A 42,020-nucleotide genomic window follows, 5' to 3' on the forward strand; every position below is an offset into this window, starting at 1 on the left:
GGTTGTGAATGTCAGGTGGGGTGTCCCGGCCGTCTAGTACCACGATGGCATGGGCATAGCCGCGCTGCACGATGTTTTCCAGCCGCCGCCACTGCAGCATGCCCACCCGGTGCAGCGGCGGGTTGAAGTACAGGTCGCACTGCTGCTGGGCGCTGTGCTGGCGCGACATGCTGTACAGAATGGTCACCGTCATCAGGTACGAGGGCATGGACGGCAGGTGGTAACGGCGCTGGGCCAGCGGTCGCAGGCGGTCGCGCAGCAGGGCCAGGCTGCCGGGCATGTCTTCATGGTCCACCCGCACGGGGGTGCGGATGTTCAGGTCTACGCCGATGACCCGGCCCACGCCGCGCATGCTGCGCATTACGTCCACCGGGAAGTTGTTGAAGCTGCCGCCGTCACACAGCAGGTCGCCGCCGTGGGCCACCGGCGGCAATGCGCCGGGGATGGAGGTGCTGGCCAGCAGCGCGTGCGCCAGGTTGCCGTGCTGCAGGCGCTGCTCGCTGGCGGTGGTGAAGTTGGTGGCTACGCAAAAGAAGTTTTTCCACAGGTCTTCGATGTCGGCATCAAAGCCCACCAGCTCTTCCACGGCGGTGCTGAGGATGCGCTTGAGCCGCAGGCCCTTGATCAGCGACAGCACCGGGAACAGGTTGAAGTCGCCCGTGGGGTTGGTGGCAAAGGCGCGGCGGGCGTTGGCCATGATCTTGTCCAGTGGCTGGTCGGACGCGGCGTAGCTGGCCATCACCGCGCCGATGCTGGTGCCGCCCACCCAGTCCACCTCGATGCCGCGCTCGTGCAGCGCGCGCAGCACGCCCAGGTGGGCCAACCCGCGCGCGCCGCCCCCGGCCAGCACCAGGCCCACGGCGGTGCGGCTCTGGATGCGGGCCAGGCGGGCCATGTCGCGGTCTAACCCGGGGCGGATGTGGATGTGCCCGGCCACCGGGCGGCGGGCCAGCCAGGCCGCGGTGCCGCGCGGCGAGGTCTTGTCGGCAGGGTGCAGCAGCACCAGGATGTCGGCAATCACCGTCAGCGGCGGGCGGTTGCGCAGGAACTGGACTTCGCTGGGGTGCAGCACCGGCGGCTGGGTGGCATCGGCCAGCAGCAGCAGCTCGTCGCAGTGGCGGCAGCAGCGCTGCGTCCAGGGCGTGGGCGTGGCATCGGCCAGCAGCAGCACGAAGTCGTGCTCGGCCTCGATCTGGTCCAGCAGCATGGCGATGCGGCGCTGGGTCTCTTTGTCGGTGTTGTCGCTGGGGCCCAAGCCCAGGGCCTCCAGCCGCTGATCAATATCGTGGCGGCTGACCACGCCCACCCGGCCCAAGGGGGCGAGCTGTGCCGCCAGCCGCGCGGCAAAGTCGGCCAGGGCGATCCCGGTGGTGATGGGCAGCAGGCCCATGGTGACCAGCTTGTCGGCGGGGGTGGCGCGTTTGCGGTCTTTGAGCTGGCGGATGATTTGCGTGGTGAACGCCAGCGACACCTGGCTGCTGCAGGCCAGCAGGCGCTGGAAGGCCGGGCGGTCCAGCCGGGCCAGCACCGCGTCGCGCACGGCCACCACGGTAGCGGCCCGCGGCTCGCCGGTGTACAGGCTCATCTCGCCCACCACCTGGCCGCGCACGATGTCGCCTACCCGCTGCTGCGCTGCGCCCTCGGCCTGCACAAAGGCCCGCAGGCGGCCACTGACCACCAGGTACATCGCATCGCCCGCCTCGCCCTGGGTCAGCAGGGTGTCGCCACCGCTCACCTCCACCCATTGCAGGCTGTGCCGCAGCAGCTCCATGGCCTGGGGCTCCAGCGCGCCGAAGAAGGAGTGCAGGTGGCGCACCAGCAGGGCATCCTGGGATTGCGGGCGGTGGGGCAAGGCGCTCATGGCAAACTTGTTTTTAGATTGAATAGGCACTTTGCGCTTATTTAATAAGCGTGAGCAGCTATGTTTTTGATAGTTACGAGACTTGTACCATGGTCCCCATGACCTCTACCGCTCCTCCCGCTTCACCACGTTTTGTTACAGGCCCATTGTTCCGGCATGTGGCGGTGATGTCCACCACCTCGGCCATCGGGCTGGTGGCGGTGTTCATTGTGGATTTGATCAACCTGTTCTACATCTCCCAGCTGGGCCAGCAGGCGATTGCGGCGGCGGTGGGCTTTGCCGGGGTGGTGGGTTTCTTCCATACCTCGCTGTGCATCGGGCTGACCATCGGCATCACCGCCGTGGTGGCGCGCACCGTGGGCGCGGGCCGCGCGGCAGATGCCAAGCGCCTGGCCACCTCCAGCCTGCTGCTGATGGTGCTGCTGGCCGCCTTGATCGGCAGCGGCACTGCGCCGTTCTTGCGCCCGTTGCTGGAGCTGCTGGGCGCGACCGGCGAGACCGAGCGGCTGGCCGTGCGCTACCTCAGCGTCACCGTGCATTCGCTGCCGCTGCTCGGCATTGGTATGGCTTGCGCGGCGCTGATGCGCTCGGTGGGCGATGCCCGTGGAGCCATGGCGGTGACGCTGGGTGCTGCCGTGGTGACGGCCGTGCTGGACCCGATCTTGATCTTTGGTCTGGGCATGGGACTGGACGGCGCGGCGGCCACCGCCGTGGTGTCGCGCGGCATCCTGGCGGCGGTAGGCCTGCGCGGTGTGCTGCGCCACGGCCTGCTGGGCCGCTGGGGTCTGGCCAATCGGGCGGCTTTGGGCGCGGATGCCAGGCTGCTGGCGGGCGTGGCAGGCCCGGCGGTGTTGACCAACCTGGCCACCCCCATCAGCGCCGCGTTCGTGACCCATTCCATCGCCCAGTTTGGCGCGTCCGCCGTGGCCGGGCAGGCCATCATCGACCGGGTGACGCCGGTGGCCTTCGGGGTGATTTACGCGCTCAGCGGCGCGGTCGGCCCCATCCTGGCGCAAAACCTGGGCGCGGGCCAGTTCGACCGGGTGCGCCAGGGCCTGCGCGACAGCCTGCTGTTCATGGTGATTGCGGTGGGCACCGCCTGGCTGCTGCTGGCGCTGGGCCAGAACGCGCTGGTCTGGGCCTTCAGCGCGCATGGCGACGCCGAGCACCTGATCCACATGTTCTGCTCCTGGCTGGCGGCCAGCTTCTTCTTTGCGGGGGCGCTGTTTGTGGCCAATGCGGCGTTCAACAACCTGGGCAAGCCGCTGTGGTCCACCGGCTTCAACTGGGCCCGCGCCACCCTGGGCACCATCCCGTTTGCCTGGTGGGGCGCGCAGTTCGGCCCGGTCGGCGTGCTGGCCGGGGCGGCCATCGGTACGGCGATTTTTGGCACGCTGGCGATGGTGGTGGCGTTTCGGCTGGTGGGGCGGATGGGGGTTAAATAGGGCGCTGGCCCATCAGAACCCGACTTCCTTTTGGTGGCGTACCGCAAGGACCGTGACGGCATCTGCGTCAATGCGGTAGCGCGCCACATAGCCGCTGTCACCAAAGTCGATCAGCCACTCCCGGAACGCTTCGGGCATGTCTTCGATAGGACGGCCAATGCCGGGTTGGAGCTCCAGTACCTTCACCCCTTGCCGCATGGTTTTGACGGCGCGTCGGGCCGCATCCAGATTTTTTACAGCCAAAAAGCGGTACAGACGTTGCACATCCAACAGTGCTGGCCGCGACCAGATCAGACGTGGCATGCGGGCGGCTCGGCGTCGTTGCCCAGTTCCAGTTGGGCCAACCACGCATCGGCTTCGTCGGCAGTGACATGCAGCCCGGTGGCACGGAAATCTTCCCAGGCTTTGAGCGTGTCCTGCCGAAAGGCCTCGCGTTTTTCTTCACGATCGACGTACTGGGTGATCGCCTCGCGCATGAGCCAGTGGGCGCTGCGGTGGCGTGCTTGCGCCAGGCGTTGCACGCGGGCTTTGGTCTCGTCATCGATCTTGATCGCCACAGGGCGAATGGGATTGGTGGGGCTTGCAACAGCGGCAGTCATGGAGGCCTCCGATAAGGTATTGCTTGTGAATACCTAACAATACCATTTAATACCGTTTGCAAACAGGTTCTTAGCTGTCGCTGCGGCTCTGGTCCACCCACACCAGCTGGTCCACCGCAATGCCCAGCGCCAGCGCCTTGGCCAGCAACTGTGCGCGGATGTCCGCGGGCAGCTGCTTGTCGCGCGCCAGAATCCACACATAGCTGCGGTCGGCACCCACCACCATCGCCCAGCGGTAGGCCGGGTCCAGCGCCACCACGTGGTAGCCGCCATAGAACGGGCCGAAGAACGACACCTTGAGGGATGCGGTGCGCGGGTCGCCGGTGAACTTGGCCACGCCTTCGGCTTCTTTCCAGGCGTTCTTCTCGCGGCTGAAGCCCCGGTTGATCACCTGCACGCTGCCATCGGTCTGCAGCGTGTAGCGGGCGCTCACATTGTCCAGCCCGCGCTCAAACGAATGGTCGAGCCGGGCAATCTCAAACCACTTGCCCGCATAGCGCGTGGCATCAAACGCCGTGACCGCCGTGATGCCCTCGGGCACGGTGGTGGAGCAGCCGGCCAGGGCGGCGGCACAGGCTAGCAGCAAAGGGGCGAAACGGCGAAAAGTGGGTGTCATAAAATCCATAAAAATAGGCCTCCAGCGCTTATTCAATCAGCGCAAGCAGCTACAAAAACCGAAGCATCATCCTCCCAGCACCGGAAACAGCTTGTGCAGCCCGTCGGCCATCACCTCCACCGCTAGGGCGGCCAGGATCAGGCCCATCAGGCGGGTCATCACGTTGATGCCGGTTTTGCCCAGCACGCGGGCAATTGGGGCGGCCAGGGCGAAGCACAGGGCGGTGGCCAGGCCGATCACCACGCCGTAGCCGACCAGGGTGGCCAGTTGCCAGAAGGTCTTGGCCTTGTCGGCGTAGATCACCACGGTGGACATGCTGGCCGGGCCGGTCAGCAGGGGAATAGCCAGCGGTACCACGGCGATGCTGGCCCCCACGGCGGCGCGCTCGGACGCGTCTTGCAGTTCGGTGGCGTTGGACTTGGCCTCGGCGGGCTGGGCGTTGAGCATGTTCAGCGACGAGCTCAGCAGCAGCAGGCCGCCGCCCACCTGGAAGCTGGCCAGCGAGATGTTGAAGAATTCCAGAATCTGCAGGCCCAGCAGGGCGCTCACCGCAATCACCACAAACACGCTGAACGACGACACCCATATGGTGCGGCGGCGCTGCGCCTCCGAAAAGCTCTGCGTGTAGTGGATAAAAAACGGCACGATGGCCAGCGGGTTGACGATGGCCAACAGGGTGATGAGGGGTTTGAAGTCCATAGCGGGGGAGCTTAACGCCTGCGTAAGAAACCGAGCCCGTTCCGGCCTGCTTGCACTACGATTCAGTAATGCCGAACCGCCTATTTGCTTTGCGCCTGCCGCAATCCCTCTTTGATAACCTGCGCGTTGCCGCCCTTAAAGACGGTGTGGCGATGAACCAGTATGTGGCGATTGCTTTGGCCGAAAAGCTGGCGACGCGCAGTACCGCCCAGCAGTTTTTGCAAGAGCGGGCTGCGGGTTCCAGCCTTTCCGCCGCAATGGCGATCCTGGACCGGGCGGGCACAGTGGATGCAGAGCCTACGGCCTATTAATCACCGCCCACCCGACACATCCACCAGCGCCCCCGTGGTGTAACCCGCCTCCGGCCCCAGCAGCCAGACAATCGCCTGCGCCACCTCCAGCGCCGTGCCGCCGCGCTGCATCGGCACGCTGGCCGACAGGTCGCGCACCCGGTCGGGCAGGCCGCCGGAGGCGTGGATGTCGGTCTCGATCAGGCCGGGGCGCACCGCGTTGACGCGGATGCCTTCCCCCGCCACCTCCTTGGACAGGCCGATGGTCATGCTGTCGATGGCCCCTTTGGCTGCCGCGTAGTCCACGTACTGGTCGGGCGAGCCCAGGCGCGAGGCGGCGCTGGAGACGTTGACGATGGCACCACCCTGGCCGTAGCCGGGGCCGAAATCGCGCGCGCCTTGGTGGCCCATGCGCCGCACGGCCTCGCGGGCGCACAGGAACGGGCCGATGGCGTTGATGCTGAACATGCGCTGCAGCCGGGCAGCGGTCATGCCCTCCACGCGGGTAGGCACGTCCACCACCCCGGCGTTGTTGACCAGGGCGCGCAGCGGGCCAAGCTGTGCGTCCACGACGGCAAACAGGCGCAGCACCTGGGCTTCATCGGCCACGTCGGCCTGCAGGGCAATGGCCTGGCCGCCCTGGGATCGGATCTCGGCCACCAGTTGCTCGGCGGCGCTGGCGTTGTGCGCGTAGTTGACGGCCACGGCGTAGCCGCGCTGGGCGGCCAGCCGGGCGGTGGCGGCACCGATGCCGCGCCCGCCGCCGGTGACCAGCAGTACGGGAAGGTCGGAGAGTGGGGTCATTCGGGAGTCCTGGGGTAGGCCCAGAACGATACCAGTACCATGGCCCCCCTTTAAGTCCCAGGAGACCTCCATGCCCAACACCATCCACCTGACCGCCGCCGACGGCTTTGTGCTGCCCGCCTACGTGGCCCAGCCCAGCGGCACGCCCAAGGGGGCCGTGGTGGTGGTCCAGGAGATTTTTGGCATCAACAGCCACATCCGTTCGGTGGCCGATGGCTATGCGGCGGCGGGCTACCTGGCCGTGGCCCCTGCCATGTTCCACCGCGTGCAGCCGGGGGTGGACCTGGGTTACACACCCGAAGACATACAGGCCGGTATCGCCCTGAAGGCCGCCGCCGAGGCGCTGGGCGTGCCCACGCTGATGCTGGACGTGCAGGCCGCCGTGGCCTATGCCGCCGCCCAGGCGGGCAAGGTCGGCATTGTGGGTTACTGCTGGGGCGGCTTGCTGAGCTGGCGCGCGGCCTGTCTGGTGCAGGGGCTGGCCGCGTCGGTGACGTACTACGGCGGTGGCATGACGGCCGCGGCCGAGGTGGCCCGCACGCCCCGGGTGCCGGTGCTGTCGCATTTTGGCGAGCGTGACCACGGCATCGCGCTGGACACGGTGCGGGCCTTTGCCCAGGCGCACCTGGCGGTGGATGTGCGCCTGTACCCGGCCGACCACGGCTTCAACTGCGACCAGCGCGGGGCCTATGACGCACCGGCGGCATCCCTGGCGCGCGAACGCTCGCTGGCGTTTTTTGCCGAGCACCTGGTCTGATGCTATTATTTTTAAGTCATTTATCGATAGCTGCTCACGCTTATTAAATAAGCGCTACCTGCCAATTCAATACCTGAAAAATGGCTTAAAAACCTCAATCCTGCTTCCAGCGGGCTTCCATGAAGTCCAGCAGCGCCTTCAACGCGGCGCTGTTGTGGCGGCGCTGGGCGTAGGCGGCGTACAACCACAGGTCGTGGGCGCGAAAGTCTTCCAGCACCGGCACCAGGGCCCCGCTGTCCAGATGCGCCTGCACCAGCATGCGCGGCACGCGCACCACGCCCAGGCCGTGCAAGGCCATGTGCACCAGCGGCATGCCATCGGTGGCATCCATGCGGCTGCGCACGGCCACGTTGTGCGCCTTGCCGTTCACCTTGAAGTTCCATTGCGGATGGTTGCCGTGCAGCGACAGCGTCATCGCATCGTGCCCGGCCAGGTCGTCCGGGTGGGCGGGCAGGCCGTGCTTGTGCCAGTAGGCGGGTGACGCGCAGACCACCACGTCGATGCGCCGCAGCTTGCGCACGATCAGGTTGTCGTTGGGTGTGGTGCCCACGCGCAGCGCCAGGTCCATGCCTTCTTCCACCAGATCCACCACGCGGTTGCCCAGGTCCAGGCTGATGTGCACCTCGGGGTAGCGCCGCATGAAGTCGGCCAGCAGGGCGGGCAGTTCCACGCTGCCAATGCCTTGCGGCGCGGTCAGGCGCAGGCGACCGCTGGGCTCTTGCGCGCGGTGTTGCAGCTCTTCGCGGGTCAGCGCCATCATCTCCAGCAGCGGCTTGCTGCGCTCCAGCAGCAGGCCGCCTGCGTCGGTGAGGCTGACGGTGCGGGTGCTGCGGTTCAGCAGGCGCGTGCCCAGGCGGCTTTCCAGCTCGGCCACATGCTTGCTCACGTTGGCTTTGGACACATCCAGGGTTTTGGCAGCGAGTGAAAAACCGCCCCGGGCGGCGACTTCGCGGAAGGTACGGATGAGTTCGAGGGTGTCCATTGTTTCCAAGACCGAAACAGCCTGGTTCCGTTTAGGGTGTCATAAAGCTGAAACTTAGTTACAAGCATGCATTCTGAATCAAGGCAAGGTGAGAAACCCTGTGAACCTGTCCTCTGGTGCCGCAACCACTCTGCAAGAGTGGCTGGCCCCGCCAGAGGTTCCGGGTCCGAACGCACTTTTTAACTTTCAGGAATGACCATGAACACGACCAAATTTTTAGCCGCCTCCCTCATCGCCCTGGCCTCGGTGGCCACCACCAGCGCCTTTGCCGATTCCTACGACCGCGATTACCCCGTGGTCAACAACACCCCCAGCACCGTGACCCGCGCCCAGGTGCTGGCCGAGCTGGTGGCCGCCAAGAAAGATGGCAGCCTGGCCGCCATCAATGACAACAACTACCCCGTCATCACCCCCGCTGGCACCCCGCTGACCCGCGCCCAGGTCTTGGCCGATCTGGTCCAGGCCCGAAAAGACGGCAGCATCCCGGACATCCACGGTTAAGCGTGCGGTAGACCCCACAGCGCCACATCCCTGGCGCACAATGTTACAAGTCGGCTTGGCGCATCGCCCGGTCACAACGCCTGGTGCGGTGTGACCGGGCGATGCGCTGTGCCAGGTGTGCATTGGCTTTAGGGACTCAGCATGGCGTTGGACATTGGCAAGCTTGGATGGGCACCCTGGGGGCTGTGCGCGGCCACCCTGGGTGCCAGCTGGCTGCTGCATCCGCCCGGTGCCTGGCAGGCAGCAGGCGGGGCGGCGGCGGCGGCGTTGTTGTCCTGGGCGGGCACGCGCGCGCTGCGCACAGCGGCCCAGGCGGCAGCCGATGGCAGGGCGGACCTGGAGCGGCAGAGCCAGCAGCAGCGCATTTTGCTGGACAGCCTGCCGTTCCCGGTGTGGCTCAAAGATGCGCAGGGCGTGTACCTGCGGGTCAACCCCGCCTATGCCGCCTACGCGCAGGTGGCTGGCCTCGATGCGGTGGAGGGGCGCACCGACCTGGACCTGTGGCCCGAGCCGGTGGCCCGCTACTTCCGGGAGAGTGATGCCCAGGTCCTGCGCAACGGCGGGGTGGTGCACCAGGAAGAGCCCCAGGGCATGCAGCCCGATGCGCCCTGGGTCGATATCTTCAAGACCCGCGTGCTGCTGGGGCCGGGCCAGTACGCCACGGTGGGCGCGTCCATCGACATCAGCCTGCGCAAACAGGCCGAGGCCCGGCTGCTGCTGCGCGAGCGCTACCAGCGCGCCCTGCTCGACAACTTTCCGTTCAACACCTGGCTCAAGGACACGCAGGGCCGGTTTCTGGTGGCCAGCCAGGGGGTGGCGGATTTGCATGGTTTTGCCACTGCCCACGACATGCTGGGCCTGACCGATGTGGACTTGGTGCCGCCGGAGGACGCAGCGGCCTACTTCGCCAAAGAGCTTGAAGCCATGCAAACCCGCCAGATGGTGCGTACCGAGGGCACGCGTGGTAGCGGCGCATCGTTGCAATGGTTTGAAGTCGCCCGGGGCCCGGCCACCATCGACGGCGAGCTGGTCGGCACGGCAGGCTTCATGTGGAACATCACCTCCATCAAAGATGCCACCCGCAAGATGAGCATGCTGTCGGCGGCGCTGGACCGGGTGGGGGACTCTGTGTGCCTGGTGCCGTTTGGCACCTCGGGCCTGGTCTACGTGAATGCCACCATGTGCCAGTCGCTGGGGTACAGCGAGGCCGAGCTGATTGGTGGCATGACGTTGTACGACATTGACCCGCAGGTGACGGAGGAAGCGATGGGACAACTCTGGGATGCACTGAAAGCGCAGGGCACCATGCGCTTCGAGTCCGTCCACCGCACCCGCCAGGGCAGCGAATTCCCGGTGGAAGTCAACACCAATTATTTTGTGTTCGAGGGGGTGGACTACTCGCTGGCCACGGCCCGCGACATCACCCAGCGCAAGGCCCTGGAAAAACGCCTTACCGACAGCGAGCAGCAGTTCCGCGGCCTGGCCGAAAACATCACCGACCTGATTTTGTGCCTGGACAAGCACGGCAAACGGGTCTACATGAACCCGGCCATGCAGCGCCTGTACCGCGGCATCCTGGGCGCGCATGTGGATTTGATGGACAACGCGGTCAGCATGCTCGGCACCGAGAGCCGGCAGCAGCACGATGCGCTGGTGGCGCGGGTATTGGCCACGGGCATCGAGGGGCAGCTGGAATTTGCCTCGCCCGCGCGCGAAGGCAAGCCGCAGTTCTTCGCCACCTCGCGCTACATGCCCCAGCGCAATGCCCAGGGCGAGATCGACGGCGTCATCATCGTGGCCCGCGACACCACCGCCCGCAGGCGCACCGATGCCCATCTGCAAAGCCTGAACCGCGCGCTCACCCTCACCAGCGCCACCAACCTGGCCGTGGCCAAGGCCCGCAGCCTGCAAGAGCTGCTGGATGCCGTGTGCCGCCAGATGGTGGAGATTGGCGGCTACATCACCGTGTGCATAGGCCGCGCCGAATCGGATGCGCGCAAAACCGTCACCCTGGTGGCGGGCCACGGCAGCCTGGCCGAGGGCATGTTCGCGCTCAGCCACAGCTGGGACCCTGCGGCCCCCGACTTCGGCGCCATGGGCCGCAGCATTGCCGAAGGCGCGCCGGTGCTGGTGCCCGACGTGCAGACCGACCCGCGGGTGCTCAACACCCCTGGTGCCGCCCGCTCCCTGGGCGTGCGCTCCATGCTGTGCCTGCCGCTGCACGGCACCGAGCAGGTCTGGGGCTCGATCTACGCCTACTCCATGGTGCTGGAGAGCTTTTCCGAGGACGAAGTGCGCCTGCTGGACGAGGCGGCCAACAACATCGCCTACGGCATCCGCGCGCTGCTGGCCCAGGGCGGCATGCGGGCGGCCGAGCTGGCGCTGTACGAGTCGTCGCTGGCGCGGCAGATCGCCGAAGAGGCCAGCAAGGCCAAGAGCGACTTTCTGGCCACCATGAGCCACGAAATCCGCACCCCCATGAACGGCGTGCTGGGCATGACCGGCCTGCTGCTGGACACCCCGCTCAACGACGAGCAGCGCGAATATGCCGAAACCGTGCGCAATAGCGGCGAAGCCCTGCTGCGCATCATCAACGACATCCTCGACTACTCCAAGATCGAAGCCGGCAAGCTGGAGCTGGAGACGCTGGACTTCAACCTGCGCAGCCTGATGGACGAAGTGGCCGACGCGGTGGCCTTGCGCATCGGCAACAAACCCGTGGAATGCGCCTGGGTGGCGCAGCCGCAGGTGCCGTCCCGCGTGCGCGGCGACCCCGGCCGCCTGCGCCAGGTGCTGCTGAACCTGGCGGGCAACGCCACCAAGTTCACCCAGCACGGCGAGGTCACCATCGACCTGTCCCTGGCGGCCGACCAGGGCAGCGAGGTGGTGCTGCACTGCGAAGTGCGCGACACCGGCATCGGCATCCTCCCCGACAAGCTGGCCCAGCTGTTCACGCCCTTCACCCAGGCCGACGCGTCCACCACCCGCCAGTACGGCGGCACCGGGCTGGGCCTGGCGATCTCCAAACAACTGGTCGAGCGCATGGGCGGCGTGATCGGAGCCCGCAGCGTGCCGGGCCAGGGCTCGGTGTTCTGGTTCGAGCTGCCGCTGGGTGTGCCGCCGGGGCCCCGTGTGGACGAAGTCGAGCGCCCCCTGCACGCCGTGGGCGGCCTGCGCGCACTGGTGGTGGACGACAACGCCACCAACCGCCGCCTGCTGGAGCTGCTGCTGCAAGACTGGGGCATGCACGCCGTGGTGGCCGAAGACGGCCTGGATGCCCAGCGCGTGCTGGCCGCCGAGCAGGCTGCGGGCCGCAAGCTGCACGTGGCGATTCTGGACATGCGCATGCCCGGCATGGACGGCGAAGCCCTGGGCCGCTGGATGCAGGCCGACCCGCAGTGGGCTGCGGTGCCGCTGGTCATGCTCACCTCGGTGGCCCGGCGCGGCGACGCGGCCCGCCTCACCGCCGCCGGGTTCGCCGCCTTCCTGACCAAACCCATCAAGGGCGCGCAGTTGCTGCGCTGCATGCAAACCCTGCTGTCGCTGGGGGCTGCGCCGCCACCGCCCGCCGCCGCACCGCCGCTGGTTACCCGCCACACGCTGGAGGAGGCCGCGCCCCGCGCCCGGGTGCTGGTGGTCGAAGACAACCCCACCAACCAAAAACTGGTGCTGGCCCTGCTGGGCAAATGGGGCCACCAGGTGCGCACCGCCGGGCACGGCCTGGATGCTCTCGCGCTGCTGCGCCAGCACCCGTTCGACGTGGTGCTGATGGACTGCCAGATGCCGGAGATGGACGGCTACGAAGCCACCCGCCGCATCCGTGCAGGTGAGGCCGGGGACCGGCATGTGGACGTACCCATCATCGCCCTCACCGCCAACGCCATGGTCGGCGACCGCGCCACCGCCATCGCCGCGGGCATGGACGACCACATCAGCAAACCCATCGATGCCCCGGCCCTGCGCGCGGCGGTGCAGCGCTGGTGCACCCTGCGCTCGGGCGGTGGCACCGTGCCCGACGCACCGCCGGAAGATTTCAGTCTGGCGCTGCTGGGCCGATATTACGGGGACGACCTGCCGCTGGCAGGCCCGCTGTTACCCGGCTTGCTGGACGACCTGCACCGGCAACTGCCTGCCCTGCGCGCGGCACTGGCCACGCCGCAAGGCACCGAAGTCCGGGTGCGGATGGATGCCCTGGCCCGCATGGCCGACGCACTGGGCGGTGCCGCCCTGGCCCAGCATGCACGGGCGCGGGAACCGGAGCTGGACACGCTGGAAGCCCTGGTATTGCGCTTGGGCGCGGCCATCCTGGCCCATACAACAGGGAGTGACGCATGGACGTAGTGATCGTGGACGACGTAGACATCAACCTGATGTTGCTCAACCGCCTGATGGACCAGGTCGGCGGTTGCCGGGTGCACACCTTTTTGCTGCCCATGGAGGCGCTGGCGTTTTGCCAGACCACCATGCCCGACCTGCTGCTGGTGGACTACCTGATGCCGGTGCTGGACGGCATCAGCCTGGTGCGCAAGTTCCGCGCCATTCCCGGGCGTGAAGACATCCCCGTGCTGATGGTCACCGCCAGCGACGAGCGTGCCGTGCGGGTGCAAGCCCTGGAAGCCGGGGCCAATGACTTTTTGTCTAAACCGCTGGACCGCACCGAATTCTTTGCCCGCACCCGCAACATGCTGGCCCTGCGCCGCAGCCAGACCCGGCTGGCCAACCGCGCCCTGTGGCTGCAGGAAGAAGTTGCCAAAGCCACCGCCGAGCTGCGCCTGCGCGACAGCGAAACCATTGCCTGCATCTCGCGCATCGCCGAATACCGCGACCCCGAAACCGGCCTGCACACCCAGCGCATGGCCCACTACTCGCTGCTCATCGCCCAGCACCTGGGCCTGCCCGCCGACGCGCAGCAGCTGCTGTTCGATGCCGCGCCGCTGCACGACGTGGGCAAGGTCGGCATCCCCGACAGCATCCTGCTCAAGCCAGGCAAGCTCACGCCCGAAGAGTTCGAGACAATGAAAACCCACAGCAGCATCGGCCACCAGGCCCTGGTGGTGGGCCACTCCCAGCTGATGCAAATGGCCGCCACCATCGCCATCTCGCACCACGAAAAGTTTGACGGCAGCGGCTACCCCGCCGGGCTGGCGGGCGACACCATCCCGCTGGCCGGGCGCATCGTAGCCGTGGCCGACGTGTTCGACGCCCTCACCAGTGCCCGCCCCTACAAACCCGCCTGGCCGGTGGAACGCGCCCTGCAACTGCTGCGCGACGGCGCGGGCAGCCACTTCGACCCCGTCTGTGTAAATGCCTTCATGGCCCAGCTGGATGCCGTGCTGGCCACCAAAGCCCGGCTGGACGACCCCGCCCACACGCCGGACCTGCCGTGAACATCCTGCTGGTCGGTACCCGCACCACACCCGGCCACGACACCTTACTGCGCGCCCTGTTGCAGGCCTGGGGCCACCAGGTGCTGGAGGAGGGCGGTGGCCCGGCGGATGTGCTGCTGCTGGACCTGGACGGAGACCGCGACACGGTGCTGGCCCACCCCCTGCGCCCGGCGCTGGGCCTAGTCACCTTCGACCACCCCGGCACTGCCGAGCGCTGCCAGGCCGCCGGTCTGCACACCCTGCTGTTCAAACCCGTGCAACCGGCCCAACTGCGTGCCGCCCTGGACACCCAGGCCTTCGACTACGCCCAGGGCCTGGCCCTGGCCGACCCCTGGATCGTTGGCGTGATCGCCCCCCAGTTCATGCAGGACTGGCCCCAGCAGCTCACCGCCCTGGAAGCCGCCATGCGCGCCGCCGATGCCCCCACCGCCCACCGTATCGCCCACACCCTCAAAGGCCTGGTCGCCAACTTCCAGGCCACCCCCTTGATCCGCCGCGCCCAGTCCCTGGAAGCCGACAGCGCCCTGTGCGCCACCCCCGCCTACCAGGCCCAGGTAGCGGCCCTGCGCGCCGACCTGGGGCGGCTGGATACGGCCCTGGCGGCGTTTTGCCTGGCGCATCCGGATGCTATGTAAATGAGAGCTTTTCGTGCTTGTTCTATGGGCGGTGGAGGGGGTTTTTGTTGAGGGCGTGATCGCCTTTGGCATTGTCGGCCGGGCGCATCACCCGGCCGACGATGCAGACGACACCACGCCAGCACGGCCTGCCAAACCCGCGTATTGAAACTCTCAAGTTAAATCAAAGGTTGGCGCAATCAAAATGAGTGCCGGTAGCTATTAAAAACAGAGCAATCAACTGCCCAAATGCCCCAGCGGCAACACCCCACTCCCCTTCACCTCCCCCAGTGAAAAGCTGGTGTGCAAGTCCTTCACATTCGGCAGATTCATCAGCACCTGGCGGGCGAACTGGCTGAAGGTATTCAGGTCGCGCGACACCACCTGCAATTCAAACGTGCCGGTGCCACTGATGTAGTGGCAAGACACGACTTCGGGGATGTTGCGGATGGCATCCTCCAGGCCTTGCAGGGCGGGGCCACTGTTTTGCACTGCGTCGATGCGCACAAAGGCCAGCACGTCCAGGCCGATCTTGTGCCGGTCGATCTCGGCGCGGTAGCCCCGTATGTAGCCCGCCTCCTCCAGCGCCCGCACGCGCCGCCAGCAGGGGGCTGCGGACAGGCCGACGCGCTGGGCCAGCTCGGCGTTGGTCAGGCGGGCATTGGCCTGCAGGGCATCGAGAATCAAAAGATCAAATTTATCGAGCATGGTGGTTTTTTAGCAAGGTTCTTTCGCATAGTAGGCGAATGCGGGCAAAGAACGCAAAGACTTTTCAGGGGTACAGGCATACACTTTTCCGACAAAGCGCAGCCCACTGCGTAGGAGACAACAACGATGAATGCCCCTCTTCCCGAACAACTGCGTAAGGCCCTCGAAGCAGCCTCGCTGGACGATAAATACAGCCTGGACTTTGGCCCGGCCTTCATGAGCGGGGTGCAGGCCCTGGTCAAGCTGCCCATGCTGCAGCGCCAGCGCGATGCGCGGCAGGGGCGCAACACGGCGGGCTTTATCAGCGGCTACCGGGGCTCGCCGCTGGGCACCTACGACCAGGCGCTGTGGAAGGCCGAAAAGTACCTCAAGGCGCAGCACATCGTGTTCCAGCCGGGGGTGAACGAAGAGCTGGCCGCCACGGCGGTATGGGGCACGCAGCAACTGGGCTTTTCGCCACCGGGTACCAACAAGTTTGATGGCGTGTTTGGCATCTGGTACGGCAAGGGGCCGGGGGTGGACCGCTGCTCGGACGTGTTCAAGCACGCCAACATGGCGGGCACCACCGAGTTTGGCGGCGTAATTGCGGTGGCGGGCGACGACCACATCAGCAAAAGCTCCACCGCCGCGCACCAGAGCGACCACATCTTCAAGGCCTGCGGGCTGCCGGTGTTCTTTCCGGCCAATGTGCAGGAAATTCTGGACCTGGGGCTGCACGCCTTTGCCATGAGCCGCTTCTCGGGCGTGTGGGCGGGCATGAAGACCATCCAGGAAATCGTGGAGTCCAGTGCCACGGTGATGGTGGACCCGGAGCGGGTCGCCATCCAAATCCCCACCGACTTTCAGATGCCGCCCGGCGGCCTGCACATCCGCTGGCCCGACCACGCGCTGGAGCAAGAGGCGCGCCTCATGCACTACAAGTGGTACGCCGCGCTGGCCTACATCCGCGCGAACCGGCTGAACTACAACGCGATTGAAGGCCCAAACGACCGCTTTGGCGTGATCGCCAGCGGCAAGGCCTACAACGACACGCGCCAGGCGCTGCTGGACCTGGGGCTGGACGACGCGACCTGCCGCCGCATCGGCCTGCGCCTGCACAAGGTGGGCGTGGTCTGGCCGCTGGAGGCGCAGCTCACCCGCGAATTTGCCACCGGCCTGCAAGAGATTCTGGTGGTGGAAGAAAAGCGCCAGGTCATCGAATACCAGCTGAAGGAAGAGCTGTACAACTGGCGCGCCGACGTGCGGCCCAATGTGCTGGGCAAGTTCAACGAGCCTGAAGGCGACCTCTCCGGTGGCGAATGGTCCATGGCCAACCCCACGGCCAACACCTTGCTGCGCGCCAACGCCGACCTGTCGCCCGCACTGGTGGCCCGGGCCATCGCCCAGCGCCTGCACAAGCTAGGTCTACCGGAAGACGTGGCCGCCCGCATCGATGCGCACATCGCCCTGCTGGATGCCACCGACCGCGCCATGGTGCTGCTGGATGCCAGCCCGGCGCAGGCCCGCCCGCCGTGGTTTTGCAGCGGCTGCCCGCACAACACCAGCACCGTGGTGCCCGACGGTTCGCGCGCCATGGGCGGCATTGGCTGCCACTTCATGGCCACCTGGATGGACCGCAGCACGGTGGGCTTTACCCAGATGGGCGGCGAGGGCGTGCCCTGGGTGGGTCAGCAGCCTTTCACCACCGACCAGCATATTTTTGCGAATCTGGGCGATGGAACCTATTTCCACAGCGGCCTGCTGGCCATCCGCCAGTCGATTGCGGCGGGGGTCAACATCACCTACAAGATTTTGTACAACGACGCGGTGGCCATGACCGGTGGCCAGCAGATCGGCGAACGGCCCGAAGGGCACTCGGTGGTGCAGATAGCCCAATCGGTACGGGCGGAAGGCGCTATCAAAACCGTAGTGGTGACCGACGAGCCTGAAAAGTACGTGGGCGTGGCGTTGGCCGACGGCGTAGAGGTCAAACACCGCGACCTGCTGGACGAGATCCAGCGCGAGTTCCGGGGGATCTTGGGCACCACCATCATCATCTACGACCAGACCTGCGCCACCGAAAAGCGCCGCCGCCGCAAGCGCGGCACGGCGGTGGACCCTGCGACTCGGGTGGTGATCAACCCGCTGGTCTGCGAGGGCTGCGGCGACTGCGGCGAGCAAAGCAACTGCCTGAGCGTGGAACCGCTAGAAACGCCGTTGGGCCGCAAGCGCCAGATCAACCAGTCCAGCTGCAACAAGGACATGTCCTGCGTCAAAGGCTTTTGCCCCAGCTTTGTGACCGTGCAGGGTGGGCAATTGCGCAAGAAAAAGCCTGCGCAAGCCCTGTCGCCGTTCACTGGCAGCCCGCTACCGGAACCTGTTTTACCGAGCACCGCCGGTGTGTGGGGCATTGTGGTGGCGGGCGTGGGCGGCACCGGGGTGATCACCCTGGGCCAGTTGCTGGGCGTGGCCGCGCACCTGGAGGGCCGGGGCATCGTCACCCAAGACGCGGCGGGCCTGGCGCAAAAGGGCGGGGCCACCTGGAGCCACGTGCTGCTGGCCGACACGCAGGATGCGATCCGCACCACCCGGGTGGGCGCGGGCGCGGCAGACCTGGTGCTGGGCTGTGACCCGGTAGTCGCGGCGGGCAAGGAAACCCTGGTGCGCATGCGCCCGGGCCGCACCCATGTGGCGCTGAACACCCACACCGCGCCCACGGCGGCCTTTGTGCACAACGCCGACTGGCAAAACCCCACAGCGGCCTGCACCGCCGAGATCCTGCGCGCCGTGGGGCCGGACGGCATGGCCAGCTTCGATGCCGAGGCCGCCGCCCAGCGCCTGATGGGCGACAGCCTGTACGCCAACCCCATGCTGCTGGGCTACGCCTGGCAAAAAGGCTGGGTGCCGCTGCGGCTGGACTCGCTGCTGCGCGCCATCGAACTCAACAACATGGCGGTAGAGGCCAACAAAACCGCCTTCGCCTGGGGCCGCCGGGCTGCCGTTGACCCGGCCAGTGTGGCCACCCCGCCGCAAGCCATCCAGTGGCACGCCCGTGAGTCGCTCGATGCCATGCTGCAGCGCCGCGTCACGTTCTTAACCGGCTACCAGAACGCCGCCTACGCCGCCACCTACAGCGCCTTCGTGGCCCAGGTGCGCCAGGCCGAGCAGCCGCTGGATGCCCACCTGCCACTCACCGAAGCCGTAGCCCGCTACCTGTTCAAGCTGATGACCTACAAAGACGAGTACGAGGTAGCCCGGCTGCAGACCGACCCGGCGTTTCTGGCCGACATCCAGGCCCAGTTCGAGGGTGACTTCCAGTTGCACTACCACCTGGCCCCGCCGCTGCTGGCAAAAAAGAACGCCCAGGGCGTGCTGCAAAAGCAAAAGTTCGGCCCCGGCGTGCGCTGGGCCTTCCAGCTTCTCGCCCGGCTCAAGGGGCTGCGCGGCACGCCGTTTGACCCGTTTGGCTACCAGCACGAGCGGCGCACCGAGCGGACGCTGGTGGCCGAGTACCAGGACAGCATCCGCGCGCTGCTACCCCGGCTGACAGCAGGCAACCACACGCAGGCCATCGCAGTAGCGCGCATTCCGGAGCAAATCCGGGGCTACGGCCATGTCAAAGCGCGGCACCTGGCGGCGGCGCGCGTGCAGTGGGCCGATGCCCTGGCAGCCTTTGAAATCAGCACAAAATAGGCCTCTAGCGCTTATTCAATCAGCGCAAGCAGCTATATAAAAAATAGCAACCTTGCGCAGCCAGGCCTATGGTGAGCCCCCATATCGGGCGGCGAACACGGCGGCATACAATTGGTTCTACCCCCGCCCAGCCGCATGGCATCTGTTGTGCCGTGTCTGCGGGTTTATTTTTGCCATTTGTCGTTGGAGCCCTCTGTGTTTATTTCTTCTGCCTTTGCCCAAACCGCCCCTGCCGCCCCCGCTGCCGGAGGTGACCTGATGTCCTCCCTGACCGGCATGCTGCCCCTGGTGCTGATGTTCGTGGTGCTGTACTTCGTGATGATCCGCCCCCAGATGAAGAAGCAAAAAGAGCACCGCACCATGCTGGAAGCGCTGGCCAAGGGCGATGAAGTCGCCACCGCAGGCGGCCTGATCGGCAAGGTCTCCAAGATTGGCGACGGCTTTCTGAGCCTGGAAATCGCTACCGGCGTGGAAGTGCAGCTGCAGCGCAGTGCCGTCGTCCAGGTCCTGCCCAAGGGCACCCTCAAGTAATCTCATTCCCAGCTAGGACCTGAACGCGACCATGAATCGATACCCGGTATGGAAGTACGTGATCCTCCTGGTCGCGCTACTGGTGGGGGCCATTTACACCCTGCCCAATTTTTTTGGTGAAGCCCCTGCGGTGCAGATCTCGGCCGCCCGTGCGTCGGTCAAGATCGACGACACCACCCTGGCCAAAGTACAAGAAGCCCTCAAAGCTGCCAGCCTTGCGCCCGACCTGATCGGCGTGGAAGGCAGCTCGGTCAAAGCCCGTTTCGGCAACACCGACGACCAGCTCAAAGCCAAGGACGTGGTGCAAAAGGCCTTGGTGCCCGATGCCAACGACGCCAACTACGTGGTGGCGCTCAACCTGTTGTCGCGCTCGCCCGCCTGGCTCACCGCCTTGCACGCCTTCCCCATGTACCTGGGGCTGGATTTGCGCGGTGGCGTGCACTTCATGCTGCAGGTGGACATGCAGGCCGCGCTGACCAAAAAGGCCGAGTCGCTCACCGGCGACCTGCGCACCAGCCTGCGCGACAAGAACGTGCGTCACAGCGGCATCACCCGCAACGGCCAGACCATCGAGCTGCGTCTGCGCGACAGCGCCACCCTGGCCGCCACCAAGGCCGTGGTGCAGGACCAGTTTCCTGATCTCATCACCACCGATGCGCCCGATGGCACCGAGTACAAGCTGACGGCCAGCATCCGCCCCGAAGCCGCCCGCCGCGTGCAAGACCAGGCGCTGAAGCAAAACATCACCACCCTGCACAACCGTATCAACGAACTCGGCGTGTCCGAGCCGGTGATCCAGCAGCAGGGCCTGGACCGCATCGTGGTGCAACTGCCCGGCGTGCAAGACACCGCCAAGGCCAAAGACATCCTGGGCCGCACCGCCACCCTGGAAGTGCGCCTGGTCGACGAAAGCACCGAAGCCGGTGCCGCCGCAGCCGGTGCGGGTGCCGTGCCGTTTGGGGCCGAACGCTACCTGGAACGCAGCGGCCAGGCCGTGATCGTGAAAAAGCAGGTGGTGCTGACCGGTGAAAACCTCACCGATGCCCAGCCCGGCTTTGACAGCCAGACCCAGGAACCCACCGTCAACCTGACGCTGGACGCCAAGGGCTCGCGCATCTTCAAAGACATCACGCGCGAAAACATCGGCAAGCGCATGGCCATCATCCTGTTTGAAAAAGGCAAGGGCGAAGTGGTGACCGCACCGGTGATCCGCAGTGAAATCGCCGGTGGCCGGGTGCAGATCTCGGGCCGCATGACCACCCAGGAAGCCGCCGACACCTCGCTGCTGCTGCGCGCGGGCTCGTTGGCCGCACCGATGGAAATCATCGAAGAACGCACCATTGGCCCCAGCCTGGGTGCCGAAAACATCTCCAAGGGCTTCCACAGCGTGCTGTGGGGCTTCCTGGCCGTGGCCGCCTTCATGTGCTGCTACTACATGCTGTTTGGCGTGTTTTCCAGCATTGCGCTGGCGTTCAACTTGCTGCTGCTGGTGGCCGTGCTGTCCATGCTGCAAGCCACGCTGACGCTGCCCGGCATGGCCGCCATGGCCCTGGTGCTGGGTATGGCGATCGACTCCAATGTGCTGATCAACGAACGTGTGCGCGAAGAGCTGCGCGCCGGGGCCTCGCCGCAGGCCGCCATCCACGCCGGTTTCGACCGCGCCTGGGCCACGATCCTGGATTCGAACATCACCAGCGCCATCGTCGGCATCGCTTTGCTGGCTTTTGGCTCCGGCCCTGTCCGCGGATTTGCCGTGGTGCACGTTCTAGGTATTGCGACCAGCATTTTCTCGAGCGTGTTTTTCTCGCGCGGCCTGGTCAATCTTTGGTATGGCCGCACCAAGAAACTCAAAACTGTGTCCATCGGCACCGTGTGGCGGCCCGATGCCGCTGTTGAAACCAAAGCCAAGTAAGGACGCGCCAGCATGGAGTTTTTCAAGATCCACCGCGACATTCCGTTCATGCGGCATGCCCTGGTGTTCAACATTGTTTCGTTTGTTACCTTTTTGGCTGCGGTGTTCTTTTTGTTCTCGCGCGGCCTGCATTTGTCGGTGGAATTCACCGGCGGCACCCTGATGGAGGTGAGCTATTCGCAGCCCGCCGACCTGTCCAAGGTGCGCACCCTGGTGGCGGGCCTGGGCCTGCAGGATGTGCAGGTGCAAAACTTTGGTACGTCCCAAGACGTGCTGATCCGCATGCCGGTGCAAAAGGGTGTTACCTCGGCCCAGCAAAGCGACCAGGTGCTGGCCGCGCTGAAGACCGCCGATGCGTCGGTGCTGCTCAAGCGTACCGAGTTCGTGGGCCCGCAGGTGGGCGACGAGCTGGCGGTGGACGGCCTGAAGGCCCTGGCCTTCGTGGTGGTGGGCATCATGCTGTACTTGGCCATCCGCTTCGAGTGGAAGTTTGCGGTGGCGGCCATCTTCGCCAACCTGCACGACGTGGTCATCATCCTAGGCTTCTTCGCCTTCTTCCAGTGGGAGTTTTCGCTGCCGGTGCTGGCGGCGGTGCTGGCGGTGCTGGGCTACTCGGTGAACGAATCGGTGGTGATCTTCGACCGCATCCGCGAGAACTTCCGGCGTTTCCGCAAAATGAACTCGATGGAAGTCATCGACAACGCCATTACATCCACCATCAGCCGCACTATCATTACCCATGGTTCTACCCAGATCATGGTTTTGTCGATGCTGGTGTTCGGTGGCCCGACCTTGCATTACTTTGCGTTGGCCCTCACTATCGGTATCTGCTTCGGCATTTATTCTTCGGTGTTTGTGGCTGCAGCCATTGCCATGTGGCTGGGCATCCAACGCGAAGACCTGGTCAAGGCATCCAACAACAAGAAAGACGAAGACCCCAACGACCCCAACGCAGGCGCAACCGTGTGACCTGCGCCTGAAATATGGCACCTAACGCCCCTACCCATCCTGGCCAGCAACTCGCCCGCACCGCGCGCGAGAGCTTGGTCACGGAAGTCGGGCAGGCGCTTGGGGATGTCAGCCGGGCCGTGGCCGCGCGCCTGACGGTGCTGCTCGAAGAAGCCCACAGCACCCGCGAAATGCACGAACGCCAGGATGCCTGGAACGCGTTCCAGCGCCTGAGCCGTACCTGGGAGCAGGCCACGGCAGCAGCCTGGCAACGGACCTTGCAGCCAGGCTTGCAGGGCAGTGCGGTGCGCAGTGCCGGCCTGCAGTTCGAGCTGATGGGCGACGAAGTCGTCGAAAACAAGATTCTGGCCTCGCGCCTGGCTGTGGCCATCCTGGACAAGCTGGGCGAAAGCTATGGCAATTTGTGCGCCCGCATCCAGTTGCTGGAATCCACCAGCGAGCTGTCCAGCCACGACCCGATCCGCCCCGAGGTGCTGATGCTGGCGCTGGTCGAGCAATGGACGGCGGTGGGCCTGGCGCGCACCATGCTGCCACTGGTCAGCGATGCCTTGCAGCGCGAACTGGCCGAACATTTCCTGCATGCCTTCGCCAGCTGCAACGACCTGTTGCTGTCCCGTGGCGTGATCCCCACGGTGGACTTGCGTTCCCGCGTCAAGCGCAGCGACGCAGCCGGGGCCTCCACCGCTGCCGGGCCGCGCTCGCCCCAGGATGCGCCCACGCGGCCTGGCGCAGTCGATACCGGCTGGAACGCCACCCGGTTTGAGCCTTCCAACCTGCAGACCGGTCGGCAAAGCGCCGCCGGGGGTGGCGGCATGCAAAACCCAGGATATGGTGGTGGTGGCAGTGAAGGTGGCAGTAGCAGTGGTTTTGGCGGCGGCAGTGGCGGTGGTGCTGGCGCTGGCGCACCCGCGGCAGGCGGACCGCGCAATGCCGCCGACGAAACCCGCATGATGACGGCGGTGTCGCCGCTGGCCCGGGCGCGGCGGCGCGCCCAGGGCGTGATGGGCCACCTCAAGCGCATGCTGAACGACCACGTCAGCGATTTCGACCGTACCGAACAGCACCCGGTGTCGCCCGCCCTGGCGCAGGCCATTGCCCGCAAGCGCGATGGCGGCGACACCGATCCCATGTCCGACGGCATGGTGGTGCAAACCGACCGCTACGAATACGGCGTGGCCGATGTGTCCCGTGCCGCCTCGGTGCTGCGCGAGCGCTCCAACGTCCTCAAGCAAAAGGCCGGCACGCAGGCAGAAAAAGCCACCATCGAGGTGGTGGCGCTGATGTTCCAGAGCATCCTGGCCGAAGAGCGTATTCCGCCATCGGTGCGGGTGTGGTTTGCCCGGCTGCAGTTGCCGGTGCTGCGTGTGGCCCTGGCCGAACCCGAATTTTTCAGTACCGTAGACCACCCGGCGCGCCAGCTGATCGACCGCATGGGCTCCTGCGTCATGGGCTTTGATGCCCGGGCCATCAACGGCAGCGCCCTGGAGGCCGAGATCCGCCGCGTGGTGCAGGTCATCGAGCAATACCCGGAAACCGGGCGGCGCGTGTTCCAGCTGGTGTTTGACGAGTTTGTGCTGTTTTTGTCGAAGTTCCTGACCGAAAAAGGCAGCACCCAGCGCCTGGTCAGCCTGGCACAGCAGGTCGAGCAGAAGGAAACCCTGGCCATCCAGTACACCATCGAGCTGCGCAACATGCTCAAGGACATGCCGGTGCGCGAGGAAATCCGCGCCTTCCTGTTCAAGGTCTGGGCCGAGGTGCTGGCCATGGCGGCAGTGCGCAACGGCCCGCAGCATGCCGACACCGTCGCCCTGAAAAAAGCCGCCTCCGAGCTGGTCTGGTCGGCCAGCGCCAAGCCCAACCGGGCCGACCGGGCCAAGGTGATCCAAAGCCTGCCGACGCTGCTGCAGCGCCTGCGCCAGGGCATGGGCCTGCTGGGGCTGGACACGCCGGGGCAAGAGGTCCACATCAAGACCATCAGCGACACGCTGGCCGATGCCTTCATGTCCAAGACCGAGGCCATCCCCCAGGCGCGCATCGACTCCATGGCCGCGCACCTGGCCAACCTGGAAGACTTCTTCAGCGACGAAGCCACCGGCGACTTGCCGCTGGACCCGGAAAGCATAGAGATGATGCTGGGCATGGATGCGTCCACCATCGACGTGATTGCCGACGGCGGCTCCAAGCCCACCGATGCCATGCTGGCATGGGCGCGGGAGCTGCAACTGGGCCACTGGTTCATGCTGGACCACAACCGCCAGATCAACCGCGTGCAGTTCGCCTGGCGCAGCGACCGCAAGCAACTGCATCTGTTTGCCGCCATGGATGGCCGCAGCTACCTGATACAGGCGCGCCGTCTGGCGGCCTATCTGCAAGCCGGTTTGCTGGTGCCACAGGAAGAAGAAGCCCTGACCCTGCGCGCCACCCGCGACGCACTGGCCAAGCTCGATGCCAACCCCGAGCGGCTGCTGTCCTAGTTACTGCGGTTTTTGTAGCAGCTCACGCTTATTCCATAAGCGCTAGCGGCCTAAAAATCCCTAATGTGCGATGCGGTCAGATGCGTCGTCACAGAGCTCATCGAGCACCAGCGCATCGGGCTCTTCGCCAAAACTCCAGTACACCATCAGGATGATGATCTTCAGGTCGTCCAGGGTCACGGGGTTGCCGCTGGCGGCCATGGCGCGGTCCAGCACAATTTCGCGCATCACCGGGGCCAGCACCCCGGCGGTTTCCAGAAAGCTCACAAAGCCCAGGCATTCCGCACCCAGATGGTCTTGCTCGGCTACCGAGTAGACGCGCAGGCTGTCGGTGGCGGGGAAGTCCATGGCCTCGATAGGCAGCGGGGACGGGGGCAAGTGGGGGCTGTGCGAAGCGATATGCAGGCCGTCGAGCCAGCGCAGCGCCTCGGCGATTTCATCGGCTTCAAAGCCGACGGCCGACAATTTTCGGCCAAGTTGTTGCGACTCGGGGCAGGCATCGCCGCGCCAGTAGTTTTCATAAACGAACACGAGTACTTCAAACATGGACCCAATATAGCGCAGAACCTGGGCGCAGGTTTCAACTGTGGGCAATCCGCTGAAAAAGCCCTCCAGGCAGGCGCGCCACGTGGTTGTCCAGCTCCAGTTCGAGCAGTTGCACCTGCAGTTGTGACGCGGCAATGCCGGTGCGGGCAACCAGCGCGTCCAGGCCCACGGGGTCGTAGCCCAATGCGACCAACAATGGATTTTCAGTGCCATTTTGGCCGCCAGCGCTTATAGGATAAGCGCGAGCAGCTATCGAACCAGGAGTCGTCGAGAGTCTCAACTCGTCCAGCACATCCTGGACGGTTTCCACCAGTTTGGCACCTTGGCGGATCAGCGCATGGCAACCCCGGGCCTGGGCCGAGTGGATGGAGCCGGGGATGGCAAACACCTCCTTGCCCTGCTCCACGGCCAGCCGCGCGGTGATCAGCGAGCCCGATTGCAGCGCCGCCTCCACCACCAGCGTGCCCTGGGCCAGCCCGGCAATCAGGCGGTTGCGCTTGGGAAAGTTGGCCGCCAGCGGCGGCGTGCCCAGCGGGTACTCGCTCAGCAGCAGGCCGTGCAGGGCGATCTGGTGGGCCAGGGCCAGGTTGCGCTTGGGGTAGACCCGGTCCAGGCCGGTGCCGACCACGGCAATGGTGGCCAGCCGGTCCCTGGTGCCCGCAGCACCCTCCAGTGCCCCCAGATGGGCGGCGCTGTCCACGCCCAGCGCCAGGCCCGACACCACGGTCAACCCGGCCTGGGCGCAGGCCTTGCCGAACTGGCGCGCGTTCGCCTCGCCCTGCGGCGTGGGGTTGCGGCTGCCAACGATGGCGATGCTGCGGGTGCTGGCGGGCCGCCACACATCCGTGCGGCCCAGCGCGTACAACAGCAGCGGTGGGTCTTCCATGGCCAGCAGGGCGGTGGGGTAATGGTCGTCGCCCAGGGTGATCAGGCTGCGCGGGGCGGCCCCGGTAGCGGCCAACCACTGCAGGGTGGTTTCCAGCTGGGCCTCCAGCTCGGGCGGGATTTGCTGCAGGGCCTGGGCCTGCGTCGGGGTGACGACTTCGCGCAGCTGGGTTGGGGGCTGCGCAAACACCGCCGTAGGCAGGCCGAAAGCGGCCATCAGGCGGCGTGCGCTGGTGTTGCCGATGCCGGGTGTCAGAAGCAGGCGCAGCCAGCCCGACAGCTCGTCCCGGTCCATGGCTTTAGCGGGGTGTGGTCAGCCGGTCGCCGATTTTCACGCCGGTCTTGATCTCCATGATCAGGCCGTAGGACACCCGCTCAAACGGGCGGAACACCATCAGCAGGCCGTTGCGCTCGTCGGGCAGCTTGATCATGGCCTTGCCGGGGTCGGTGGAGTCGCGCAGGCGGGCCCCGTCGGACAACAGCGACAGCACGTGGCCGCGCTCGATGCCGTCGCGCGTGCCCTTGTTGATCACCACGATCTGGTTTTGGGCGGCGTTGGCCACCGCGCTGCCGTACACCGAGACAATGCGGCCTTCGATGTCTTTGGCCGGGGCGCGGGGCACGAAGTTCAGCAGCTCGCGCTCGGGTTCGGTCAGCAGGCGGTCGCCGACGCGGATTTCTTCCTTGGCCGAGACGATGTCCAGGCTGGCGGGAATGATGTCCATGAAGGGCTTGCCGTCGCGGTCCAGGTCTTTGGAGGGGCGCTGCACTTCGCTGGTAACCAGGCTGGCCTTGCCGACGTACTGGGTTTCATAGCCCAGGATTTCGCCGGTGCCGGGGTCTTTGAGCGGGGTGGCGTTGCGCATCACGCGGAAGGTCTGCACCGGACCCTTGTTGTCGACCAGCGGCGCGTTGGCCGGACCCCGTGCGTAGGCGCGGTCGCCCTGGCTCAGCATCACATGGTCTTCTTGCGTGGCCACAATACGCGGGGCCAGCGCCAGGGTGTTTTGGTCGACCACCAGGGGCTCGGCCAAAAACGGTTCGATCAAATGGGTTTGCAGCGTGGGCAAGGCGTTGTCGGCCAGGTTCTCGATGCGGGTGCGCGGCGACAGGCGCACGGTGCGCATGCCGTCGCCCGACACCGCCTGGCCCGCCTGCAGCGTGGCCCGGCCATCTTTTTTGAACAGAAACAATTGCTGGCCGGGGTAGATGCGGTGCGGGTTGCGGATGTCTTGCTGGTTCATGCCCCACAGCTCGGGCCAGCGCCACGGGGTGGTGAGGAACAGGCCGGAAATGGCCCACAGCGTGTCGCCGGATTTGACGGTGTAGTGGTCGGGGGCATTCGGGGCCAGCGCGGCCAGGGGCACACCGGCTTGGGCCACCTGGCTGGCCGTGGCCTGCTGTGCGGGGGTGATGGGATAGTCTTGCGCCTGGGCTAGCGGGCTCCACAGGCTGGCCGACAAGGCCGTCAACACCATGGCGGCGCTGACCACAGCCCCACGCGACTCCACTCCCGCTGTTCGATATTTCATATTTGGTAGACCACAAATGCCCGCCGGTGCCGCTATTGGCGTGGTCTGCAAACAGACTCAAATCCGACGGAAAACTAACGACAAATTACGGGCGATTCTGCGCCCAAGCCCCTAGCAGGGCAACGAATATTGGCGCACCGGGGTTTCCCCGGGTCCAAAAGTAGCGAAAATAGCGACATACGGCTGGCCGCCTTGCGCCCAGCTCCTGCAATTTCGGCGAGATTCCATGGCCCTACTTCCCATTCTTCAATACCCGGACCCCAAGCTGCACACCTTAGCACGACCCGTGCAGGCGGTGGACGCACGCATCCAGGCCCTGATCGCCGACATGGTCGAGACCATGTACGACGCCAACGGCATCGGCCTGGCCGCCACCCAGGTAGATGTGCACGAGCGCCTGATCGTGATCGACGTGTCCGACGAGCGCACCGAACCCCTGGTGCTGATCAACCCCGAAATCATTTGGGCCAGCGAAGAACGCGTGCTGAACGAAGAAGGCTGCCTGTCGGTGCCCGGCATTTACGACGGCGTGGAGCGCGCCACCCAGGTGCGGGTGCAGGCGCTGGACGGCGCAGGCCAGTCGCGCACGCTGGAGGCCGAAGGCCTGCTGGCGGTGTGCATCCAGCACGAGATGGACCACCTGCTGGGCAAGGTGTTTGTGGAATACCTATCGCCCCTGAAACGCAACCGGATCAAAAGCAAGATGCTCAAGACCCGCCGCGCGCTGGGCCGCTCGGACGCGGCCTGATGCGCGTCGTCTTCGCGGGCACGCCGGAGTTTGCCCAGGTGGCGCTGGCCGCACTGCAGGCTGCGGGCTTTGAAGTCGTGCTGGCCCTGACCCAGCCCGACCGCCCGGCCGGGCGCGGCATGAAGCTGCAGGCCTCGCCGGTCAAACAACACGCCCTCACCCACGGCATCCCCGTGGCCCAGCCGCGCAGCCTGCGTCTGGACGGCAAATACCCGGAAGAAGCCGCCGCCGCCCAGGCCCAATTGCTAGCCGCCCAGGCCGATGTGATGGTGGTGGTGGCCTACGGCCTGATCCTGCCGCAGTGGGTGCTGGACGTGCCGCGCCACGGCTGCCTGAACATCCACGCCAGCCTGTTGCCGCGCTGGCGCGGTGCGGCCCCCATCCACCGCGCCATCGAGGCGGGCGATGCCGAGACCGGCGTGGCCATCATGCAGATGGACGCCGGGCTGGACACCGGCGACATGCTGCTGGTCGAATCCGTAGCCATCGCCCCCACCGACACCACCGGCAGCCTGCACGACACCCTGGCCGCACTGGGCGGCAAGATGGTGGTGCAGGCCCTGGCGCAGCTGGACACCCTGGTGCCCGTGCCCCAGCCCACCGAGGGCATCACCTATGCCCACAAGATCGAAAAGCGCGAGGCGGCGATTGACTGGACGCAGAGCGCCGACACCATAGCTCGCCGCATCCGCGCCTTCAACCCCTTCCCCGGCGCAGCCACGCTGCTGGCGGGCGAGAGCCTGAAAGTCTGGGCCGCCACGGTGTCGGACGCGGCCTTGCCCGCAGGCACAAAATATGGATCGATTGTGGCTGTCACGCCCGAATCCATAGCGGTAGCAGCTATGGATTCGATAGTCAACATCACCCAGGTGCAGCGCCCGGGTGGCAAACGTCTGGCGGTGGCCGACTTCCTGCGCGGCTGCGACGTGCAGCCCGGCATGGTGTTTGAAAGCACGCCGGATGTTCCTCAAACGCGCTAACCGCAGCCACCCCGAGTTCCGCGTCGGCGCCTCTGAGATGTGGCCGCAAGCCCCCGGCATGGTCGCCTGGGGCCTGATGACCGGCGTGGCCATGGCCAAGTCGGGCATGAGCCTGGCGGAGGCACTGCTGATGACGCTGACCGTGTTTGCCGGTAGCTCCCAGCTGGCCGCCGCGCCCTTGCTCACGGTGGATGCCCCGGCCTGGGTGATTCTGGCCACCGGCTTTTGTGTCAACCTGCGCTTTGTGGTGTTCAGCCTGCACCTGCGGCCCTACCTGATGCACCTGCCCTGGCTGGAGCGCATCAGCCACGGCTACCTGACCACCGACATGACCTACGTGATGTTCACCCGCCGCTTCGCCCACCCCGGCGATACGCGCGAGGCACAAAACGCCCAAGAGGCCTATCTGGCGGGCAGCAACAGCGCCTGCTGGATCAGCTGGATGCCCGCCAGCGTGGCCGGTGTGGTGCTGGCCAACTTCATCCCCACCACCTGGGGCCTGGGCTTTGCGGGCATTCTGTGCCTGATCGGCATTTTGTGTTCGCTGGCCAGTACCCGGCTGCGCATCGTCTCGGCGGTGGTGGCGGCCATGGTGGCGATTGCGGCCTACAACCTGCCGTTCAAGCTCAACATCGTGGTGGCGATTGCCATGGCGGTGTTTGCCTGCATGAGCATCGAGAAAATGCGTCGCAAGGCGGTGGCATGAACGACCATACCGATTGGCAAACGATCGCCATCATCCTCGGGCTGGCGGCCATCACCGTCATCACCCGTTGCTTCTTCTTTTTGACCCGCAAGTCCGCCAGCCTGCCGCACTGGGCCCAGCGCGGCCTGCAGTACGCCCCCATTGCTGCGCTGTCTGCCGTGGTGCTGCCCGAGGTGCTGATGACCCAGGGCCACCTGCTGGCCACCTGGATGGATGCCCGGCTGTTCGGTGCCGCCGCCGGGGTGCTGGTGTACTTCTGGCGGCGCGACGTGCTGCTGACCATCGTGGCGGGCATGGCGGTCTACCTGCCGCTGCATCTTGGCTTAGGTTGGTAACTCTTTGGGCGGATAGCGCTCCTAGAATGGCGGGTTTCCCCCTCTAACCTACCGAGACACCGCCATGAACGTCATCCGCTTCTCCGATCTGTGCGCCCAGGGCAAAGCCGCAGGCCAACGTGTTTTCATCCGCGCCGACCTGAACGTGCCGCAAGACGACAGCGGTGCCATCACCGAAGACACCCGCATCCGCGCCTCGGTGCCGTGCATCCAGATGGCGCTGGACGCAGGCGCGGCGGTCATGGTGACCTCGCACCTGGGCCGCCCCACCGAGGGCGCGTTCAAACCCGAAGACTCCCTGGCACCCGTCGCCAAGCGCCTGGGCGAGCTGCTGGGCCGCGATGTGCCGCTGGTGGCGAACTGGGTCGATGGCGTGACGGTCGCCCCCGGCCAGGTCGTGCTGCTGGAAAACTGCCGCGTGAATGTCGGTGAAAAGAAGAACAAGCCCGAGCTGGCCCAGAAGATGGCCGCGCTGTGCGACATCTTCGTGAACGACGCGTTTGGCACCGCCCACCGCGCCGAAGGCACCACCTACGGCATCGCCGAATACGCCAAGGTCGCCTGCGCAGGCCCCTTGCTGGCGGCAGAGATCGACGCCATCACCAAGGCCCTGGCGCAACCCCAGCGTCCGCTGGTGGCCATCGTGGCAGGCTCCAAGGTGTCCACCAAGCTGACCATCCTGAAAGCCTTGTCTGAAAAGGTGGATGGGCTCATCGTGGGCGGCGGCATTGCCAACACCTTCATGCTGGCCGCCGGTTTGAAGATCGGCAAGAGCCTGGCCGAGCCCGACCTGGTGGACCAGGCCAAGGCGGTGATTGAAGCCATGAAGGCGCGCGGTGCCGCCGTGCCGATTCCCACCGACGTGGTCACCGCCAAGACCTTTGCCGCCGATGCCGTGGCCACCGTCAAGGCCGCCACCGATGTGGCCGACGATGACCTGATCCTCGACATCGGCCCGCAAACCGCTGCCGCCCTGGCACTGCAGCTCAAGTCCGCAGGCACCATCGTCTGGAACGGCCCGGTCGGCGTGTTCGAGTTCGATGCCTTCGCCCATGGCACCGAAACGATTGCCCGCGCGATTGCCGACAGTGCGGCGTTTTCGATCGCGGGCGGTGGCGACACCCTGGCCGCTATCGCCAAATATGGCATTGAAAAGGAAGTGGGTTACATCTCCACCGGCGGCGGCGCGTTCCTGGAAATCCTGGAAGGCAAAACCCTGCCCGCGTTCGAGATCCTGCAAAAGCGTGCGGGCTGAGCTGGGTTAACCGCTTGGACGGAGGTTTTTGGAGGGTGGCGCATCCATTTGCTGCGTAAATGATAGCTGCTTGCGCTTATGGAATAAGCGCAGACTGCCAATTTAATCCCTAACTCAACCGCTGCTGCGCTTGAGGTACTGCTTGCGCCAGAACACCAGACCCATAGCGGCGGCGATCAGGCCCATGGCACCTAGCGCCCACCAGATGCCGGACTGCCGGTGCAGCAGTGGGATGAAGTCGAAGTTCATGCCGAAAATGCCCGCAATCAGGTTCAGCGGCAGGAAGATGGCGGTCAGCACCGTCAGGGTGCGCATGATGTCGTTGGTGCGGTTGCTTTGCACGCTGAAGTGCATTTGCACGGCGGTTTCCACGCTGTGCTCCAGTCGCTGCACGTGGTGCACCACGCGCTCGATGTGTTCCAGCACGTCGCGGCTGCGCACCTGCAGCAGCTCGCGCTCGCGGGCGGCGGCGGGGCTGGTGGCCTCGGGCCAGGTTTTTACCGCCTCGATCCAGTCCTGGATGGCGGCGCGCTGCTCTTCGCACACGTCGTCCAGCTGGTGCAGCGTGAGCCGCGCGTCGAGCAGCGCGCTCCAGTTGTTGAAACGGGTGCTAGGCTTGAGCAGTTCGGCCTGCCAGTGGTCGAGCTGGCGGGTCAGCTCGCGGCGCAGGTCCAGGTAGCCATCGACCATCTGGTTGACGATGCGCAGCATCAGGTCGGCCGGGCTGGTGGGCACGCGAGCGCCGCTGGTCTGCAGCCGCTCGGCGTAGCTGTCGCGCACCGCGCAGTCGCCGGGGTGCACGGTGAGCAACACCGCGTCAAACACGGCAAAGCCCACCGGGTCGGTGTTGATGCGCCGCAGGATGGGCGGACCGCTGCGTTTGGCCACCGGGCTGGGTGCCGCATCGGCTTGCCCGGTGGACAAGCGCCGGAACACCAGCAGGTCGTACTGCGAGGTGTAGTCGTAGTGCGAGGGCAACTGTGCGTTCAGCAGGTCCGACACGTGCAGGTCTACCAGCGGGTGGCCGCCCAACTGTTGCAGCGCGGCCTGGAGTTGCGCCTGCTGGGCCTCGAACTCGCTGCGCCCGCAGGACACCCAGACAAAGCCGCCGGGTACGGGCGCGGTGGGCAGGGCGCTGACTTCTGCCACAAGCGTGCCGACGATGGTGAAGATGCGCATGGGCTGAAAATTATAAGAAATAGGCCGCTTGTGCTTATTCTATAAGCGTAAGCAGCTATGGTTTTAGGACTGCAACAGCCGGGCTGCATCCAGCGCGAAGTAGGTCAGGATGCCATCCGCACCGGCGCGTTTGAAAGCCATCAGGCTCTCCAGCACCACCCGGTCGTGGTCCAGCCAGCCGTTCAGGGCGGCGGCCTTGAGCATGGCGTATTCGCCGCTGACCTGGTAGGCAAAGGTGGGCACGGCAAACTCGTCCTTCACCCGGCGCACGATGTCCAGGTAGGGCATGCCGGGCTTGACCATCACCATGTCGGCGCCTTCGGCGATGTCCATGGCCACCTCGCGCAGGGCCTCGTCGCTGTTGGCGGGGTCCATCTGGTAGGTTTTTTTGTCGCTCTTGCCCAGGTTCGCCGCCGAGCCCACCGCGTCGCGGAACGGGCCGTAGAAGGCGCTGGCGTACTTGGCGCTGTAGGCCATGATCTGCGTGTGGATGTGGCCGTGGGCCTCCAGGGCGGCGCGGATGGCACCGATGCGCCCGTCCATCATGTCGCTGGGGGCGACGATGTCTACGCCTGCGGCGGCCTGGGCCAGGGCCTGCTGCACCAGGGCTTCAATGGTTTTTTCGTTGACGATGTAGCCGTTTTCATCGGGCAGGCCGTCCTGGCCGTGGCTGGTGTAGGGGTCCAGGGCCACGTCGGTCATCACGCCCAGGTCGGGGTAGTGGGTTTTGAGCGCGCGCACCACGCGGGGGATCAGCCCGTTGGGGTTGAAGGCTTCTTCGCCGCCATAGGTTTTGAGTGACTGGTCGACCACCGGGAACAGCGCCATCACCGGGATCTGCAGCCGCACGCACTCGGCCGCCACCGGTAGCAGCAGGTCCAGGCTGAGCCGCTCCACACCGGGCATGGAAGCCACGGCCTCGCGGCGGTTCTCGCCGTCGAGCACAAACACCGGGTAGATCAGGTCGTGCGCGGTGAGCGTGTTCTCGCGCACCAGGTTGCGGCTGAAGGCAGTGCGGCGCAGGCGGCGCGGCCGGCCAGCGGGGTAGGGGGCAAAAGTGGTCATGTCCAAAATTGTGCCCCATCCTGGTTCGTATCCCGGTAAGCCCTCTTGAACCGGCTCTTCAGCTTTGCTAAATTGCCCGTGGGGCGGCTTGCCGTCCTCCCGCTTTACCTCCCTGAGCGGGGCCTTACGGTGGCAACACCTGCGGGCTTACCGCCCCGGCCTGATGGTCGGGGTATTTTTTTGGGCGGCGTATTCCTGGCATGCACGGCCTAAACTCTGCGCATGCTCTGGATCAAATCTCTCCACATCGTTTTCATCGCCAGCTGGTTCGCGGGCCTGTTCTACCTGCCGCGAATTTTTGTGAACCTGGCGATGGTCTCGCCGGGCTCTTTGGCCGAGCGGGAGCGGCTGCTGCTGATGGCGGGCAAGCTGCTGCGCTTTACCACCATTCTGGCTGTGCCTGCACTGGCGTTCGGGACCTGGCTGTGGCTGGGCTACGGCATCGGGCGCGGGCCCGGCAATGCCTGGATGCACGCCAAGCTGGCCCTGGTGCTGCTGGCGGTGGGCTACCACCACGGCTGTGCGGTGCTGCTGCGCAAGATGCGCGCCGGGGCTGCTATGCGCAGCCACCAGTGGTACCGCTGGTTCAACGAGGTGCCGGTACTGCTGCTGCTGGGCATCGTGGTGCTGGTGGTGGTCAAACCTTTTTGACGGACGGGGCGGCGCTGTGCACAAGACTTCCGCCTGGCCCCTCGCGCTGCTCTATGTAGGGCTGGTGCTGTATGCCAGCCTGTACCCGTTTGACGGCTGGCGCGACCAGGGGATTTCGCCCTGGTTCTTCGTCACCGCGCCGCTGCCCAAGTACTGGACCGGGGTGGACGTGGGCATCAACATTGCGGGCTATGCGCCGCTGGGCTTTTTGTTTGCCCTGAGCGCCCTGCGCACGGCGCGCGACCGGGCCCCGGTGCTGGCTGCCACGCTGGCCGCCTGCCTGCTGTCGCTGGGCATGGAAACCCTGCAGAGCTTTCTGCCGGTGCGGGTGCCGTCGAATGTGGACTGGGGGCTGAACACCGCCGGGGCCTTGCTGGGCGCAGTGACCGCGTCGCTGCTGGAGCGGTTTGGGGCGATCGACCGCTGGAGCCAGTTCCGAGACCGCTGGTTTGTGGCCGATGCGCGCGGCGAACTGGTGCTGCTGGCGCTGTGGCCGGTGGCCTTGCTGTTCCCGGCCGCCGTGCCGCTGGGCCTGGGCCAGGTGCTGGAGCGGCTGGAGGCTTCCCTGGCCGACGCGCTGGAGGACACGCCGTTTCTCGACTGGCTGCCGGTACGCGATGTCGAGCTGCAGCCGCTGGTGCCCAGTGCCGAACTGCTGTGCGTGCTGCTGGGGGTGCTGATTCCCTGCCTGCTGGGCTACTGCGTGGTGCGCAATGTGTGGCGGCGGGCGGTGTTGGCCCCGCTGGTGCTGGCGTTGGGCCTGGGTGCGGCGGCCTTGTCGGCCGGGCTGACCTACGGCCCGGCCCATACGCTGGATTGGTTGAGCCTGCCGGTGCACGTGGGCCTGTGGGCCGGGTTGACGCTGGCGGGTTCGCTGGTGTGGCTGCCGCGCCGCGTCTGCGCGCCACTGGTGCTGCTGGCCCTGGCGGTGCATGTCAGCGTGCTGAACCAGGCCCCTACCAGCCCGTACTTTGCGCAGACCCTGCACACCTGGGAGCAGGGCCGGTTCATCCGTTTCCAGGGCCTGGTGCAGTGGCTGGGCTGGCTGTGGCCGTATGCGGCCATGGTGGTGGTGGTGGGCCGCATCGCCCGACCGATGTCTGGCAAAACTAAAATAGCGGCATGACTGAATCTACTGCCCCGTCGTATTACGGCCGCCACATCTTCTTTTGCCTGAACGACCGTACCAACGGCGAAGACAGCTGCGCCCACCACAACGCCCAGGCCGGTTTCGACCGCTGCAAGGCGCTGGTGAAGAAGGCGGGCTTGTCCGGCCCCGGCCAGGTGCGCGTCAACAAGGCCGGTTGCCTGGACCGCTGCGCCGCCGGGCCGGTGGCCGTGGTCTACCCCGAGGCGGTCTGGTACAGCTTTGTGGACGAGAGCGATATCGACGAGATCGTCGAGTCGCATCTGAAGAACGGCCAAGTGGTGGAGCGGCTGGTGACGCCCGCGCACCTGGGCCGCTAAATTTAAGCTTTTTAGGCCTCTAGCGCTTATTCCATAAGCGTGACAAGCTATTAATTTGGTAGTAATTCCGTGAATGCATCCACCCAACGTTTGACCCTGTCCGGTGCCGCGGGCGCGGTCGAGGCGGTCATCGACCACCCCGAGGGCACACCGCGCGGCGTGGCCGTCATTGCCCACCCGCACCCGCTGTTTGGCGGCACCATGGACAACAAGGTGGTGCAGACCATCGCCCGCGCCTTTGTGCAGTCGGGCTGGAGCGCGGTGCGCTTCAACTTCCGGGGTGTGGGCGGCAGCGCGGGCGTGCACGACGAAGGCCGGGGCGAGCTGGACGACTTGCTGGCCGTGGTGGCCCAGGCCGCCCCCGCCGACCAGCCTCTGGCGCTGGCAGGGTTTTCGTTCGGTGCCTTTGTGACCAGCCACGCCGTGGCCTCGCTGTGGGCGGCCCGCCCGGTTGAAAAACTGGTGCTGGTGGGCACGGCCACTTCGCGCTGGACCGTGGCCCCGGTGCCGCCCGAGGCCCACGACCGTACTTTGACCGTGCACGGCGAGCTCGACGACACCGTGCCGCTGGCCTCGGTGATGGACTGGGCGCGGCCCCAGGTGCTGCCGGTGACGGTGGTGCCCGCGGGCGGCCACTTCTTTCACGGACAATTGCCGCTGTTGAAAAACCTGGTGCTGCGCCACCTGCGGTCTTGAACTCTGTCTGAACTTTCGAGCCCGTGTGCCCTCGTACACGGGTTTTCCCTTTGCTCTGGTGATTGCATCACCCTAATTTGAACCCCCTTCCCATGAAATATTTTTTGCAGGCTGTTGCCGCGCCCGTGCTGGCATCCATGTCCCTGGTGGCTGCCGCCCAGTCGGTAGCCGGCCCCGAAATCGCCGCCAAGTCCTACATGGTGCTGGACGTGACGGCCAACCAGGTCTTGCTGGCCAAAGACGTGGACATGCAGGTCGAACCGGCCTCGCTGACCAAGCTGATGACCGCCTACCTGGTGTTTGACGCGCTGCGCAGCAAGAAGATCACGCTCACCCAGACCCTGCCGGTCAGCTTGAAGGCCTGGAAGATGCCCGGCTCGCGCATGTTCATCGACCCCAAGATGCAGGTGCCGGTGGAAGACCTGATCAAGGGCATGATCGTCCAGTCGGGCAACGATGCCACCATGGCGCTGGCCGAAGGCGTAGGCGGCACGTCAGAGCGCTTTGTCGAAATGATGAACGCGCAAGCCAAGGTGCTGGGCATGAAAGCCACCGGCTACCGCAACCCCGAAGGCTTGACCGAAGCCGGCCACACCACCACCGCCCGCGACCTGAGCATTCTGGCCACCCGCCTGATGCGCGACTTCCCCGAGTACGCGCACTACGACGGCATGAAGAAATACCACTACCCCGGCACCCCGGTCAGCAACGAAAACAACCGCAACGGCCTGCTGTTCCGTGACCCCACCGTCGATGGCCTGAAAACCGGCCACACCGAAGCGGCGGGCTACTGCCTGATCGCCACTGCCAAGCGCGACTTCCCCAACGTCGGCAGCCGCCGCCTGCTGACCATTGTGCTGGGCACGGCCAGCGACAACGCCCGCCTGAACGAGTCGCAAAAGCTGCTGAACTGGGGCTACACCGCCTATGAAGGCGTTAAGCTGTTCGACGCGGGCCAGGCCGTGGCCACGCCCCATGTGTGGAAGGGCAAGGAAGCCACCATGAAGCTGGGCCGTACCGAGTCCATCGTGGTGGCCGTGCCGTCGGGCAACGCCGCCAAGGTCAAGACCGAAATCCAGCGCCCCGACCCCCTGGTGGCCCCCTTCACCAAGGGCCAGGCCGTGGGCTCGCTGAAGGTCACTTTGGGCGAACAAACCCTGCTGACCGTGCCCCTGGTGGCGCTGGACGGCGTGGAGCAGGCCGGTATTTTCGGCCGCGCCTGGGACGCGATCCGTTTGTGGATCAAGTAATTCCGGTAAGTGAGCGCCTGCAAACATCATCAAACCGCATAGTGTTTGCACGCACGCTGCCAAAAAGCTATACTTGAAGGCTTTTCGGAAGATTCCGAAGGGATTCACGTTGTCTGTTAGTTTTAAACGTTTAGGGACGTTTTCTTTGTCAAGGAGGCTTTAGTGCCAACCATTAACCAGCTAGTACGTCAGGGGCGCGAGGTCGAAACGATCAAGTCCAAGAGCCCTGCGATGCAAAATTCTCCGCAACGCCGTGGCGTTTGCACCCGCGTCTACACCACGACGCCTAAAAAGCCCAATTCCGCTCTGCGTAAGGTTGCCAAAGTGCGCCTGACCAACGGTTTTGAGGTCATTTCCTACATCGGCGGCGAAGGCCACAACCTGCAAGAGCACAGCGTTGTGCTGGTGCGCGGCGGCCGGGTCAAGGATTTGCCCGGTGTGCGTTACCACATCGTGCGCGGTTCGCTCGACTTGCAAGGCGTGAAAGACCGCAAGCAGTCGCGTTCCAAGTACGGCGCTAAAAAGCCAAAAGCCAAGTAAGCCCTGGTTTTTAGTATGTATCGGTGCTGTTTCCCGCGTGGCGCGGTGATGCAGCGAAGTGACCCGCTGTGGGTCGAGTAAGTAAAAACCAAAATGGTTTTTGCGGTGTCTGCCAAGACGCCAACTGAAGCAATCAAGAGGTGAAAAAATGCCACGTCGTCGCGAAGTCCCTAAACGTGAAATCCTGCCGGATCCTAAGTTCGGCAATGTTGAGCTGTCCAAATTCATGAACGTGATCATGGAAGGCGGCAAAAAAGCGGTCGCAGAGCGAATCATTTATGGTGCCCTGGAGTTCATCGAAAAGAAGAACCCCGGCAAAGACCCGGTGGAAGCCTTCACCCTGGCGATCAACAACGTCAAGCCCATGGTGGAAGTGAAATCCCGCCGCGTGGGTGGTGCCAACTACCAGGTTCCAGTCGAAGTGCGCCCCGTGCGTCGCTTGGCTCTGAGCATGCGTTGGTTGAAAGAAGCTGCTCGTAAACGTGGCGAAAAGTCCATGTCCCTGCGTTTGGCTAACGAGTTGATGGAAGCCACCGAAGGCCGTGGCGGTGCCATGAAGAAGCGTGACGAAGTCCACCGTATGGCTGAAGCCAACAAGGCCTTCTCGCACTTCCGTTTCTAAGAAACGTCCTCAACTTAGCTCCTCAAGCTAACAAGCCCGCTCCACCCTTTTGGCGGATGGCGGGCTTGTGGCTTTAACGAAAGAGAAAAATGGCTCGCCATACCCCTATTGAGCGCTATCGCAACATTGGTATCTCCGCGCACATCGACGCGGGCAAGACCACCACGACCGAGCGCGTACTTTTCTACACCGGCGTGAACCACAAGATTGGTGAAGTGCATGATGGCGCTGCCACCATGGACTGGATGGAGCAAGAGCAAGAGCGTGGCATCACGATCACCTCGGCGGCCACCACCTGCTTCTGGAAAGGCATGGACAAGTCCCTGCCCGAGCACCGCATCAACATCATTGACACCCCCGGCCACGTGGACTTCACGATTGAAGTCGAGCGCTCGATGCGCGTGCTGGACGGTGCCTGCATGGTGTATTGCGCTGTGGGCGGCGTGCAGCCCCAGTCCGAAACCGTGTGGCGCCAGGCCAACAAGTACAAAGTGCCACGTCTGGCCTTTGTGAACAAGATGGACCGTACCGGTGCCAACTTCTTCAAGGTCGTGGACCAGATGAAACTGCGCCTGAAGGCCAGCCCTGTGCCCATGGTGATCCCAATCGGTGCCGAAGAAAACTTCACCGGTGTGGTCGATCTGATCAAGATGAAAGCCATCATCTGGGACGAAGCTTCGCAAGGCATGAAGTTCGACTACCGTGAAATCCCCGCTGAATTGGTCGAATTGGCCAAGGAATGGCGCGAGAAGATGGTCGAAGCGGCTGCAGAAGCATCCGAAGAGTACATGAACAAGTACCTTGAAGAAGGTGACTTGACCGAAGAAGAAATCAAGCTGGGCATCCGCACGCGTACCATCGCCAGCGAAATCCAGCCGATGTACTGCGGTTCCGCGTTCAAGAACAAGGGCGTACAGCGCATGCTGGATGCCGTGATTGAATTCATGCCATCGCCTGTGGACATTCCACCGGTCAAGGGCATCGACGAAGACGAACAGCCCGTCGTGCGTAAAGCCGACGACAGCGAGAAGTTCTCGGCCCTGGCATTCAAGCTGATGACCGACCCGTTTGTGGGCCAGTTGACCTTTGTGCGCGTCTATTCCGGCGTGCTGCAAAAGGGCGACAGCGTCTACAACCCGATCCGCGGCAAGAAAGAGCGTATCGGCCGTATCGTGCAAATGCACGCCAACAACCGCGAAGAAGTCAGCGAAATCCGCGCTGGCGACATCGCTGCTTGCGTGGGCTTGAAAGACGTGACCACGGGCGAAACCCTGTGCGATCCATCGGCCATCGTGATGCTGGAGCGCATGGTGTTCCCTGAGCCTGTGATTACCCAGGCCGTGGAACCCAAGACCAAGGTTGACCAGGAAAAAATGGGCATCGCCTTGCAGCGTCTGGCCCAGGAAGATCCTTCGTTCCGCGTCAAGACCGACGAAGAGTCAGGCCAGACCCTGATCGCCGGTATGGGCGAGTTGCATCTGGAAATTATTGTTGACCGCATGAAGCGCGAGTTCGGCGTGGAAGCCAACGTGGGCAAACCCCAGGTTGCCTACCGCGAAACCATCCGCAAAACCGTCGAAGATGCCGAAGGCAAGTTCGTGCGCCAGTCCGGCGGTAAGGGCCAGTACGGCCACGTGGTGCTGAAGATCGAACCCAATGAACCTGGTAAGGGCATTGAGTTCATCGACGCGATCAAGGGCGGTGTGGTTCCTCGCGAATACATCCCTGCGGTCGAAAAGGGCATCAACGAAGCCGTGACCCAGGGCGTGATGGCGGGCTATCCCGTGGTCGACGTGAAGGTCACGCTGCACTTCGGTTCGTACCACGATGTCGATTCGAACGAATTGGCGTTCAAGATGGCTGCGATCTTTGGTTTCAAGGAAGGCTGCCGCAAGGCCAGCCCCGTGATTCTGGAGCCGATGATGGCCGTGGAAGTCGAAACGCCTGAAGACTACGCCGGTAACGTGATGGGCGACTTGTCCTCACGCCGCGGCATGGTCCAGGGTATGGAAGACATGGTCGGTGGCGGCAAGGCCATCAAGGCCGAAGTGCCTCTGTCGGAAATGTTTGGTTATTCCACCACGCTGCGTTCCATGTCCCAAGGACGTGCCACGTACACGATGGAATTCAAGCACTACTCGGAAGCACCACGTAACGTGTCCGAAGCCATCATGGCTTCCCGCGCCAAGTAAAAAATTGATGGAACGGGGCTGGCCCCGTTCTGTTCGATCCCCCTGTCTGCGATGGTGTGCCGCCTTGTTCCCGTGCGAGGCGATCTAGCAACACTGTGCAGACGTTAAACCTGACACGGGAATTAGCTCTTTGGAGAATTGAAAAATGGGAAAAGAAAAGTTCACACGCACCAAGCCCCACGTCAATGTGGGCACGATCGGCCACGTTGACCATGGCAAAACCACGCTGACCGCCGCCATCACCACCGTGCTGGCAGCCAAGTTCGGTGGCCAGGCCAAGGCCTACGACCAGATCGACGCAGCGCCCGAAGAAAAAGCGCGCGGTATTACCATCAATACCGCCCACGTCGAATACGAAACCGCCAACCGCCACTACGCGCACGTTGACTGCCCAGGCCACGCTGACTATGTGAAGAACATGATCACGGGTGCTGCCCAGATGGACGGCGCTATTTTGGTGTGCTCGGCTGCTGACGGCCCCATGCCCCAGACCCGCGAACACATCCTGTTGGCCCGCCAGGTGGGCGTGCCTTACATCATCGTGTTCCTG

Annotated in this window: 40 protein-coding genes (1 of these 40 running past the window's edge); 27 read left to right on the top strand and 13 right to left on the bottom strand. The window is 65.0% G+C overall.

Annotated features, from left to right (window positions below; genetic code table 11):
* Positions 1 to 1,861: the 5' portion of a patatin-like phospholipase family protein gene (locus tag AC097O_RS12565; RefSeq protein ID WP_479593153.1), read on the bottom strand. The gene continues 5 nt to the left of window position 1, outside the view; only the first 1,861 of its 1,866 coding nucleotides appear in the window; it begins with the start codon at positions 1,859 to 1,861; its stop codon lies beyond the left edge, outside the window.
* Positions 1,862 to 2,028: 167 nt separating this feature from the next.
* On the opposite strand from AC097O_RS12565, the gene AC097O_RS12570 reads away from it, so the two are divergent.
* On the top strand, positions 2,029 to 3,306 hold the full coding sequence (locus tag AC097O_RS12570; RefSeq protein WP_479593154.1) for an MATE family efflux transporter: 1,278 nt from the start codon (positions 2,029 to 2,031) through the stop codon (positions 3,304 to 3,306).
* 12 nt (positions 3,307 to 3,318) lie between these two features.
* Here AC097O_RS12570 and AC097O_RS12575 read toward each other — a convergent pair whose 3' ends face one another.
* From AC097O_RS12575 to AC097O_RS12590, 4 genes are all read right to left on the bottom strand, one after another.
* A complete protein-coding gene (locus AC097O_RS12575; RefSeq protein WP_479593155.1) occupies positions 3,319 to 3,609 on the bottom strand; it encodes a type II toxin-antitoxin system RelE/ParE family toxin in 291 nt (96 codons plus the stop codon).
* A complete protein-coding gene (locus AC097O_RS12580; protein WP_479593156.1) occupies positions 3,597 to 3,905 on the bottom strand; it encodes a CopG family ribbon-helix-helix protein in 309 nt (102 codons plus the stop codon). The genes AC097O_RS12575 and AC097O_RS12580 overlap by 13 nt, the downstream gene beginning before the upstream one ends.
* 70 nt (positions 3,906 to 3,975) lie before the next feature.
* Positions 3,976 to 4,530, bottom strand: coding sequence for a lipocalin family protein (locus AC097O_RS12585; protein ID WP_479593157.1), 555 nt, complete (start codon positions 4,528 to 4,530; stop codon positions 3,976 to 3,978).
* A 57-nt stretch (positions 4,531 to 4,587) separates the two neighbouring features.
* On the bottom strand, positions 4,588 to 5,220 hold the full coding sequence (locus tag AC097O_RS12590) for a MarC family protein (RefSeq protein ID WP_315188793.1): 633 nt from the start codon (positions 5,218 to 5,220) through the stop codon (positions 4,588 to 4,590).
* A 50-nt stretch (positions 5,221 to 5,270) separates the two neighbouring features.
* Here AC097O_RS12590 and AC097O_RS12595 point away from each other — a divergent pair, with 50 nt between their 5' ends.
* Positions 5,271 to 5,531, top strand: a complete 261-nt coding sequence (locus AC097O_RS12595) for a hypothetical protein (RefSeq protein ID WP_479593158.1) — start codon at positions 5,271 to 5,273, stop codon at positions 5,529 to 5,531.
* On the opposite strand, the gene AC097O_RS12600 is transcribed toward AC097O_RS12595, so the two are convergent.
* Positions 5,532 to 6,314, bottom strand: a complete 783-nt coding sequence (locus AC097O_RS12600) for an SDR family oxidoreductase (RefSeq protein WP_479589159.1) — start codon at positions 6,312 to 6,314, stop codon at positions 5,532 to 5,534. It lies immediately after the preceding gene.
* Between the two features lie 70 nt (positions 6,315 to 6,384).
* On the opposite strand from AC097O_RS12600, the gene AC097O_RS12605 reads away from it, so the two are divergent.
* The gene (locus AC097O_RS12605) at positions 6,385 to 7,071 is read left to right on the top strand and encodes a dienelactone hydrolase family protein (protein ID WP_479593159.1); all 687 of its coding nucleotides are present in this window, start codon (positions 6,385 to 6,387) and stop codon (positions 7,069 to 7,071) included.
* 94 nt (positions 7,072 to 7,165) lie between these two features.
* On the opposite strand, the gene AC097O_RS12610 is transcribed toward AC097O_RS12605, so the two are convergent.
* Complete coding sequence (locus AC097O_RS12610; RefSeq protein WP_479593160.1) at positions 7,166 to 8,053, bottom strand: LysR family transcriptional regulator; 888 nt, start codon at positions 8,051 to 8,053, stop codon at positions 7,166 to 7,168.
* A gap of 198 nt (positions 8,054 to 8,251) precedes the next feature.
* Here AC097O_RS12610 and AC097O_RS12615 point away from each other — a divergent pair, with 198 nt between their 5' ends.
* The 5 genes from AC097O_RS12615 (at position 8,252) to AC097O_RS12635 (ending at position 14,724) form a co-directional block, all read left to right on the top strand.
* Positions 8,252 to 8,554 (top strand): DUF4148 domain-containing protein, encoded by a 303-nt coding sequence (locus tag AC097O_RS12615; RefSeq protein WP_479593161.1) that lies wholly within the window; start codon positions 8,252 to 8,254, stop codon positions 8,552 to 8,554.
* 141 nt (positions 8,555 to 8,695) lie between these two features.
* On the top strand, positions 8,696 to 12,895 hold the full coding sequence (locus AC097O_RS12620) for a response regulator (protein WP_479593162.1): 4,200 nt from the start codon (positions 8,696 to 8,698) through the stop codon (positions 12,893 to 12,895).
* On the top strand, positions 12,886 to 13,941 hold the full coding sequence (locus AC097O_RS12625) for an HD-GYP domain-containing protein (protein WP_479593163.1): 1,056 nt from the start codon (positions 12,886 to 12,888) through the stop codon (positions 13,939 to 13,941). Before AC097O_RS12620 ends, AC097O_RS12625 begins: the two co-directional genes overlap by 10 nt.
* Positions 13,938 to 14,576 carry an Hpt domain-containing protein gene (locus tag AC097O_RS12630; RefSeq protein ID WP_479593164.1) on the top strand — a complete coding sequence of 213 codons (639 nt, stop codon included), beginning with the start codon at positions 13,938 to 13,940 and terminating at the stop codon, positions 14,574 to 14,576. The genes AC097O_RS12625 and AC097O_RS12630 overlap by 4 nt, the downstream gene beginning before the upstream one ends.
* A gap of 13 nt (positions 14,577 to 14,589) precedes the next feature.
* Positions 14,590 to 14,724, top strand: a complete 135-nt coding sequence (locus AC097O_RS12635) for a hypothetical protein (RefSeq protein ID WP_479593165.1) — start codon at positions 14,590 to 14,592, stop codon at positions 14,722 to 14,724.
* A 68-nt stretch (positions 14,725 to 14,792) separates the two neighbouring features.
* Here AC097O_RS12635 and AC097O_RS12640 read toward each other — a convergent pair whose 3' ends face one another.
* Complete coding sequence (locus AC097O_RS12640) at positions 14,793 to 15,263, bottom strand: Lrp/AsnC family transcriptional regulator (protein ID WP_479593166.1); 471 nt, start codon at positions 15,261 to 15,263, stop codon at positions 14,793 to 14,795.
* Between the two features lie 126 nt (positions 15,264 to 15,389).
* On the opposite strand from AC097O_RS12640, the gene AC097O_RS12645 reads away from it, so the two are divergent.
* The 5 genes from AC097O_RS12645 (at position 15,390) to AC097O_RS12665 (ending at position 24,821) form a co-directional block, all read left to right on the top strand.
* Positions 15,390 to 18,935, top strand: coding sequence for an indolepyruvate ferredoxin oxidoreductase family protein (locus AC097O_RS12645; RefSeq protein ID WP_479593167.1), 3,546 nt, complete (start codon positions 15,390 to 15,392; stop codon positions 18,933 to 18,935).
* Between the two features lie 195 nt (positions 18,936 to 19,130).
* Complete coding sequence (gene yajC / locus AC097O_RS12650) at positions 19,131 to 19,466, top strand: preprotein translocase subunit YajC (protein ID WP_479593168.1); 336 nt, start codon at positions 19,131 to 19,133, stop codon at positions 19,464 to 19,466.
* Between the two features lie 31 nt (positions 19,467 to 19,497).
* Complete coding sequence (secD, locus tag AC097O_RS12655; RefSeq protein ID WP_479593169.1) at positions 19,498 to 21,378, top strand: protein translocase subunit SecD; 1,881 nt, start codon at positions 19,498 to 19,500, stop codon at positions 21,376 to 21,378.
* 12 nt (positions 21,379 to 21,390) lie between these two features.
* Positions 21,391 to 22,347 (top strand): protein translocase subunit SecF, encoded by a 957-nt coding sequence (secF, locus tag AC097O_RS12660; protein ID WP_479593170.1) that lies wholly within the window; start codon positions 21,391 to 21,393, stop codon positions 22,345 to 22,347.
* A 14-nt stretch (positions 22,348 to 22,361) separates the two neighbouring features.
* Positions 22,362 to 24,821 (top strand): DUF1631 family protein, encoded by a 2,460-nt coding sequence (locus tag AC097O_RS12665; RefSeq protein ID WP_479593171.1) that lies wholly within the window; start codon positions 22,362 to 22,364, stop codon positions 24,819 to 24,821.
* Between the two features lie 60 nt (positions 24,822 to 24,881).
* Here AC097O_RS12665 and AC097O_RS12670 read toward each other — a convergent pair whose 3' ends face one another.
* Genes AC097O_RS12670 through AC097O_RS12680 form a run of 3 tightly spaced genes read right to left on the bottom strand, consistent with a single transcriptional unit; the run spans position 24,882 to position 27,784 of the window.
* A complete protein-coding gene (locus AC097O_RS12670) occupies positions 24,882 to 25,367 on the bottom strand; it encodes a Smg family protein (protein WP_479593172.1) in 486 nt (161 codons plus the stop codon).
* A gap of 34 nt (positions 25,368 to 25,401) precedes the next feature.
* Complete coding sequence (dprA, locus tag AC097O_RS12675) at positions 25,402 to 26,547, bottom strand: DNA-processing protein DprA (protein ID WP_479593173.1); 1,146 nt, start codon at positions 26,545 to 26,547, stop codon at positions 25,402 to 25,404.
* Positions 26,548 to 26,551: 4 nt separating this feature from the next.
* Positions 26,552 to 27,784 (bottom strand): LysM peptidoglycan-binding domain-containing protein, encoded by a 1,233-nt coding sequence (locus AC097O_RS12680; protein WP_479593174.1) that lies wholly within the window; start codon positions 27,782 to 27,784, stop codon positions 26,552 to 26,554.
* A gap of 226 nt (positions 27,785 to 28,010) precedes the next feature.
* Between AC097O_RS12680 and def the strand changes: the two genes are divergently transcribed.
* The 5 genes from def to AC097O_RS12705 all read left to right on the top strand — a co-directional run bounded on the left by def (position 28,011) and on the right by AC097O_RS12705 (position 31,808).
* Positions 28,011 to 28,532, top strand: a complete 522-nt coding sequence (def, locus tag AC097O_RS12685) for a peptide deformylase (protein ID WP_315188828.1) — start codon at positions 28,011 to 28,013, stop codon at positions 28,530 to 28,532.
* On the top strand, positions 28,532 to 29,512 hold the full coding sequence (fmt, locus tag AC097O_RS12690) for a methionyl-tRNA formyltransferase (protein WP_479593175.1): 981 nt from the start codon (positions 28,532 to 28,534) through the stop codon (positions 29,510 to 29,512). The genes def and fmt overlap by 1 nt, the downstream gene beginning before the upstream one ends.
* The gene (locus AC097O_RS12695) at positions 29,493 to 30,218 is read left to right on the top strand and encodes an AzlC family ABC transporter permease (RefSeq protein ID WP_479593176.1); all 726 of its coding nucleotides are present in this window, start codon (positions 29,493 to 29,495) and stop codon (positions 30,216 to 30,218) included. Before fmt ends, AC097O_RS12695 begins: the two co-directional genes overlap by 20 nt.
* On the top strand, positions 30,215 to 30,553 hold the full coding sequence (locus tag AC097O_RS12700) for an AzlD domain-containing protein (RefSeq protein ID WP_479593177.1): 339 nt from the start codon (positions 30,215 to 30,217) through the stop codon (positions 30,551 to 30,553). The genes AC097O_RS12695 and AC097O_RS12700 overlap by 4 nt, the downstream gene beginning before the upstream one ends.
* A gap of 64 nt (positions 30,554 to 30,617) precedes the next feature.
* On the top strand, positions 30,618 to 31,808 hold the full coding sequence (locus tag AC097O_RS12705) for a phosphoglycerate kinase (protein WP_479593178.1): 1,191 nt from the start codon (positions 30,618 to 30,620) through the stop codon (positions 31,806 to 31,808).
* Between the two features lie 114 nt (positions 31,809 to 31,922).
* Here AC097O_RS12705 and AC097O_RS12710 read toward each other — a convergent pair whose 3' ends face one another.
* Positions 31,923 to 32,987 (bottom strand): magnesium transporter CorA family protein, encoded by a 1,065-nt coding sequence (locus tag AC097O_RS12710; protein ID WP_479593179.1) that lies wholly within the window; start codon positions 32,985 to 32,987, stop codon positions 31,923 to 31,925.
* Positions 32,988 to 33,050: 63 nt separating this feature from the next.
* Positions 33,051 to 34,052 (bottom strand): porphobilinogen synthase, encoded by a 1,002-nt coding sequence (hemB, locus tag AC097O_RS12715; protein WP_479593180.1) that lies wholly within the window; start codon positions 34,050 to 34,052, stop codon positions 33,051 to 33,053.
* A 222-nt stretch (positions 34,053 to 34,274) separates the two neighbouring features.
* Here hemB and AC097O_RS12720 point away from each other — a divergent pair, with 222 nt between their 5' ends.
* The 9 genes from AC097O_RS12720 to AC097O_RS12760 form a co-directional block, all read left to right on the top strand.
* Positions 34,275 to 34,703: a CopD family protein gene (locus tag AC097O_RS12720; RefSeq protein WP_479593181.1), complete on the top strand. Its 429-nt coding sequence runs from the start codon at positions 34,275 to 34,277 to the stop codon at positions 34,701 to 34,703.
* A 16-nt stretch (positions 34,704 to 34,719) separates the two neighbouring features.
* Positions 34,720 to 35,829 (top strand): VanZ family protein, encoded by a 1,110-nt coding sequence (locus AC097O_RS12725; RefSeq protein WP_479593182.1) that lies wholly within the window; start codon positions 34,720 to 34,722, stop codon positions 35,827 to 35,829.
* The gene (locus AC097O_RS12730) at positions 35,826 to 36,170 is read left to right on the top strand and encodes a (2Fe-2S) ferredoxin domain-containing protein (RefSeq protein ID WP_315188875.1); all 345 of its coding nucleotides are present in this window, start codon (positions 35,826 to 35,828) and stop codon (positions 36,168 to 36,170) included. Before AC097O_RS12725 ends, AC097O_RS12730 begins: the two co-directional genes overlap by 4 nt.
* A gap of 69 nt (positions 36,171 to 36,239) precedes the next feature.
* Entirely contained in the window at positions 36,240 to 36,866 is a 627-nt protein-coding gene (locus tag AC097O_RS12735; RefSeq protein ID WP_479593183.1) for an alpha/beta hydrolase, read from the top strand.
* A 92-nt stretch (positions 36,867 to 36,958) separates the two neighbouring features.
* Positions 36,959 to 38,116, top strand: a complete 1,158-nt coding sequence (locus tag AC097O_RS12740) for a D-alanyl-D-alanine carboxypeptidase family protein (protein ID WP_479593184.1) — start codon at positions 36,959 to 36,961, stop codon at positions 38,114 to 38,116.
* Positions 38,117 to 38,278: 162 nt separating this feature from the next.
* Entirely contained in the window at positions 38,279 to 38,656 is a 378-nt protein-coding gene (rpsL, locus tag AC097O_RS12745; protein WP_011466063.1) for a 30S ribosomal protein S12, read from the top strand.
* A 148-nt stretch (positions 38,657 to 38,804) separates the two neighbouring features.
* On the top strand, positions 38,805 to 39,278 hold the full coding sequence (rpsG, locus tag AC097O_RS12750; RefSeq protein ID WP_076196149.1) for a 30S ribosomal protein S7: 474 nt from the start codon (positions 38,805 to 38,807) through the stop codon (positions 39,276 to 39,278).
* Positions 39,279 to 39,367: 89 nt separating this feature from the next.
* Entirely contained in the window at positions 39,368 to 41,470 is a 2,103-nt protein-coding gene (gene fusA, locus AC097O_RS12755) for an elongation factor G (protein ID WP_479593185.1), read from the top strand.
* Positions 41,471 to 41,615: 145 nt separating this feature from the next.
* A partial coding sequence (locus tag AC097O_RS12760; RefSeq protein ID WP_479593186.1) for a GTP-binding protein occupies positions 41,616 to 42,020 on the top strand: 405 nt, incomplete at its 3' end.

Source organism: Rhodoferax sp. LS1P39, assembly GCF_056521425.1.

Excerpts from the sequence above, each read along its gene's own strand:
- AC097O_RS12570 (WP_479593154.1), top strand. The coding sequence starts at position 2,029 with ATGTCCACCACCTCGGCCATCGGGCTGGTGGCGGTGTTCATTGTGGAT.
- AC097O_RS12575 (WP_479593155.1), bottom strand. The coding sequence starts at position 3,609 with ATGCCACGTCTGATCTGGTCGCGGCCAGCACTGTTGGATGTGCAACGT.
- AC097O_RS12580 (WP_479593156.1), bottom strand. The coding sequence starts at position 3,905 with ATGACTGCCGCTGTTGCAAGCCCCACCAATCCCATTCGCCCTGTGGCG.
- AC097O_RS12585 (WP_479593157.1), bottom strand. The coding sequence starts at position 4,530 with ATGGATTTTATGACACCCACTTTTCGCCGTTTCGCCCCTTTGCTGCTA.
- AC097O_RS12590 (WP_315188793.1), bottom strand. The coding sequence starts at position 5,220 with ATGGACTTCAAACCCCTCATCACCCTGTTGGCCATCGTCAACCCGCTG.
- AC097O_RS12600 (WP_479589159.1), bottom strand. The coding sequence starts at position 6,314 with ATGACCCCACTCTCCGACCTTCCCGTACTGCTGGTCACCGGCGGCGGG.
- AC097O_RS12605 (WP_479593159.1), top strand. The coding sequence starts at position 6,385 with ATGCCCAACACCATCCACCTGACCGCCGCCGACGGCTTTGTGCTGCCC.
- AC097O_RS12610 (WP_479593160.1), bottom strand. The coding sequence starts at position 8,053 with ATGGACACCCTCGAACTCATCCGTACCTTCCGCGAAGTCGCCGCCCGG.
- AC097O_RS12615 (WP_479593161.1), top strand. The coding sequence starts at position 8,252 with ATGAACACGACCAAATTTTTAGCCGCCTCCCTCATCGCCCTGGCCTCG.
- AC097O_RS12620 (WP_479593162.1), top strand. The coding sequence starts at position 8,696 with ATGGCGTTGGACATTGGCAAGCTTGGATGGGCACCCTGGGGGCTGTGC.
- AC097O_RS12625 (WP_479593163.1), top strand. The coding sequence starts at position 12,886 with ATGGACGTAGTGATCGTGGACGACGTAGACATCAACCTGATGTTGCTC.
- AC097O_RS12640 (WP_479593166.1), bottom strand. The coding sequence starts at position 15,263 with ATGCTCGATAAATTTGATCTTTTGATTCTCGATGCCCTGCAGGCCAAT.
- AC097O_RS12645 (WP_479593167.1), top strand. The coding sequence starts at position 15,390 with ATGAATGCCCCTCTTCCCGAACAACTGCGTAAGGCCCTCGAAGCAGCC.
- secD (WP_479593169.1), top strand. The coding sequence starts at position 19,498 with ATGAATCGATACCCGGTATGGAAGTACGTGATCCTCCTGGTCGCGCTA.
- secF (WP_479593170.1), top strand. The coding sequence starts at position 21,391 with ATGGAGTTTTTCAAGATCCACCGCGACATTCCGTTCATGCGGCATGCC.
- AC097O_RS12665 (WP_479593171.1), top strand. The coding sequence starts at position 22,362 with ATGGCACCTAACGCCCCTACCCATCCTGGCCAGCAACTCGCCCGCACC.
- AC097O_RS12670 (WP_479593172.1), bottom strand. The coding sequence starts at position 25,367 with ATGTTTGAAGTACTCGTGTTCGTTTATGAAAACTACTGGCGCGGCGAT.
- dprA (WP_479593173.1), bottom strand. The coding sequence starts at position 26,547 with ATGGACCGGGACGAGCTGTCGGGCTGGCTGCGCCTGCTTCTGACACCC.
- AC097O_RS12680 (WP_479593174.1), bottom strand. The coding sequence starts at position 27,784 with ATGAAATATCGAACAGCGGGAGTGGAGTCGCGTGGGGCTGTGGTCAGC.
- def (WP_315188828.1), top strand. The coding sequence starts at position 28,011 with ATGGCCCTACTTCCCATTCTTCAATACCCGGACCCCAAGCTGCACACC.
- fmt (WP_479593175.1), top strand. The coding sequence starts at position 28,532 with ATGCGCGTCGTCTTCGCGGGCACGCCGGAGTTTGCCCAGGTGGCGCTG.
- AC097O_RS12695 (WP_479593176.1), top strand. The coding sequence starts at position 29,493 with ATGTTCCTCAAACGCGCTAACCGCAGCCACCCCGAGTTCCGCGTCGGC.
- AC097O_RS12700 (WP_479593177.1), top strand. The coding sequence starts at position 30,215 with ATGAACGACCATACCGATTGGCAAACGATCGCCATCATCCTCGGGCTG.
- AC097O_RS12705 (WP_479593178.1), top strand. The coding sequence starts at position 30,618 with ATGAACGTCATCCGCTTCTCCGATCTGTGCGCCCAGGGCAAAGCCGCA.
- AC097O_RS12710 (WP_479593179.1), bottom strand. The coding sequence starts at position 32,987 with ATGCGCATCTTCACCATCGTCGGCACGCTTGTGGCAGAAGTCAGCGCC.
- hemB (WP_479593180.1), bottom strand. The coding sequence starts at position 34,052 with ATGACCACTTTTGCCCCCTACCCCGCTGGCCGGCCGCGCCGCCTGCGC.
- AC097O_RS12720 (WP_479593181.1), top strand. The coding sequence starts at position 34,275 with ATGCTCTGGATCAAATCTCTCCACATCGTTTTCATCGCCAGCTGGTTC.
- AC097O_RS12730 (WP_315188875.1), top strand. The coding sequence starts at position 35,826 with ATGACTGAATCTACTGCCCCGTCGTATTACGGCCGCCACATCTTCTTT.
- AC097O_RS12740 (WP_479593184.1), top strand. The coding sequence starts at position 36,959 with ATGAAATATTTTTTGCAGGCTGTTGCCGCGCCCGTGCTGGCATCCATG.
- rpsG (WP_076196149.1), top strand. The coding sequence starts at position 38,805 with ATGCCACGTCGTCGCGAAGTCCCTAAACGTGAAATCCTGCCGGATCCT.
- fusA (WP_479593185.1), top strand. The coding sequence starts at position 39,368 with ATGGCTCGCCATACCCCTATTGAGCGCTATCGCAACATTGGTATCTCC.